This window comes from Paraburkholderia sp. RL17-383-BIF-A (genome assembly GCF_046028015.1).
GTDB lineage: Bacteria > Pseudomonadota > Gammaproteobacteria > Burkholderiales > Burkholderiaceae > Paraburkholderia.
Map to the genome: position 1 here is coordinate 57,672 of NZ_JARESR010000020.1, position 56,965 is coordinate 114,636.

Genomic DNA, 56,965 nt, shown 5'->3' on the forward strand with positions numbered 1-56,965 from the left:
CACGGTCGAGCGCTATCTGCCCGGCATCCACCTTTTCGATGACACCGCCGCATGCATCGGCGAACTGGACGCTGTGTTCGCGGTTGATTCGGCCGTGGCCAATCTCGCCGCGATGATGGGCAAACTGACTTGCGTGCCGGTCAACACGTCCGGCGACTGGCGTTGGGGCCATTCGGGAAGCACGTCCAACTGGATCGAAAGCGCGACGCTGTTGCGGCAAACGCGGGAGGGCGACTGGGATCCCGTCGTGCGGGATGCAGCGGCGTGGCTGGCCGCGCTATGACAATTGCGGCCTGCGTTCCGTCATCCGCTGAATGGACGGTGCGCTGATGTACTGAGTGCGCTCCGCTGATGGAAACGCCGCCGCCTCAAGCCGCCAGCACCGGCGCCACCGCCAGCGACGGCGCCTGCTTGCGTCGTTCTCGCGTCGGCGCCGTGCCGAACGCATCGCGGTAGCTTTTCGAAAAGTGGCAGGCCGACTGGAAGCCGCATGCCATCGTGATGTGCATGATCGACATGTCGGTTTGCAACAGCAACTCGCGCGCGCGCCGCAAACGCAGCGTCAGATAGTAATGCGTCGGCGTCATCCCCAGATGTTCGCGGAACAACCGCTGCAATTGCCGCTGCGACATACCGGCGAGCCGCGCGAGTTCTTCGCGTGAGAGCGGCTCTTCGATGTTGTTCTCCATCAGCGCGATCACTTCGAAAAGCGACTTGTTGGCCGAGCCGAGCCGCGCCACTAGCGGCATTTTCTGTTGCGCGCTGGTGTCGCGCACATGTTCGACAATGAACTGCTCGGCGATCTGCGTGACGCGCGCAGTGCCGACGCGCGGCGCGATCAGGTTCAGCATCATATCGAGCGGCGCGACGCCGCCAGTGCATGTGACGCGATCGCGATCGATCACGAACAGTTCTTTCAGAAAGCGCGTGTCGGGAAACTCTTCCTTGAGCGCCGACATGTTCTCCCAGTGAATCGCGCACGCATACCCGGCCAGCAGACCGGCGCGCGCCAACGCATACGTGCCGGTGCACAGGCTGCCGAGCACGCTGCCCATACGGGCAAAGCGGCGCAGCGCGGAAAGATGGGCGGGCGTGGTCGCATGCTGCACGTCGATGCCGCCGACCACGAACACGATATCGGGCTGACCGACGCATTCCACCGGTCCCGTATCGACCGACAAGCCGTTGCTCGCCATGACCGGACCGCCTTCCGGACTCACGATCGACCAGCGGTAAAGCGTTTGGCCGGTCAGATAGTTCGCCATGCGCAGGACTTCGATCGCGTTAGTGAACGCAATCATGGTGAAGTTGGGAACCGGCATGAATGCGAAATGCGACAACGATGCCGTGCGATCGGTGGACATGGGAGGAATGATTCCTTCGAATCTGTAATGTCGCGTCGCCGTGGGGAGCAGCGACTTCTGTAATTCTGAGGACTAGGGCAACTACCGTGCCATCAGGCTAAACCCCTGGTTACTCATCATTCCAGTCGGATAGCTAACCAAACGGCACCAGAACGGCGCTGGCAGGGTTCATTGGCGCACCCGAATTGCGCACGAAGGTCAGGTGCAGTGCAGCATGATCCGCCGCAAAGCACGCTCGTGCGGCAATCGGTAGAACGCGGGCAAGGGCAGACTTGTGAAAAAAGGACGCTTATGGCGGAAAAGGCAAAGAACGCGTCTGAATTCATAAATTGACGCGCGGGGCGAGCGTCAAGAATAGACGCAATGCACACCGGTAGCAGCAGGGGCGAAGCGAGTCCCAGGCGCGGCTTCCGGCCTTCCGTCAACGACTCCACGGACCTTCCATGTCGAACCCGAATCCTTTCTTCGAAGAATCGCTGGCCACGCGCGATCCGGCGGTGCGCGGCGCTATTTTGAAAGAGCTCGAGCGCCAGCAGTCGCAAGTCGAACTGATCGCGTCGGAAAACATCGTGTCGCGCGCGGTGCTCGAAGCACAGGGCTCGGTGCTGACCAACAAATATGCGGAAGGCTATCCGGGCAAGCGTTACTACGGGGGTTGCGAATACGCCGACGTGATCGAAACGCTCGCGCTCGATCGCATCAAGCAACTGTTCAACGCGAAGTTCGCCAACGTGCAGCCGCATTCCGGCGCGCAGGCCAACGGCGCGGTGATGCTCGCGCTGGTGAAGCCGGGCGACACGGTGCTTGGCATGTCGCTCGACGCGGGCGGCCACCTCACGCACGGCGCCAAGCCGGCCATGTCGGGCAAATGGTTCAACGCGGTGCAGTACGGTGTCAATCGCGACACGATGCTGATCGATTACGAGCAGATCGAGGAACTCGCGCAGCAGCACAAACCTGCGTTGCTGATCGCCGGCTTCTCGGCTTATCCGCGGGCGCTGGACTTTGCACGGCTGCGCGCGATCGCCGACGGCGTGGGCGCCAAATTGATGGTGGATATGGCGCATATCGCCGGCGTGATCGCGGCGGGGCGTCATCAGAATCCGGTCGAGCATGCGCATGTGGTCACCTCGACCACGCACAAGACACTGCGCGGCCCGCGCGGCGGCTTTGTGCTGACGAATGACGAAGACATTGCCAAGAAAATCAACTCGGCCGTGTTCCCGGGCTTGCAGGGCGGCCCGCTGATGCACGTGATCGCCGGCAAGGCGGTTGCATTTGGCGAAGCACTGCAACCCGGCTTCAAGACCTATATCGACAGCGTGCTCGCCAACGCGCAGACGCTCGGCGAGGTGCTGAAGGCCGGCGGCGTGGATCTGGTGACGGGCGGCACCGACAACCATCTGTTGCTGGTCGATCTGCGGCCGAAGGGCCTCAAGGGCAATCAGGTCGAGCAGGCGCTGGAGCGCGCGGGCATTACCTGCAACAAGAACGGCATTCCCTTCGATACCGAGAAGCCCACGATCACCTCCGGCATTCGCCTCGGCACGCCCGCGGGCACCACGCGCGGCTTCGGCGTGAGCGAATTCCGCGAAGTCGGGCGTCTGATCGTCGAGGTGCTCGATGCGCTGCGCGATCACCCGGAAGGCCATGCCGCAACTGAACAACGCGTACGCCGCGAGATTTTCGCGCTGTGCGAACGCTTTCCCATCTACTAAGCACGCCTGGAGCAAACGATGAGCACTTTGCACGAAAACAGCATCATCATCGACGGTTTGAACATTTCGAAGTTCGAGCGCTCCGTGTTCGAGGATATGCGCAAGGGCGGCGTGACCGCGGTGAACTGCACGGTCTCGGTCTGGGAAAGCTTCCAGAAGACCGTCGATAACATTGCCGAGATGAAGCAGCAGATCCGCGAATACGGCGAGATCCTGACGCTCGTGCGCACGACCGACGACATCTTGCGCGCGAAGAAAGAGAACAAGACGGGCATCATTTTCGGCTTCCAGAACGCGCATGCTTTCGAGGACAACCTCGGCTATATCGAGGCGTTCAAGGACCTCGGCGTGAACGTGGTGCAGCTGTGCTACAACACGCAGAACCTGGTGGGCACCGGTTGCTATGAGCGCGATGGCGGTCTGTCGGGCTATGGCCGCGAGGTGATCCAGGAGATGAACCGCGTCGGCATCATGGTCGATCTCTCGCACGTGGGCGGCAAGACTTCTTCCGAAGCGATCGCGGCTTCGAACAAGCCCGTGTGCTATTCGCATTGCTGCCCGTCGGGCCTGAAAGAACATCCGCGCAACAAGAGCGACGAGCAACTGAAAGAGATCGCGGACGCGGGCGGTTTCGTCGGCGTGACGATGTTCGCGCCGTTCCTCAAGCGCGGTCCGGACGCGACCGTTGAAGACTATATCGAAGCGATCGAGTACGTGGTGAACCTGATCGGCGAAGACCAGGTCGGCATCGGCACGGACTTCACGCAAGGCTACAGCACGGAATTCTTCGACTGGATCACGCACGACAAAGGCCGCTATCGCCAGTTGACGAACTTCGGCAAGGTCGTGAATCCGGAAGGCATTCGCACGATCGGCGAGTTTCCGAACCTGACGGCCGCGATGGAACGCGCCGGCTGGAGCGAAACGCGCATCAAGAAGATCATGGGCGAAAACTGGGTACGGGTGTTCGGCGAAGTCTGGAAGGTTTGACCGCTGCCTGAATCGACACCTATCCCACAGATAAAAACGGAGCCTCCACATGCAACCCCAACTGCCTATCGACGTCGATGCGAATACCGGCGTCTGGACCACCGACGCGCTGCCGATGCTGTACGTACCGCGTCACTTCTTCACGAACAACCACACCGCTGTGGAAGAGGCCCTCGGACTCGATACGTATGCCGAGATTCTCTACAAGGCCGGCTACAAGTCCGCGTATTTCTGGTGCGACAAGGAAGCGAAGCAGCACGGCATTGCGGGCATGGCGGTGTTCGAGCATTACCTGAAGCGTTTGTCGCAACGCGGCTGGGGCATCTTCACGATCACCGAAGCCGATCCGTCGAGCTCGCGTGCGCGCATCGAGTTGCATCACTCGTCGTTCGTGCTGGCGCAGCCGGGCAAGGTGGGCAAGCTTTGCTACATGTTCGCCGGCTGGTTCGCGGGGGCGATGGACTGGGTCAACGATACCGCGCCGGACGCCTCGCGCAAGGGCCCGCCATCGCATTCCAGAGAAGCGCAATGCGCCGCTGAAGGCCACGAACACTGTGTGTTCGAAGTGTCGCCGCTCGCATCGTAAGCGCAACCGTAAGCACACACATAAACGGCTTCCACCACGGCGCACGACACAGCGCAACAAGCATTTCATTCCGAGGTCGATCGCGATGCGTTACCCGAACCTTTTCAAGCCTCTCACGCTGAACAAGCTGACTTTGCGCAACCGTATCGTCAGCACCGCGCACGCGGAGGTCTATGCGGAACCGGGCGGCCTGCCTGGCGACCGTTATATCCGTTACTACGAGGAGAAGGCCAAGGGCGGCGTCGGCCTTGCTGTGTGCGGCGGTTCGAGCCCGGTGTCGATCGACAGCCCGCAAGGCTGGTGGAAGTCGGTGAATCTGTCGACCGACAAGGTCATCGACCCGCTTGCGCGGCTCGCCGAAGCGATGCACACGCATGGCGCGAAGATCATGATCCAGGCCACGCATATGGGACGCCGCTCGGCGTTTCATGGCGAGCATTGGCCGCATCTGATGTCGCCGTCCGGCGTGCGGGAGCCGGTGCACCGCGGCAATGCGAAGATCATCGAGGTCGAGGAAATTCGCCGCATCATCAGCGATTTCGCGGCCGCGGCGAAGCGCGTGAAAGATGCGGGCATGGACGGCGTCGAAATCTCGGCCGCGCACCAGCATCTGATCGACCAGTTCTGGAGCCCGCGCACCAACTTCCGTACCGACGAATGGGGCGGTTCGCTGGAAAACCGCCTGCGTTTCGGCACTGAAGTATTGAAGGCCGTGCGTGAAGCGGTAGGCGCGGACTTCTGCGTCGGCTTGCGCATGTGCGGCGACGAGTTCCATGAAGACGGGCTCGATCACGAGCAACTGAAAGAGATCGCTCAGGCCATGAGCGAAACCGGCCTGATCGACTACCTCGGCGTGATCGGTTCGGGTGCGGACACGCACAACACGCTTGCCAACTGCATGCCGCCCATGGCGCTGCCGCCCGAGCCGTTCGTGCATCTCGCGGCCGGTATCAAATCGGTGGTCAAGCTGCCCGTCATGCACGCGCAAAGCATTCGCGACGCGGGCCAGGCCGAGCGCCTGCTCGCCAGCGGCATGGTCGATCTGGTCGGCATGACGCGCGCGCAGATTGCCGATCCGCATATGGTCATCAAGATCCGCGATGGCCGCGAGGACGAAATCAAGCAGTGCGTCGGCGCGAATTATTGCATCGACCGTCAATACAACGGGCTCGATGTGCTGTGCGTGCAGAACGCCGCGACTTCGCGCGAAGAAACGATGCCGCACGTGATCGCCAAAACGCGTGGGCCGAAGCGCAAGGTGGTCGTGGTCGGCGCGGGTCCGGCGGGACTCGAAGCGGCGCGCGTGGCGAAGTCGCGCGGTCACGACGTGGTGCTGTTCGAGAAGAACGACTACGTGGGCGGCCAGATCATGCTGGCCGCGAAAGCGCCGCAGCGCGAACAGATGGCGGGCATCGTGCGCTGGTTCGACATGGAGACCAAGCGCCTCGGCGTGGACCGGCGTCTCGGTGTTGCCGCCAGTGAGCAAACCATCATGGCCGAGAAGCCGGACATCGTCGTGCTCGCCACGGGCGGTTCGTCGTTCACGTCGCAAGTCGCGGCGTGGGGCGTCGACGAAGGTCTCGCCGTCAGTTCGTGGGACGTGCTGTCGGGCAAGGTGGAGCCGGGCAAGAACGTGCTGGTGTACGACGGCGTCAGCACGCATGCCGGCGCGGGCGTGGCCGATTTCATGTCGAGCCGCGGCTCGAACGTCGAGATCGTGACGCCGGACGTGAAAGTGGCCGACGACGTGGGCGGCACCACGTTCCCGATTTTCTACCGGCGTCTGTACGCCCAAGGTGTGATCCATACGCCGAACTACTGGCTCGATAAGGTCTACGAGGAAGACGGCAAGAAGATCGCCGTGATCCGCAACGAGTACACCGAGGAGCAGGAAGAGCGCGCGGTCGATCAGGTGGTGATCGAAAACGGCAGCACGCCGAACGACGAGTTGTACTGGAAGCTCAAGCCGGAATCGGTCAATCGCGGCCAGGTCGACGTGCATAAGCTGTTCGCCTCCGAGCCGCAACCGTCTTTGAGCGAAGAACTCGGCAATGGCCGCTTCCTGCTGTTCCGCGTCGGCGACTGCATTTCCATGCACAACATTCACGGCGCGATCTACGACGCGCTGCGCCTTTGCAAGGATTTCTGACGATGAGCCCCGTGTTTGTCATCACCGTCCTGTTGTGGTTGTCGGTGGCTGGTCTGGCGTTCGCGCTCGTCAAGCGCGCCGCGTATTGGCGCGAAGGCCGCGCCACGGCGGCGGGCGCTTACGGCTGGACCAATCTGCTGGCGATTCCCAAGCGCTATTTCGTGGACCTGCATCATGTGGTGGCGCGCGATCCGTACATCGCCAAAACGCACGTGGCGACCGCGGGCGGCGCGATCCTCGCGATGGCGCTGGTGTTCGTCAACTACGGGCTGGCTATTTACTCGCCGTGGCTCGACAAGCTGATCTTTCTGGCCGCGCTCGTCATGCTGGTCGGCGCGGTATTCGTCTGGCGCCGCCGCCACGGCGCGAAAGCGGTGCCGGCGCGGCTCTCGCGCGGGCCATGGGATCATCTGCCGCTGCTGCTCGGCTCGTTCGCGCTCGGTCTCGTACTTTTCATCGCGCTGCCGGCTTCCGCGATGTCCGGTGCGCTCGCCGTCATCGTCGCGCTGCTGATCGCGGTGGGCGCGTTTGCGATGACGTTCGGCGCGGCGCGCGGCGGCCCGATGAAGCATGCGCTCGCCGGGTTGCTGCATCTCGCGTTTCATCCGCGTCAGGAGCGTTTTGCCGAGCGCAATGACACGGACATGGTGCCGCCTACCGCATTGAAAGCACCGCTGCTCGACGCGAAGGAATACGGCGTCGGCAAACCGGTTGAGTTTCGCTGGAACCAGTTGCTCAGTTTCGACGCGTGCGTGCAGTGCGGCAAGTGCGAAGCGGCCTGTCCCGCGTTCGCCGCGGGTCAGCCGCTCAATCCGAAGAAGCTGATTCAAGACCTCGTCACGGGCATGGTGGGCGGCACGGACGCCGAATACGCGGGCAGTCCCACGCCGGGCATTCCGGTCGGCAAGCACGCCGGTGCGCCGGGCAAGCCGCTGATTTCCAGCCTGATCGAAGCGGACACGCTGTGGTCCTGCACGACCTGCCGCGCTTGCGTGCAGGAGTGCCCGATGCTGATCGAGCATGTGGACGCGATCGTGGATATGCGCCGCAATCAGACGCTGGTTGAAGGCAGCGTGCCGGGCAAGGGGCCGATCACGCTCGCGAATCTGCGCGAGACGGGCAGTTCGAACGGCTACGACATCGGCGCGCGTTACGACTGGGCCGTCGATCTGCAAGTGCAGGTCGCGCAACCGGGCCGTCCGGTGGACGTGTTGCTGATCGCCGGCGAAGGCGCGTTCGACATGCGCTATCAGCGCACGCTGCGCGCTTTGGTCAAGGTGCTCAATCGCGCGGGCATCGACTATGCGGTGCTCGGCGGCGTGGAAACCGATACGGGCGACACTGCCCGCCGTCTCGGCGACGAAGCGACTTTCCAGCAGCTCGCGCACAAGCTGATCGGCACGCTCTCGCAGTACTCGTTCCGCAAGATCGTCACCGCGGACCCGCACGTGCTGCACAGCCTGCGCAACGAGTATCGCGCGCTGGGCGGTTTCTACGAGGTGCAGCATCACACGGCGCTGATCGAGCAACTGGTCGCGAGCGGGAAGCTTACGCCGCGTGCGGTGGCCGCGTTTGCGGATCGCAAGATCACGTATCACGACCCGTGCTATCTGGGCCGCTATAACGGTGAAACGGAGGCGCCGCGCCGCTTGCTGAAGACCATCGGAATCAAGGTCGTGGAGATGGAGCGCAATGGCATGCGCGGACGCTGCTGCGGCGGTGGCGGCGGGGCGCCCCTCACCGATATTCCGGGCAAGCGGCGCATTCCCGACATTCGTATCGACGACGCGAAAACCGTCGGCGCGGAGATCGTCGCGGTCGGCTGCCCGAATTGCACGGCGATGCTCGAAGGCGTTGTGGGGCCGCGTCCGGAAGTGCTGGACGTCGCCGAACTGGTTGCAGCGGCGCTGGAGTAACGCGATGAACTCTCTCAAACGAATCGACCCGCGCCGTCCGTTCACGATCACGGCAGACGGACTTAGGCGTATCACCCTCGGTGTGACGGGTGTGGCGGGCTCACTGGAATTCACGGCGCACGGCGCCTCGCATCGCGAACAGGCCAAACCGCGCCGCACCACGGCGGCGCCGCAGCGTGTGATGCTGGTGGCCGCCCACGCGGACCGTGGCGCGCTGGACGATCATGCGCGCCAGGTATTGGCCGGCGCCGCCCTGATTGCGGACGCAACGACCGAGGTGGTGTTGCTGGTCTTCGGCGAGTTCAGCGGCGACGCCGCAGCGCTCGGCGCCGACAAGCTGATCGAATTGCCGATGTTCGACCGCCGCACCTTCGCGCCGCTGGACGAATTGAATGCGCTGGCCGCGTGCGTCGCGGCTTACGCACCGGTGCATGTTTTTCTGCCCGATAACGCAACCGGCGACGGCGACCTTGGCCGCCGTTATGCAGCCGCGGCGAATGCGAGCGTGGCCACGCATGTCGTCGAAATCGACGCCGAGCATGTGGCGGCCTATGTTCAGGCGAATACAGCGTATGCCGCGCGCACGTTGCCCGAGGTAGTGCTGCTCGCGGCCAACGCGGTCGATCCGAAGCTGCCGTTCGTTGGTGCGGGCGAGCGGGTCATGTGGCGCTTCGACGGCGACGCCGCAGCAGCGCAAGGCGCGGTGCGCGATCTCGGCATCGAGGAAATCGACGCCGCCCAACTGGCGCTCGAAGAAGCGGATTTCATCGTTTCGGCGGGCAACGGCGTGCGCGACGTGCCGGCGTTCGAGCGTCTGGCGGCCACGCTGGGCGCGGCCATCGGCGCGAGCCGTGTGGCCGTGGACGACGGCAAGTTCACCCGCGACAAACAGATCGGCGCGACCGGCAAGACCGTCGAGGCGAGTGTGTATATCGCCTTCGGTATTTCCGGCGCGGTCCAGCATCTGCAAGGGATCAAGGACTGCCGGCATGTGATCGCGGTGAATCTCGACGCGAGTGCGCCGATCGCCAAGCGCGCGAACCTGACAGTGATCGCGGACGCGCAGGAAACCATCGCGGCGCTCAACGAAGCAGCGGCCGCGGCGCGCACTGCGCGCGGAACCGGTGCGGCGCTGCTGAATTCAACGGCTGTCACCGAAGGAGCGCTCGCATGAAGATTGCCGTCCTCGTTTCCGTGGGCCGTCATCCGGTGAGCGGCACGGCGCGCTACAGCCGCAACGATGCCGCCGCGCTGACCATGGCGCTCTCGCTCGCCAGAACACACAACGCGACGCTCGACGTGCTACATGCGGGCGATCCGTCGAACCCTGCGTTGAAGGAGTATCTGGCACTCGGCGCACGTTCGGTCGAAGTGCTTGAAATGCCCACGACGCCTGAAATCCAGGCGGACGCAGCCGCTCCGCTAGCCGCGCGGCTGCGTGGCTACGACCTCGTTCTGACCGGCACGCGCGCGGAAGGCGCGTTCGACAGCGGCATGCTGCCGTATCGCGTCGCCAATGCGCTGGAGATCGCGCTGGTCGGCGCGGCTGTCGACGTGACGTTGCGCGACGGTTGTGCGGAAGTGCGCCAGTTCATGCCGAAGGGGTTGCGCCGCCGCGTGGAGGTGCAGTTGCCCGCGCTGATCGCCGTGCACCCGCTGGCCAACGCCGCTCCCACGTACGCCTACGCACGGTTGCGCGAAGGCACGATCCGCCCGGTCGCCGCGCAAGCCGCCGGCAGCGCCGACGAGCTTGCCTGGACTATCCGCCCGGCAGCCGCCAAACCGGTGCGGCTTGCCGCCGCCGAAAAGCGTTCCGGCCACGCCCGCATGCTGTCTGCCACGACGACCGAGAGCCGAGGCGGCAGCGTCGTAATTGAAGGGAGTTCCGTCGAAAAAGCACAAGTCATTCTCGCGTATTTGCGCGAGCATCAACTCGTGGATTACTGATTTCCGGTTCGGGCCAGCATGCGACCAGGAGGGCCTGGCGCGGCGCCAGACGTGACATGCAACGGAGCACACAATGAAAGTTTCGGCAGACGTTCGCGCAATGATCGAACGCCGTAAGAAGAATCACACGTTGGAAGCGCCTTTCTATACGAGCGAGAATATTTTCGCGCTCGACATGGAGGCGATCTTCCGGCAACACTGGATTCAGGTCGCGGTGGAACCGGACGTGCCGGAGCCGGGCGACTACATCACCGTGGAGATCGGCAACGATTCGATCCTGATCGTGCGCGACGACGATATGCAGGTGAGGGCGTTTCACAACGTCTGCCGCCATCGCGGCGCGCGCCTGTGCAATACCGACAAAGGCTCGCTCGGCAATATCGTCTGCCCGTATCACAGCTGGACGTATAACCTGAACGGCGATCTGATGTTCGCCGAACACATGGGCGACCAGTTCGACCGCTGCAAACATAGCCTGAAGTCCGTGCATCTCGAGAATCTGGCCGGCCTGATTTTCATTTGCCTCGCGGACAACTCGCCAGCGGACTTCGCCGTGGTGCGCGCGGCGATGGAACCGTATCTGTTGCCGCACGATCTGGCCAACTGCAAGATCGCGGCCTCGATCGACATTGTCGAAGAGGGCAACTGGAAACTCACGATGGAAAACAATCGCGAGTGCTATCACTGCGTCGCGAACCATCCCGAGTTGACCATTTCGCTGTACGAATACGGTTTCGGTTATCAGCGCACGCCGGCCAATGAAGAGGGCATGGCCGCGTTCGAAGAGACCGTGGCTCGCCGCACCGCGCAATGGGAAGCGATGCAGTTGCCTTCCGCGGAAATCGAACGGCTTGCCGATCTGGTCACCGGTTTTCGCACGCAACGCCTGCCGCTCGATCGCGACGGCGAATCGCAGACGCTCGACGCGAAAGTGGCCTCGAAGAAACTGCTCGGCGGCTTCGAGCAAGCCGATCTCGGTGGCCTGTCGTTCTGGACGCAGCCCAATTCGTGGCATCACTTCATGAGCGATCACATTGTCAGTTTCTCGGTGATTCCGCTCTCGGCGGGCAAGACGCTGGTGCGCACCAAGTGGCTCGTTCACAAGGACGCGCGCGAAGGCATCGATTACGACGTGAACAACCTCACGGCCGTGTGGCGCGCCACGAACGATCAGGATCGCGCACTCGTCGAATACTCGCAACGCGGCGCGACGAGCAGCGCTTATGAGCCGGGTCCGTATTCGCCGTTCACGGAAGGCCTCGTCGAGAAGTTCTGCGAGTGGTACATCGGCCGCCTGGCGGATTACAGCAATGCGCCCCAAACCCATGAAGCAGGCGAAACCACGCCGGCTTCGCACGGCGAAAAAGTCGTGTCTTTCATGCGCTGAGCGCGGCACCGCAACCAGGAGTCGGAGAAAACAATGATGCGCGATCAGGCGACGTTTCAGCTCAACACCCAGCCGGCCGCGGACCACGCTGCCAGCCGGGTCACGCAGCCGCGTTTCTGGGAAGCGTTGCCGGCGCGCTGGAACAGCGACACCGACGACACGCTGGTGTGCTGCCAGGTCCGCCAGGAAACGCACGACGTAAAGAGCTTTTTCTTTCGCGCGCCGTCCGGACGGGCGTTCGTATTCGAGCCGGGGCAGTTCATTACGCTGGAACTGGAGATAGACGGCGAGTCGATCAATCGCTGCTATACGATCTCTTCGCCGCCCACGCGTCCGCATACGATCTCGATCACGGTCAAGCGCGTGCCGGGCGGCAAGGTGTCGAACTGGCTGCATGACAATCTGCATGCGGGCGCCGAGGTTCGCGTGCTCGGGCCGGCGGGCGAATTCACCTGCGCGCGGCACCCGGCGCGTAAATTCCTGTTTTTATCGGCGGGCTCGGGTATTACGCCGCTGATGTCGATGAGCCGCGCGCATCATGAACTCGGTGAAGATAGCGACATCGTGTTCGTGCATAGCGCCCGCACACCGGACGACATTATCTTCGCGCGCGAACTCGACCTGATCGCGTCGAATCAGGCGCATTTCCGCACCGCGTTTGTTTGCGAACGGCTCGGCGCGCGCACGAACTGGCCAGGTGTGACCGGTTTTCTGACATTGCCGCTGCTCAAGCTCATCGCGCCGGACTTTCTGGAGCGTGAGATCTTTACCTGCGGACCCGCGCCGTACATGCAAGCGGTGCGCAATCTGCTGGACGAGGGCGGTTTCGATCGCAGTCACTACCACGAGGAAAGTTTCTCGTTCGAGACCGTGGGCGAAGTGGCCGCGCAGTTGACCACCGCTCACGTGGCGGACGCGTTGCTGAACGCGAGCGCGCCGGTCACGGCCGAGAGCTTTATCGAGGCGCGCGAACAGGCGCCGGGCTTCACGCCCGCGCTCGCACCGGCGCCCGCCTCCGTCGAAACGGAAACCCGCTTCAAGGTGAGCTTCGCCAAGAGCAATCGCGAGATCGAATGCGGCAGTGGCCAGCACGTGCTCGACGCCGCGAAAAAAGCGGGCGTGCGGCTGCCCGCATCGTGTACTCAGGGTATGTGCGGCACCTGCAAGGTCAAGCTGGTGTCGGGGGAAGTCGCGATGAAACACGCGGGTGGCATTCGCCAGCGTGAGATCGATCAGGGCATGGTGCTGTTGTGCTGCAGCAAGCCGTTGACCGATCTGGTCGTGGATAAGTAAGACGAGAAGGACGGCCCCCAGTGGCCGAAGTCGCGTGCGGACAACTGGATGTCGGAAAACAACGCTACCTGGCAATTCTGGCTGGCGATTCTAAATGCTCATTGGGTTGTTGTGACGGCAAACGGGAGAACGGCGATGAGACTGATCAAAAAGATATTCGTGTTGAGCGCATTGAGCGCGGCGCTGACGGCAAGCAGCGTGAGTGTGTCGGCCGATACCAAGCCGACTATCAAGATCGGTTACGTGGAAGGTTGGGACGACAGCGTCGCGACCTCGAACGTGGCCGCGCGCGTGATCGAAAAGCGTCTGGGCTACCAGGTGCAACTCGTGCCGGTCGCAGCCGGCGTGATGTGGCAAGGCGTGGCGCGCGGTGACCTCGATGCGACGCTGTCCGCGTGGCTGCCGGTCACGCACGGCGCGTACTGGAACAACTTCAAGGACAAGGTGGTCGACCTCGGTCCGAACTTCAACGATGCGAAGATCGGCCTGATCGTGCCAGAAAACGCCGACGTGAAGAGCGTGGGCGATCTGGAGGCGAAGAAGACGGAGTTCGGCTCCCGCATCGTCGGGATCGACGCCGGCGCGGGCGTGATGCAGAAAACCAGCGAGGCGATCAAGGCCTATGGACTCGACTACACGCTGATGCCGAGCTCGGGCAGCGCGATGACCGCCGAACTGGCGCGCTCGGAAGCGGCGAGCAAGCCGATTATCGTGACGGGCTGGAAGCCGCACTGGATGTTCGCGAAGTACAAGCTCAAATTCCTCGAAGATCCCAAGAAGGTGTTCGGCGAAGCGGAGCACGTGGATAGCGTCGTGAATCCTGACCTCGAGAAGAAGGCGCCGACGGTTGTCGCGTTCCTCAAGAAGTTCCAATGGAAGCCGGGTGAGATCGACAGCGTGATGCTGGCCACGCAAAACGGCGAGAAGCCGACTGCTGCCGCGGATGCGTGGATCAGCGCGCACGGCGACCGCGTGGATAGCTGGGTGAAGTGATTACGCGCTTAGTGTGAACGTGCTGCCGCTTCGGTGAAGCGGCAGCTTCCAGAGAACGCCGCTCTTTTTAGCGGCGTTTTCGTTTATTGCAGTACAACGGTCCGATCGCCGTTGATAAACACCCGCCGTTCGATAAACGCCTTGACGGCCCGCGCCAGCGTGATGCATTCGACGTCGCGCCCGGTGGCAAGCAGGCGCTCCGGGCTATACGAATGATCGACGCGCTCCACCACCTGTTCGATGATCGGACCTTCGTCGAGATCGTCAGTGACGAAGTGCGCGGTGGCGCCGATCAGCTTGACGCCGCGCGCATGCGCCTGGTGATACGGTTTCGCACCCTTGAAGCCGGGCAGGAACGAATGGTGGATATTGATCGCGCGTGCCGCGAGCGCACGGCTCGTTTCCCCGGACAGAATCTGCATATAGCGCGCGAGAATCATCAACTCCGCGCCCGATGTCTCGAACAGATCGAGCAGCCGCGCTTCCTGTTGCGGCTTCGTATCGGCGGTGATCGGCAGATGGTGGAAGGGCAAGCCATGCTGCTGCGCCAAGGGTTCGAGATCGCGATGATTCGAGCCGATTCCGACAATGTCCATTTTCAGCTCGCCCATGCGCCAGCGGAACAGCAGATCGGCGAGACAGTGTTCGAGTTTCGACACCATGATCAGGACTTTCGGCCGTGTGCCGACGTCGTGCATGGCCCATGTCATGCGGAAGCGCTCGGCGATCGGCTCGAATTCGCGCTTGAGGCCCGCGGCATGCAGCGTCTCGCTGCTGTCCACGCCGTGGAACACGCAGCGCACGAAAAAGCGTTCACTCAGGTCGTCGTCGAAAACGGTCAGTTCGTCGATATAGCAATGATGCCGGTCGAGAAAGCCGACAACGGCGGCGACCTGGCCCGCCGCGCTCGGACACGCGACGGTGAGAACCAGTTGATCGGGGCGGGAATCGGCGGACATGCGCTCTCCACTTGGATGATAGGGCGATGCCACGGGGCGCGGCATGCATCATCGCAGTAGATCAAATCAGGCGCATGCGCGGATAGAAGCTAAACGCCGTCGCGCTGGAACGGGAGCGCCAGATTCGGGGGCGGTGCTCAGTCGGCGTCGAGTCCGCATTCGCCGAGCAGCCATTGGCGAAAGGCGCTAACAGCGGGCGTCGCCGCGCGCTGCGTGACGAGCAGATAGCCGCGCTCGGTGACGACCGGCGGCTCGAACAGTTCGACGAGTTGCCCCGTTGCAAGCAGTTCGTCGACGAGCGGCGCCCAGCCGAGCGCGACGCCCTGGCCCATGATCGCCGCATGGGCCACGAGCGTAAAACTGTTGAACGTGATGCCGCGATGCGCGGGCGGCGCATCCAGCGCGTGCGCGGCGAACCAGTCGGTCCAGGACAGCCAGCGCGCCGGCTGGGTCGGTTCGAGATGCAGCAACGGGAGGTGCAGCAGCTCGGACGGCGTACGCAGCGACGGGTGTGCCGCGGCAAAGGCGGGGCTGCACACCGGCGTGACGCGCTCGGGAAACAGTTTGACCACGCCGCGCGCGCTCCAGTCGGCGTGTTCGTCGCCGAATGCAATGGCAATGTCCGCCTGATCGTGCGAAGGATCGAACACGTTCTGAGAGGTGATGATCTTCACGTCGACGTCCGGCATCAGCGCCTTGAACTGCGATAAACGCGGCATCAGCCAATAGGTGGCGAAGCCGAAATCGGTGGAGAGCGTGAGGGTTTGCGGCATACGCCGCGCGCGGATTTCGCTGGTGGCGAGGCGAATCGTGTCGAGCGCGTGGCGCACCGCTTCGAACAACCGCTCACCGTCTTCCGTGAGCGTAACGCCGCGATGGCCGCGCTCGAAGAGCGGGGTGCCCAGCGCTTCTTCAAGCTGCACGACGCGCTGGCTGACAGCCGGCTGTGTCGAACCCATCTCGCGCGCGGCAGCCGTGAAGCTGGCCAGACGCGCCGCGGATTCGAACATGGCCAGCGCCTGCATTGGCGGCAAGCGATCCTGCCTCGGCATAACGACCCCTTATAGGCACATAACGATTTGCCGTCTTCACAGTCGTGAATTGGACGGCAATAGTGGTGCGCATGGCGGGCCCGGCATCGGGCCGCCCGTTTGCCGTTGCAACAACGGCGGCATTTGCACCGACACTTGTGATTCTATTCGAGGCACGCCCCCATGCTTGAGAGCAAAAAGAATATCCTCATTCTGATGGCTGACCAGATGACGCCGTTCGCGTTGGCCGCATACGGACACCGTCTGACCAGGACCCCCAATCTCGACCGGCTCGCCAAGCAAGGCGTGGTATTCGAATCCGCCTATTGCGCGAGTCCGCTATGTGCGCCATCGCGGTTTTCCTTCCTGTCGGGCAAGCTGCCGTCGGCAATCGGCGCCTATGACAATGCAGCGGAATTTCCGTCGCAAACGCTGACGTTCGCGCACTATCTTCGCGCCGAAGGATATCGCACCATTCTGTCCGGCAAGATGCATTTCTGCGGCGCCGATCAGTTGCATGGCTTCGAAGAGCGGCTCACCACCGACATCTATCCTGCCGACTTTGGCTGGACGCCCGACTGGGCGCATTTCGAAGCGCGCCCCACGTGGTATCACAACATGAGCTCCGTGATCGATGCGGGCCCGTGCGTGCGCACCAACCAACTCGATTTCGATGACGAAGTCACGTTCACCACGCGCCAGAAACTCTTCGACATCGCACGCGAACGTCATGCCGGAAAAGATGCAAGACCATTCTGCATGGTCGCCTCGCTAACCCATCCGCACGACCCGTATGCGATTCCAAAAAAGTACTGGGACCTGTATCGCGACGAAGACATCGACATGCCCGCGTTTCGCGATTCAATCGAAGACGCCGATCCGCATTCGAAGCGCCTGCGCCATGTATGCGAAACCGACCGCACGCCGCCCACGGGTCAGCAGATCCGCAATGCGCGCCGAGCCTACTACGGCGCAATCTCCTACGTCGACGACCAGTTCGGCGCGATCCTCGAAGCGCTCGAACAGTCGGGACTCGCGAAAGACACGATGATCGTCGTAACCTCCGACCACGGCGAGATGCTCGGAGAGCGGGGCCTCTGGTACAAGATGACCTTCTTCGAAGGTGGCTGCCGCGTTCCTCTGATCGTGCACGCGCCGCAGCAATTCGACGCGCATCGCGTGCGGGCATCCGTTTCGCATCTCGATCTGCTGCCCACGCTGGTCGAACTGGCGCGCGGCGAATCGCCGGCCATGTGGCCCGATTCGCTCGATGGACAGAGCCTCGTGCCGCATCTACAGGGCCGCCAAGATGGTCACGATGAAGCCATTGGCGAATATCTGGCGGAAGGTGCGATTGCGCCGATCGTGATGGTGCGGCGCGGCCGCTTCAAATTCATTCATACGCCAGCGGATCCCGATCAACTTTACGACGTCGCAGCGGACCCGCTGGAGCGGGAGAATCTTGCCGCGCGCAGCGAATACGCGGCACAGGTCGCGGCGTTGCGTGAGGAGATCGCGCAACGCTGGGATCTCGCCGCGCTGCACAACGAAGTGTTGCAAAGCCAGCGGCGGCGTCATTTTCATTTCGCTTCCACGACACAGGGCACGGTCGCGTCGTGGGACTGGCAGCCGCATGTCGATGCGAGCCAGCGCTATATGCGCAATCACATCGATCTGGATACGCTCGAAGCGATGGCGCGTTTTCCCGCCGTCGTGCGTTGATTCCCACTCTGCTAACGATCCACCCCACCTCACGAACAGGAAGCCGACATAATGAAAAAGCTCTTCAAACAGGCGGTAACCGGCGTGGCGCTGCTTTGCGCGTCGGCCACATTCGCGTTGGCCGCCGAGCCGCAGTCGTGCACGCAAGTCAACATGGCGGGGCCCGGATGGACCGACATCGACGCCACCAATGCGATCACCGGCGTACTGTTGAAGGCGCTGGGCTATAAGCAGAGCGTGGCGAACCTGTCGGTGCCGATCACGTATCAGGGCTTGAAGAAAGGGCAGATCGACGTGTTTCTCGGCAACTGGATGCCCGCGCAGGCGCCGGTCGTCAAACCGTTCGAGGAAGAAAAGTCGATCGAGGTCGTGCATCCGAATCTGAGCAACGCCAAGTTCACGCTGGCCGTACCCGATTATGTGGCGGCGGCCGGCATCCATTCTTTCGCGGATCTGGCAAAGAACGCCGACAAGTTCGATAGCAAGATCTATGGCATCGAACCTGGCGCACCGGCCAATCAGAACATCAAGAAGATGGTCGACGACAAGGCGTTCGGCCTCGGCAACTGGAAGCTCGTCGAGTCGAGCGAGACCGGCATGCTCACGCAGGTGGAGCGGGCGGTGCGCGAGAAGAAATGGATTGTCTTTCTCGCGTGGGAACCGCACTTGATGAACACCAGGTTCAAGCTCACTTACCTTGATGGCGGCGACAGGTACTTCGGGCCCAACTACGGCGGCGCCACGGTCAATACGGTGGCGCGCAGCGGCTATGCCGAGCAGTGTCCGAACGTCGGCAAGCTGTTCAGGCAGCTCACCTTCAATGTCGATCTGGAAAACGGCGTGATCACCGAAGTACTGGAAAAGAAGACCCCTGTGAACGCTGCCGCGACCGAAGCGCTCAAGCGTCACCCTGAATTGTTGAAGTCGTGGCTCGACGGCGTGAACACGGCGAGCGGCGCCAATGGTTTGCAAGCCGTGCAAACGGCGCTCGGTATGAAATAACAGCGCATTCCTAACCATGAAGTCGCCAGGCGACAGATTTATGTCGCTTCCGGTCGAATCCTCCTAAATCTGGACTCGTATTCTTGATCCGGCGATGTGAATGTGACTGGTCATTACATGCATCGCGGATAGCTTCAATCCGTTTTACTCGGTCTCAGCCGGTTTCGAACTGCCCGTCATGCGAGAAGCGCCGCGCGCTGGTCAACAGCGCGCAGCAGGGATCGCTTTATCCAACGAAATACGCAGGCAAAGAGCAGGGGAGAATTAGATGAAGAAGAGCAATGCCGTCAGCCTTTCGGGACTCGCTATCGCAGCAAGCGCTATCTGTGCGCCGATGGCCGCCCATGCGCAAAGCAGCGTCACACTGTACGGCATTCTGGATGCCGGCATCACCTACGTGAACAATGCCGGTGGCGCCAACCAGTTCAAATTCGACGACGGTATTTCGTACGGTAACCGGATCGGTTTCAAGGGCGTCGAAGATCTCGGCGGCGGCTTGCAGGCGGTGTTCGTACTGGAGTCGGGTTTTCACGTGGGCAACGGGCAACTCGGATTCGGCGGCGCGTTGTTCGGCCGCCAGGCATATGTCGGCCTGAAGAGCAACTGGGGTACGCTCTCGCTCGGTAATCAGCTCGACATGACCGAGGAGTTTGTCTACCTCTATAACATCTCGTCGTGGGCGAGCGGTTATGCGATCCATCAGGGCGACTTCGACCGGATGAACGGCGACCGGCTGCCGAATTCGGTCAAGTTTCTCTCCAACGACTACGCAGGCTTCTCGTTCGGCGGCATGTATTCGTTCGGCAATACCGCGGGCGACTTTCACAACAAGAGCGCATGGAGCGTGGGTGCGCGTTACGAGCACAGCGACTTCAACATGGGCGCGGCCTATACGCAGTTGAACAATCCGTACGGCATCTACGCATTCGACCCGTACGCGATGATCGGCACGCGCACGTTCCTCGGCAAGCCGACCGTGTCCGTCGATCCCGCGACCGGCGCGGTAACGGACCTGTACAGCTCGTCGGCGTTTCCGGTCGACAAGCAAGGGGCGTTTGCCGTGGGTGCGGCCTATACGATCGGCAAGGTCATGCTGAGCGGCGACTTCACTTACACGACGATCAAGGGGCTCGGCGAGACCTCGCATATGCAGGTCTATGAGGTCGGCGCTTCTTATACGTTCACCCCGGCGTTGATGCTGTACGGCGGTTATCAACACACACGGTTCGAAGGCAACCACTGGAACCAGGGCTCGCTCGGCCTGCATTACCTGTTGTCCAAGCGCACGGACGTCTATATTTCCGGCGACTATCTGCGCGCGTCGGATGGCGTGAACGCGGTGATCGGCTATAGCTTCACGCCGTCTTCGTCGAACACGCAGAGCGACGTGCGGATCGGCATGCGTCATTCGTTCTGACCGGTGGCAAAGGGCGGCTTTCCGTGTGTGTGACGGGAACCGCCCGCGCCATTACGATGGCCGTTCGAGCTGTTTCTTGAACGTTTCGATCAGCGCCCGCACTTTGGCCGGCGGATGGCTGGTGGGCGGAAACACCGCCTGAATGCTAGCAGGCTCGGTCGCCCATTCGGGCAACAGGCGGATCAACCGGCCCGCGGCGACATCGGCGTCGATCGAGAAATCGGTCAACAGGCCGAATCCGCCGCCGGCGAGCGTCGCCGAGCGGCACGCGTTGGCCGTGTTCACAAGAAACGCGTTTTCGCAGCGCACGCTTTCGGCGTCACCGTCGTCTGTGCTCTTGCCATTGCTGCGCCGCAGCTCGAGCGTCAATGGATGCGGCAAGACCGTCATTGCGCAGTAGGGCATCGCCGACAGCTCAGCGGGCGTTTGCGGCTCTCCCCATATTTCGACGAACTCCGGACTCGCGACGATCCACTTGACGAAGCTGCCGAGCTTCACCGCCCGGTAATTGGAGTCGGCCAGCCGGCCGAGGCGGATTGCCACGTCGATGCCGTCCGCGATGAGATCCACATATTGGTCGGTGCACAGCAATTCGACATTGAGCTGCGGATTCGCGCGGCGCAGTTCGACGAGCGCCGGCGCGACGGCAAGCGAGCCGTAGTCGATCGGTGAGCTCACGCGCAAGGTGCCGCGCACAGGCGCCGATTCTCCGCCGATCGCCGTCAGTGCTTCTTCCGTGGCGCGCAGGATCTTCACGCTGGCGTCGTAAAACGCTCGGCCCGCTTCCGTCAAGCCTAGCCGCCGCGTCGTGCGGACCAGCAGGCTCGCGCCCACCTCGGCCTCGAGCCGCTGCATGTGCGTGCTGACCATGGTTTTGGCGAGGCCCAGACGCGCTGCCGCGGCGGTCAGCGAGCCGGCCTCGACGACCGCGACGAAGATCGCCAGGCGGTTCAGGTTTACGTCGCGTACGTCGGCCATGGTGGATTGTCCATCTTCGATTGACTGTGTTTCCCGGATTATCGGGCTTCTGCAAAGGCGCTCGTGCGCATTATGCTCGTTCCATCCCTTCCTGCTCGATGGAGCCTGTTATGCCCGCTGCGCGACCCGCCCAACCGATCCGCCTGTATACAACGCTGCTTTCCGGCCACGGCCATCGGGTGAAGCTCTTTCTGACCCTGCTCGACCTGCCGTTCGAAGTGGTCGAACTGGACATGAAAGCCAGTGATAACCGCAAGCCCGCGTATCTGGCGCTCAACCCGTTCGGGCAGGTGCCAACGATCCAGGACGGCGATCTCACGCTGTTCGATTCGAACGCGATTCTCGTGTATCTGGCAAAGCGTTACGGCGACGCCTCCTGGCTGCCGGAAGACCCGCTCGGCGCGGCCACCGTACAGCGCTGGCTGTCGCTCGCCGCCGGCCAGATCGCTTACGGGCCATGTGCCGCGCGGCTCGTTACCGTGTTCGGCGCGCCGCTCGATCATGAGAGCGCGAAGAAAATTGCCGTGAAGCTGTTCAACGTGCTCGAAAGCGAACTAGCGGACAAGGCGTTCGCCGCGGGCAATCAGGTGACGATTGCCGACATTGCCGCGCACACTTATATCGCACATGCACCGGAAGGCGGCGTGTCGCTCGAACCGTACCCGAACATTCGTGCGTGGTTGCGCCGCGTCGAAGCGTTGCCGCGGTTTGTCGCCATGCCGTCGACGAAGGCCGGACTGCTCGCCGGATGAGCGGCTGATTTTTGACGTCAACGGAGTCCGATGATGTCCACGTTTATTCCTCTGAATAGTTGGGGCGCCGACGCCTCGCCGTTTCACACAGCCGAACTCGCCGCCCAGCAGCGTGCGGGGGTGACAAGCCAGGCGGATGCGTCGGGCCGCCGCGGCATTCGCCGCTCCATGCCGGACCAGCACCGCCAGTTCTTCGCCGAACAGCCGTTCATGGTGTTCGGCGGTGTCGACGCCCACGGCCAGCCATGGGCGACGGTGCGCGCGGGCGCGCCGGGTTTCGTAAGCTCGCCGGATGCGCGGACGCTGCGGATCGAAGGCGGCGTGCTGGCCGGTGATCCGCTGGCGGACCGCTGGCAGAAGGGGGCCATGATCGGCGGCCTTGGACTGCAGCCGAAGACCCGGCGCCGCAACCGGATCAACGGCGTGGTGACATCGGTGGACGGAGCCGCGCTGACCGTCGAGGTTCGTCAGAGCTTCGGCAACTGCGCGAAGTATATTCAGAGCCGTGTGCCGAGCTGGGTGGAGCAGGGCGTGTCCGGGCCTTCGGTGCCGCCGGAAATAGCAACGCAACTCAGCGACGCCGACCGTGAGCTGCTGGCGGGAGCCGACACGTTTTTCATCGCGAGCGCGAATCTCGAAGAGAACGCGGGTCTCGCTCGCGGCGTCGACGTGTCGCATCGCGGCGGGCCGCCGGGGTTCGTTCGTATCAAGGATGAGCACACGCTGACCACGCCCGACTACAGCGGCAACAACTTCTTCAATACGATCGGCAACCTGATCCACGATCCACGCGCCGGGTTGCTGTTCATCGACTTCGCGACCGGCGATCTTGTGTATGTCGCCGCAGTTGCGGAAATCGTCTGGGACGGCGCGGAGCTGGCGGCGTTCGAAGGCGCGCAACGGCTCGTACGTTTTCACGTGCGGGAAGTGCGGCGCAGCCGGGGCGCATTGCCGTTTCGCTGGTCCGATGTGGAGTTTGCGCCGCAGTTTGCGGCGGCAGTGCGTAAGCCGGTTGCTGCGTCGCCCTGGCACAAGCTGACGGTTGCGGCAGTGGCCGACGAGACACCGTCGATTCGTTCCTTCTACTTCGAATCGATCGACGGCGCACCGCTGCCGCCTTACAAACCGGGGCAGTTTCTGCCGATTCGCCTGCCTGTGCCGGGTCTCGACACACCGCTGATGCGAACCTACACGCTTTCCGATGCGCACAATCCGTTGCGGTATCGAATCAGCGTGAAACGCGAAGGGGTCGCCTCGAACTGGTTGCACGAGCATCTGGTTGCCGGCATGCAGATCGAAGCCATGAAGCCGCGCGGCACCTTCACCTATGCGCAAGAGAGCCCGCGCTCCGCCGTTTTTATCTCGGCGGGTATCGGCATCACACCGATGATGGCCATGCTTCGGCATGCGTCGGCCGCGTCGCGCGACGACGGCGCGAAAGCGAGGCGACTGTTCTTCTTTCACGGTGCGCGCAGTGATCGTGAACGACCTTTCAGTGCTGACCTGAAGGAGATCGCGGCGCGTAATCCGGCAGTTTCCCTGCATCTTTTCGATAGCGCCGCATCTGTGCCGACTGACGGCGTATCGCCCGGACGGATCGGCATCGACGCGCTGAAACGCGCGCTGCCCTTCGACGACTACGACTTCTATCTATGCGGGCCCGAGCAGTTCATGCAGGACCTGTATGAAGGGCTGCGTGGACTGAACGTCGCGGATGAACGGATTCGCTTCGAAGCTTTCGGCCCGGCGACCGTGAAGCGCATGCGCGCCAGCGAGGGGACGAAGGCACAGGAAGCGCCGTCGCAAGGCACTGACGGTGTGCAGGTGAGCTTTGCGCGTTCGGCGCGTACGATTCAATGGCTGCCGCGCGACGGCAGCTTGCTGGAGCTTGCCGAGGCGCACGGCATCAACGCGCCGTCGAGTTGCCGCTCGGGTATGTGCGGCACATGTTCGACGCGTGTGTTGGCGGGAAAGGTTGAGTACGACGGCGAAGTGGAGGCGCAGATCGAACGCGGTGCTGCGCTGATTTGCATGGCGCATCCGGTTGCCGGCGATCCCGGTGCGCAAGCTGGTGTAACGCTGGACTTGTGATCAGTGAACGATAGCGCCGGCCGATGTCACGCGGGCGGCGTCGTCAATGGGTCGACTCGTGAACGTCGGCGCCTGACAGGCAGCGCAGTGCCCGATCGCCATCGCTGCGCGCTGCTTCCTCAATCGGAAAGGTTTCCGTGCTGAACGCCACCACCTTGAATCCGGATCCGGCCGCACGCGGCGTGGTGATGCCCCAATGCCAGCCGCCGTCCTGCTCGAAGACATGCAGAACAGCCGTGTTTGGTACGTGTAAAGCCTCATAAGTCGTCATGGCACATTCCTCCGTCGCAACATGACCGTGAGTGCGAATTGCATACTTCTACGCTGAGTTTAGTGCATTTTGCTGCACCGCAATATCTAGTTTGTTGTAGAAATGCTGAATTAGTATGTGGACCCGCGGCCAGCGCGGGATGCGTGCACCAAAGCACACCAGCGCGAGTCGCACGCAGGATCGCGATGACGTAGCGATGGGCATGGTTCGGCGTCTGCCATACATGTGCGAGGAAAGTGGAAAACAGATCGGGCCGGCTCGCTGGAAAGCGAGTACCGGCCCGTGTTTACCGCGCTAATTGCCTGGTGCCAGGCGCAAGCGGTGAGTCGTCAGAAATCGAGTCCCGGTGCGCCCGCGCCAGGACCGCCTGGCTGACCTGCGGCCGGCGTATCCTTCGGTGCCTCGTGAACGGTGGCGTCGGTGGTCAGCAGCAGTCCGGCTACCGAAGCCGCGTTCTGCAGCGCGGTGCGTGTGACCTTGGTCGGATCCAGCACGCCCGATTCGACCAGATCGCCATATTCGCCGGTCTGTGCGTTGTAACCGAAATTGCCCGTGCCTTCAGCGACCTTCGCGACCACCACGCTCGCTTCCTCGCCCGCATTCGTGACAATCTGGCGCAACGGTTCTTCGAGCGCGCGCAACACGATCTTGATGCCTGCATCCTGATCGGCATTCACGCCCCTGAGCCCGCTGATCGCCTGCTTCACGCGAATCAGCGCGACGCCGCCGCCCGGCACGATACCTTCTTCAACGGCTGCGCGCGTTGCATGCAGTGCGTCGTCGACACGGTCTTTCTTTTCCTTGACCTCGATTTCGGTTGCGCCGCCCACCTTGATCACCGCCACGCCACCCGCCAGCTTCGCGACGCGTTCCTGAAGTTTTTCGCGGTCGTAGTCGGAAGTCGCTTCCTCGATCTGCACGCGAATCTGCTTCACGCGCGCTTCGATATTCTTGCTGTCGCCCGCGCCGTCGATGACCGTGGTGTTCTCCTTGCCGACTTCGATGCGCTTGGCCTGACCCAGTTCGGCGAGCGTCGCTTTATCGAGCGTCAGGCCAGTTTCTTCAGCGATCACTTGCCCGCCGGTGAGGATCGCAATGTCTTCGAGCAGCGCCTTGCGACGATCGCCGAAGCCGGGCGCCTTTACCGCGACGGTCTTCAGAATGCCGCGAATGTTGTTGACCACCAGCGTGGCGAGCGCCTCGCCTTCCACGTCTTCCGCAATGATCAGCAGCGGGCGGCCGGCTTTCGCGACCTGTTCCAGGATCGGCAACAGATCACGAATGTTCGACACCTTCTTGTCGTGCAGCAGCACAAACGGGTTGTCGAGTATCGCAACCTGTTTATCCTGATCGTTGATGAAATACGGCGAGAGGTAGCCACGGTCGAATTGCAGACCTTCCACCACGTCGAGTTCGTCGTCGAGCGACTTGCCGTCTTCCACGGTGATGACGCCTTCCTTGCCGACGCGGTCGATCGCTTCCGCGATACGCTGACCGATCGACTCTTCGCCGTTGGCCGAGATCGTCGCGACCTGCGCGATTTCCTTGCTGGTCGTGGTCGGCTTGCTGATCTTCTTCAGTTCATCGATTGCGGCGACCACGGCCTTGTCGATACCGCGCTTCAGATCCAGCGGGTTGAGGCCCGCCGCCACGTATTTCTGACCTTCGCGCACGATGGCTTGCGCGAGCACAGTCGCCGTCGTGGTGCCGTCGCCCGCCGCGTCACTGGTGCGCGAAGCGACTTCTTTGACAAGCTGCGCGCCGATATTCTGCACGCGGTCCGACAATTCGATTTCCTTCGCGACCGACACACCGTCCTTGGTGACGATGGGCGCGCCGAAGCTGCGTTCGAGCACCACATTGCGGCCTTTCGGACCCAGTGTGACCTTGACCGCATTGGCGAGAATATTGACGCCTTCGACCAGCCTCGAGCGGGCGACGTCGCTGAAAATGATTTCTTTTGCTGCCATGGTTAGACGCTCCCTTCGTTATTGAGTGACGACTGCGACGACATCTTCTTCGCGCAGCACGAGCAGTTCATTACCGTCGACCTTGACCGACTGCCCGGCATATTTGCCGAACAGCACGCGCTCGCCGACTTTCAGATCGGGTTCAATGCGTTTGCCGTCGCTATCGCGCTTGCCCGGTCCGATGGCGATCACTTCGCCCTGATCGGGTTTTTCCGCGGCGCTTTCCGGAATGACAATGCCTGAAGCGGTTTTGGTTTCCTGGTCGAGACGCTTGACGATCAGGCGGTCATGCAAGGGACGTAGGCTCATGGTTCCATTTCCACGGTTGAATTCTGGCACTCGTCGTTGGTGAGTGCTGACCGGGATCGAGTATAGAAATGCGGCGCCCGTTGCTCCAATAACGGATTCATCGATCCTTATCCGCAATTCGCATTTCACAATCGCGCATATCCATAGCTTGATTCGCTGGTTTTGTGCGGAGAGCCGCGTCCCTATACTGATTCGTCACAGCGGCATGTCTTATTGGCGCGCTGGTCCATCTTCCCAACTCAAACAGTCGGATCGAATGCGATCCGTGCGCTTTTACAAGGAATCAAGGCATGCAGGTCTCTCAGGACACCACGGCGCGTGCGAGGCTCCACGCGGCACTCGCCGGGTTGCCCGCGCTGGCTCAGGCGATTGGCGAAGACGCCGCGCAACGTGAGGTGCGGCGCGAGTTGCCATTCGACGGCTTCAGGCTGTTTCGCGAATCCGGCCTGGGCGTGCTCCGTTTTCCGGTCGAGTGGGGCGGTTTGGGCGGAACGTTGGAAGACCTCTTCGAGGTGATCGCCACGTTGGGCGCGCATGAATCGAATGTCGCGCACGCACTGCGGATTCACTTCGACCAGACCGAGCAACTGCTGCTGTCGCCGCGTTCCGCCTTCAACGACACGCAGATCGAGCGCATACGGCAAGGGGCGATCTTCGGCGGTGCGTCCACGGAACTGGGGACGGCGAGGCCGGGCGAAATCGTGACGAAGCTGGTGCGCGACGGCGAACACTTTCGTGTGACAGGCAGAAAGTACTACTCGACCGGCACCGCGTTCGCCGACTATGCGCGGATCAACGTGCAGAACGAGAACGACGAAAAAGTGTCGATCGTGATTCCCGTGTCGCGTGAAGGATTGCAGGTACTCGACGACTGGGACGGCATGGGGCAACGCATGACGGCGAGCGGCAGCCTCGTGCTCGACAACGTGCAGGTGTTCTCTCACGAGATCGCGACACGCGGCTATACGACGCTCGCCGGCCGGCATGGCAGCGCCGTGCGGCAGCTGCATCTGGTAACGGTTGCGGCGGGTATCGTGCGAAACATTCTCGCGGACGCACGGCGCTACGTGACGCAATACGGCCGGCCGGTGCTGCATAGTCCGGCGCCCTCGGCGCGCGAGGATGGTTTCGTGCAGCAGGTGGTGGGCGACCTCGCGGCGCACAGCCTCTCGATCGATGCACTGGTCGCGGCGAACGCACGCACGCTCGACCGCTCGGCGAATGCGATCCACAGCGGCGCGGCGAATGCGGAAGAGCTGGTGCTGGAAGGCGCACTGGCCACTGCCAAAACCCAGCTCGTGGTGAGCAAGCTGGCGCTTTATGCGGGCGAGCGTTTGTTCGAGATTGGCGGCGCATCGGCCACAGGACGCGCGCACAATTTCGACCGTCATTGGCGCAATCTGCGCACCATTTTCAGTCACAACCCTCTGCTGCACAAAGCGCGCGTGATCGGCGACTACGAGTTGAACGGCGTGACCACGCATCTGACCGAAGGACGCGTGTTCTAACGGATTGCCATCCATTCACCACCTTTCGAGCATTGCACACTATGAGCCGAGATTTGCTGTTACTACTGGAGCCGGGCTTTACGGATCCGGATCATCCGGGCGAGCGTTTTATCTGCCCGGACGGAGCGCCGATTGAAGGTTTGCTGGCGAGCGATCCCGCGCGTAACGCCCATCTCGACATTCGCCGCCTGCCGTTTGCGCGTCCGCGCGCCGAGGTGATCGAGGTGCTGGACGCTGAGCACCAGAGTCTGCCGGTACTGATTCTCGGTGACGAGCAGCCCGCGCCCGCCGATGCCCAGACGTTGGGCAGCAAGCGCTTCGTGACAGACACGCGCCGCATTCTCGATCTACTCGCGCAGCGTCACGGTTTCCCCAAAGTGCATTGACGGAGCTGAAGCGGGGTGTATGCCGGGGTAAATGCCGTTAGCGTGTTTCGATGTGACAACGGCATTCACCCCGAGCCGTTGCTCGACCGGGGCCTGTTGCTTCGCTCTAGAACAGATGCTTGACACCCGCCGAGACGGCCACCTGGTTGCTGGTGGTGGACGGTGTCAGATAGCCGATTGCCGCGACCGCCGGCCGTCCCAATGAATCGGTGCCGCTCGCGTGTTGATAAGCGCCGGTCACGTAAATGTCGGTTGCCTTGGAAAGCGAGTACGCCGCGCCAAGGTTCAACTGCTCGTACTTGGCGCTCTCTTTGCCGCTCACGCTGCCGCCTTCCGTATAGTCGAATGACGTGCCGAATCGAAGAAACGGCGTGGCCTGATAGCGCAAGCTCGCACTGACGGTGCTCAGCCTCGTCGAACCGCTATAGTGCAGCGTATTCAGCGAAGAGTTCGAGCCCAGTCCACGGAATTGGGTAGTCGAGTAGGCCGCACCGACAATCGCGCCGCCTGCCGTGTAGGTTGCCGCCACGGAAATCGTCTGCTGCGTGTTCGCCGATGCGAAGCCGGCGATCGCAGGATTGGACTCGGCGGTCGTTGCCGAACCCGCCGATCCAAGGTTATTGCCCGTGGTGCTTGCATTCGCATTGGTGCCGTAAAGCGACGTGTTCGGATTGCGCGCATTGACGATCGACGCGGCAATGGCGAACGCGCCTCCGGTATAGCTGGCGCCGGTGGACCACAGCTGATTCTGCGTGACGTTCCCGGCCACGCCACCCAAGCTGTATAGCGCGCCGAAGCGGAAGCCGTTGAACGAATCCGAGAGGTACTTCAGCGAATTGTTGATGCGGTGAGTGAAGTTCAGATTGTCGTAGTCCGCCGGATGAATCGCGAGGTTGCCCCAATACCAGCCGTGGATCAGTGGCGATACGAATTCCACCGAGGTGTCGCCCTGGCGTCCCAACGTGAACGTGCCGTAGCGGCCGCCATTCAGACCGACCCACGCCTGGCGTCCGAACTCCGTGCCGCCTTGACCAATTGCGCCGTTGTTCACGCTGAAGCCATTTTCAAGCTGGAACAGGGCCTTCAATCCACCGCCCAGATCTTCCACGCCTTTCAGGCCCCAGCGACTCGACGCAAGTCCCGATGATCCGCTATCGAACTGCGCCACCTGCGCGCCGCCTTTGGGTTTGCCGGAGGACGGCGTTGCAGCCGTCTGAGCGTTATTCGAGTAGGTCACATTGCCGGTCACGATCCCATACAGGGTGACGCTGCTTTGAGCACTGGCCGTACCGACCATGAGAGACGAAACGCTGAAAGCGAAAAGCAGTTTTTTCATAGTTGTTTGAATCGTTTTTGAGGGCGAGTCGGAGAAGTGATTGCCCGAGGAAAATCTCGAATCGGGCGAGCAACGATAAGCAAAACGAATCGACGAAACAAACAATCAAATTCGATATGGATATCGACTATTTCTCTCGAATAAGCGCTAAAACACCGATTCTTTAGTAATAACGCAAACTCTCGACAATAGATACGCAATCCTTATTTGTATGTTTTCGTAGCGATGCTCCCTCGACGTAACAAAAGGAAAGGCGGCGTCCCGCCGATGCGCCTTTCCTCCGCACCATGCTTTGCATATACATAACGATTGGTTCTTTTACCGACGCTGCGGCTTTATCGTGAGCGCTGCGGCAGCGGCATTGCCGACACGACAACACTCTATTCGGCCGGCAAGGCCGAAACATCGGCATAAGGATCTGGATTACATGGCACGGTTGAATCGACGCGAATTTCTTATTTCATCGGGCGCGGCGCTCGCGGCGGCCGGCATGCCGGCACTTGCGTTCGCCCAGGGCGAGGCCGGCGCGCCGAAACGGGGCGGCACGCTGAACATGTTGATCAATCCGGAGCCGCCGGTGCTCGTGTCGATCTTCCAGACGACCGGACCCGCGCTCGTCGCGAGTTCCAAAGTGCTGGAAGGCTTGCTGGCTTATGACTTCGACCTGCGCCCGAAGCCGCAACTGGCCACGGCGTGGTCCGTCAGCCCGGACGGCCTGAAGTACACCTTCACCCTGCGGCAGAACGTGAAATGGCACGACGGCCAGCCGTTCACGTCGGCCGACGTCGCTTTCTCGATCGATCTGCTCAAATCGGTGCATCCAAGGGGCCGCAGCACGTTCGCGAATGTGACAAGCGTCGCCACGCCCGATGCGCGCACGGCGGTGATCGAGTTGTCGAAGCCCGCGCCGTATCTGTTGAAAGCACTCTCGGCCGGCGAATCGCCAATCGTGCCCAAGCACCTGTACGCGCAGGGCGACCCGCTGTCCAATCCGCACAACAACGCGCCGATCGGCACCGGACCGTTCCGTTTCAAATCGTGGACGCGCGGCGCCAATATCGTCTATGAGCGCAATCCGGACTACTGGGACGCGGGCAAGCCGTACATCGACAGCCTTGTGTTCAAGGTCATTCCCGACGCCGCCGCGCGCTCGGCCGCGTTCGAAACCGGCGCGTTGGATCTGGGCGGCGAGAACCCGGTGCCGCTCACGGATCTGCCGCGCCTCACGCAACTGCCGCAACTGGCGGTCGAAACGCGCGGCTATCGATTTCTGGAACCGCTCGCCGAGATCGACTTCAATCTCGATCATCCTATCCTCAAAGACGTGCGCGTGCGCCAGGCCATCGCGCATGCGATCAATCCGCAGGTCGTGCAGCGCACGGTGGCCTACGGCTATGCCGATCTGTCGCCCACGCCGATCACGCCGGGCTCGCCTTATCACGACGCAAAACTCGCACCGTACGCGTTCGATATCGGCAACGCGGAGAAGCTGCTCGACGCCGCGGGCTATCCGCGCAAGGACGGCGGCGTGCGCTTCCGTCTGACGCACGACTTCCTGCCGTACGGCGACATGTACCGGCGCCAGGCCGACTACGTCAAATCCGCGCTGGCGCGTGTCGGTATCGACGTGACGGTTCGCTCGCAGGACTTGCCTGCATTCCTGAAGCGTGTGTATGCCGATCGCCAGTTCGATTTCACGAGCATCGGCGTCAACACGCTATTCGACCCGAGCGTGGGGGTTCAACGCCTCTACTGGTCGAAGAATATCCGCCCAGGTGTGCCGTTTTCGAATGCACCGCATTACAGCAATCCGGAAGTCGACCGCCTGCTCGAAAGCGCCGCGGTCGAAACCGACGAAAGCAAACGCGTCGTGTTGTACCAGCAGTTCCAGCAGATCGTGTACCGCGATCTGCCGATCCTCAACCTGGTCGCGCCGCGCATGGTCACGCTGGCGAACCGGCGCGTTCACAACCATACGGTGTCCGCACAAGGCCTGGAAGGCAATCTCGCGGATGTCTACCTCAGCGCATGACAGGAGCGGCACGATGAGTCGAGGTTTGCGTTTTGGTGCGATTCTCCGGCGTACCGCATGGCAGGCATTGCCGACGGTGATCGGCATCGTGATCCTGAACTTCTTCCTGCTGAAGCTGATGCCAGGCGACGCCGCCGACGTGCTTGCCGGCGAATCCGGTTCGGCGACCGCGGAAACCATGCAGGTGCTGCGCGCGAAGTTCGGTCTCGACCAACCGGTGCTGCATCAATTGTGGTCGTACCTGACGCATCTTTCCCACTTCAGCCTGGGCTATTCACCGCGCTACGACATGCCGGTCATGCAGTTGATCCTGTCGCGCCTGCCCAATACGCTGTTGTTGATGGGCGTGGCGTTGTCGTTCGCGATCGTGACGGGCGTGGTGCTTGGCGCGGTGATGGCACATTGGGCCGGCAAGTGGCCGGACCGTGTGCTCTCCGTGCTGGCCTTGCTGTTCTATTCGACGCCGGGTTTCTGGATTGGATTGCTCGCCATCGTGCTGTTCTCGGTACACCTGGGCTGGTTGCCGAGCGGCGGCAACCTCACGCTCGGCGTGCAATTGCACGGCTTCGCGTATTTCGCCGATGCAGCCCGGCACGTGCTGCTGCCGGCCGCGACGCTGGCCACCTTCTTTGTCGCGATCTATGCGCGGCTGACGCGGGCCGCGATGCTGGAAGTGCAGCGTCAGGACTTCGTGCGTACCGCGCAGGCCAAGGGCTTGCATCCGTGGCGTGTCACGGTGCGGCATGTGCTGCGCAATGCGCTGATGCCGCTCACGACCATCGTCGGGATTCATTTCGGTACGTTGCTGGGCGGCGCCGCGGTGACCGAGACAGTGTTCAGCTGGCCCGGCCTCGGGCGACTCGCGCTCGACGCCGTAATGGCGCGCGATTTCAGCGTGCTGCTCGGCGTGCTGCTGCTGTCTTCGCTGCTCGTGATCATCGCCAATGTGCTGGTCGATTTGCTGCAGGCATGGCTCGACCCGCGCGTCGCGTGATGGATCGCGTCGACGCCACTCGTTTTTTTCCAGAAGGATGACATGGCTTCCGATTCTTCCAATTTGATCTCCACTCCGCCCGAGCCCACGGCATCGCCGTGGCGGCGCCAGTTGGCCGGTACGCTGTTTGGTCTGCGGCGCGGCAATGCGGCCGTTGCACCGGAGCGCGCGGGAGCGGGGCGCGGCGTCTGGCGCGCGCTGCTGCGCAATCCGTCGGCGCTCGCCGGGCTGGTGCTGCTCGCGGCGTTCATCGCGCTCGCGCTGAGCGCCGGGCATCTGTTTCCCGGCGACCCGCTCGATATGGTGGCGGCCCCATTCGAATGGCCGGGGACGGACACGCAATACCGGCTCGGCACTGACTCACTCGGGCGCGACGTGGCCGCGGGCATTGCTCATGGCACACGCGTGTCGCTGCTGATCGGCGCGGTGTCGGCCGGCATCGGGCTCGTGATCGGCACGCTGGTCGGTGCAACGAGCGGTTTCTTCGGCGGAGTGATCGATGATGTGCTGGTCCGTATTACCGAACTCTTCCAGACGGTGCCGTCGTTCTTGCTGGTGATCGTGATCGTCGCGATCGGCCGGCCGAGTGTGACGGTCATCGCGCTCGCGATCGGGATCGCTTCGTGGCCGACCGTCGCGCGAATCGTACGAGCGGAATTCCGCTCGCTGCGCCAGTCCGACTTCGTGCTCGCCGCACGCAGCCAGGGGTTCAGCAACGCGCGCATCATCTTCGGCGAGATTTTGCCGAACGCTTTGCCGCCTGTGATCGTGACCGCCTCGGTGATGGTGGCGAGCGCGATCCTGATCGAGTCGTCGCTATCGTTTCTCGGCATGGGGGACCCCAACGTGGTCAGCTGGGGCGGCATGATCGGCGCCGGCCGCGATTCGCTGCGCACGGCATGGTATCTGACCGCGGTTCCCGGCGCGGCGATCGTGCTCGCGGTGCTCGCGCTGAACCTGCTTGGCGACGGCCTGAACGACGCACTCAATCCGCGCCTGCGCGAACGCGCCTGAGACTCAATCCGGCTGAATGGCGGGCGCATGACGCGGCCTGCCGCGCGGCTGACAACGTATTCGAGGATGCACAGTGGCAAACCTGCTTGAAGTACGCGACCTGCGCGTCAGTTTCGGCGCGCACCAAGCCGTGCGCGGCCTGAGTTTCGATATCGCGCAAGGCGAGACGCTGGCGCTGGTCGGCGAATCGGGCTGCGGCAAATCAGCAACGGCGCTTTCGTTGATGCGGCTCGTGCCCACTCCGGGGCGCGTAACGGGCAGCCTGCGTTTCGACGGCCGCGAGCTGCTCGATCTGCCCGCACGCGAGATCCGGGACATTCGCGGCCGGCAGATCTCGATGATCTTCCAGGAGCCGATGACCTCGCTCAATCCCGTGCTTTCGATCGGCGCGCAGATCGTCGAGACATTGCGCCAGCACGAGAGCCTGTCCAAATCCGCGGCATGGAAGCGCGCGGTCGAATTGCTCGAACTGGTGCAGATTCCCGATCCGCAGCGGCGCGTGTTCCATTATCCGCACGAGCTTTCCGGCGGCCAGCGCCAACGCGTGATGATCGCGATGGCGGTGGCCTGCCGGCCGCGCCTGTTGATTGCGGACGAGCCGACCACGGCGCTCGACGTCACCATTCAGGCGCATATTCTCGAACTGCTCGATGGTTTGCGGCGCGAGTTGTCGATGTCGCTGCTGCTGATCACGCACGATCTCGGCATCGTCGCGAAGCACGCGGACCGTGTTGCGGTCATGCTGGCGGGCGAGAAGGTCGAGGAGGCGCCGGTTGCGCGGCTCTTTACCCAACCGCAGCACGTCTACACACGCGGGCTGCTCGGCGCCTCGCTGAACCTGGCGGACGATCTGCATTATCGCGGCTGGAAGCTGCCGGAAATCCGTCACGGTATCGGCGACGATGGCAAGCCGAGTTTCGCCGTGGTGCCGCGTTCGGTGCGCACCGGCCAATACGTGGCGGACGCGGATGCCAGGGGGCGTGCCGCGTCGCCCGGCGATGCGCCGTTGCTCGAACTGCGGGACTTGCGGATCGACTACCCGCAACGCCATGGGAAGAGCACGCTGCGCGCCGTGGACGGCGTGTCGTTGCAGATCGCTCGCGGCGAGACGGTCGGTCTTGTCGGCGAATCGGGGTGCGGGAAATCGACGCTGTCCAAGGCGATCTTGCGGCTCGTGCCGGCCGCCGGCGGCGCCATCCGCTTGCGCGGCACCGATCTCGTGCCGTTGGGCGAGCGCGAGTTGCGGCCGTTGCGGCGGCATGTGCAGATGGTGTTTCAGGACCCGTACGCGTCGCTCAATCCGCGCCGTACGGTCGCGGACATTCTCGATACCGTGCTGGTGGTAAACGGTGTTGGCAACGCCCAGCAACGCCGCACACGCATCGCCACCATGCTCGATCGGGTTGGCTTGCCCAAGTCGGCGCTCGCGCGTTTTCCGCATGAATTTTCGGGTGGCCAACGGCAACGCATCGGAATAGCGCGGGCATTGGTGCTGGAACCGGATCTGCTGATCTGCGATGAGCCGGTGTCCGCGCTCGACGTATCGATTCAGGCGCAGATTCTCAATCTGCTGGTCGATCTGAAACGCGATCTCGGGCTGGCGTATCTGTTCATCTCGCACGATCTTTCTGTGGTGCGTTATATCGCCGATCGCGTGCATGTGATGCAGGCGGGGCGCATTGTCGAGAGCGGGCACCATCGGGACATCTGGCGCGCGCCGCAACACCCGTACACGCGCACGCTGCTCGACGCGATTCCGGGCCGGACATTCGACGCGCAGGCCGCATAGCGTGCGAGTCCTCGCGAGGGCGGCCTGGTGGCGCCCTCGCGATCCTTCAAACCGTCTCACTCGTTGCCGAAGTACGCCGGCAAGCGAAAGCCGTCATAGAAGCGATTGCTGCGAATCGCGTGCTGGAAGTCCGCTGACTGATACGCCTGCACGATATCCTGAGTCGCGCGTGCGTTACGGTTGGCTGCCTTCACGACGACCTGGTTGATATACGGCGGCGTCATCTCTTCGAGCGCGAGCGCATCGGTCAGTTTGTGGCCGCTGAAGATCGCGAAATTGCCCTGAATCGCGGCGTAATCGACATCTTCAAGGGCGCGTGGCGCCTGTGCCGATTCCAGCGGAACGATCTTGATGCCGGCCGGATTGGCGATCACGTCACGCTCGGTGACGTCGACGGGATTCGGGTTTGGTTTGATCCTGATCCAGCCGATCCGCTGGAGTATCTTCAGCGCACGTTCGAGGTTGACCGGATCGTTCGGCACCGCGACGCGAGTGCCGGGTTTGACTTCCGCGAGTGAACGGTGTTTGCTCGAATAGAGTCCCATCGGCGGCGTGGGAACCTGCACCACGCCGACCAGATCCGTTCCGTTGCGATCGTTATACGACTTCAGATAGACCTCGTGCTGCATGACGTCGGCGATGATCTCGCCGCGATAGACAGCCTGGTTCGCTTCGAGGCCGGTGCTGAACTCGACGTATTTGATCGCATAGCCTTTCTTGCGCAATTGCGGCTCGACACCTGCCTTGAATTCGTCGGCATAGGGGCCCGGCACGAAGCCGACGCGCAGTTCCTGTGCGGTGCCGCCGCTGTCCGCGGCATAAGCGGTGAGGGCGGAGAAGGCGGTGAAGCTCGCAAGCGTGGTGGCCAGAAGTAAAGCGCCAGTGACACGCCGTCTGACGGCTGATGGTGCTGCAATGGATCGGGACATGATGATAAAAGTGCGGGGAATGGGGGTGATTGGAGCAAGCGGGGCTATCGGGCGATTGTCAGACGCGGTAGCTTTGCGAAGACCGGCCAGGCGGTTGCCGTGCCGGCGGTAAAAAAAGCGTCGCCAACTGTCTGAGCTGGCAACCGTGGACAGTCAATGCGATCCCTGCTGAACGAGCACGGGTTCTTTTTCGGACGTGCCATGACGCGGGATTCGCCCGAAGAACGGATGGCCCGGATCGTTGAAACCGGGCGTTGACGGATGGCCACTCGTGACGAGCGAGTCGACGAACGTTTCATCTTCCGCCGTCAGGCGGTAGCGCAGCGCCGGCAAGTAGTCCAGCCACTGCGCTTCCGTGCGCGGGCCCGCAATGGTCGAACTGATGTAACGGCTATTGAGCACCCACGCGAGTGCGAATTGCCCGGCGGAAAGCCCCCGCGCTTGCGCATGCTCGCGCACGCGGCGCGCCAGTTCGAGTGATTCCGCACGCCATTCTGTCTGCTGCAGACGCCGGTCGCTGCGGCCCGCGCGCGTATCGGCGCCAGGCGTCGAGCCTGGTTCGTACTTGCCCGTCAACACGCCGCGCGCGAGTGGGCTATAGGAAATCACGCCGAGTCCGTAGCGGTGCGCGGCTGTCAATTGCTCAGCCTCGGCCTGGCGGTTGGCGATGTTGTAGAGCGGCTGGCTCGCTACCGGCGCATCGAGTCCGAGCGCCTGCGCAGTGTGGCTGAATTCGGCGATTTTCCACGCGCGATGATTCGACAAGCCGTAATAACGCAGCTTGCCGGCCTGGATCAGATCGTTGAGTGCCCGCACCGTTTCTTCAACCGGTGTTTCGTGGTCTTCGCGGTGGATATAGAGCAGGTCGATGTAGTCGGTGTTGAGGCGTTTCAGGCTGGCATCCACGGCCCGTATGATGTGCTTGCGCGATGCGCCACGCGCGTTGATATCGCCGTCCTGCAGCGGGTTCGCGAATTTGGTCGCCAGCACCCAGCGCTCGCGCTGCGCGGCGATGCTGCGGCCCACCACGCGCTCGGACTCGCCTTTGGCGTACACGTCCGCCGTATCGATCGAATTCACGCCGTGCTCCTGAGCCTGATCGATGATGCGCGCGGCGCTCGCTTCGTCGGTGGGGCCGCCGAACATCATCGTGCCGAGCGTCAGCGTCGAAACCTTGATGCCGCTGCGGCCGAGTTGTCTGTATTCCATGTGAGTCGAATTCCGTGAGAGAGTGAATCGGGAGAGGTCTAGCGTTGCAGCCACACATCGGCGAAACTGGACGACACGCCGTCCGGCGAGGTCGTATGGTTATGCACCGCGCGCGAGTAGACGGTCAGGTATTGCGGTGACACCAGATTGATGTCCGGCAGATCGCGTTCGAGAATGCGCTGAATCTGCGAGAAGAGTTGCTTGCGCTTTGCTTCGTCGGTTTCTTCGGCGACCTGCGAGAACAATTGATCGATCTCCGGATTGCTGTAATGGGAGCCGTTGGTGAAGGGCACGCCACGCCGGAAATTGCTGGTCGTGTAGAGACGCGCCACACCGACCACCGGATCGAACAGATTGCTCATGCCATTGATCGAGAAATCGAAATCGCGGTCGGTGTAGATTCGCTTCAGATAAGCAGGCAAATCCTGGCTGCGAACGGTGACGGCAATGCCGACACGGGCGAGGGCCGACTTGACGTAGGCGGCGGTGCGCGCTGGCAGATCGCCGATCGGCAAGGGGTCGACGGTAAGGGCGAAACGCGTGCCGTCGGCTTTGCGCGGATAGCCCGCTTCGTCTAGCAACGCGTTGGCACGCTCCACGTTGAATGGATAGGGCGTGGGCGCCGGGTCGTAGTAGGGGCTCGACGGAATGATCGGGCTGGCGAGCGGCGTCGCGTAGCCGTAGTAGATCACCTTGCGAATCACTTCACGATCCAGTGCCGAAGCAATTGCCTGACGCACTTTCGTATTCTTCAATACCGGGTTGTCGAGGTTGAACTCGATGCGCGCCACGCCCGCCTGGAACTCGTAGCCGCGAGTCTCGAGTCCGAGCTTCGGGTTGGCTTTGAGGCGCTCCAGATCGGACAGCGGCACGGGCGAGTCGCCGCTCAGGTCCACGGAACCGTCTTCGAAAGCGACGGTGCGGGCGGCCGGATCGTTGATCACCTTGACGACAATGCGATCGAGCCACGGCTTGCCTTTGTCCCAGTAGTCGTCGTTGCGCATGTATTCGACGTAGCTGCCGCGCACCCATTTGACGAAGCGAAACGGACCGGTGCCGATCGGCGCGTTATTCGCGGGGTTGGTCAGCACGTCGGTGCCTTCGTAGATATGCTTCGGCACGATCGGCGTTTCCGACGAAGAGAACGCCTTGATCAGATACGGTGCCGGCTTCGACAGCGTGATGACAACGGTATAAGGGTCCGGCGTCGCGACATCGGTAACGTTGGCGAAGGTGGTCTTGGCGCGCGGGTGCACCTGCCGGAGCGTCTGGATCGAATACGCTACGTCGGCGGACGTGAAGGGCTTGCCGTCGTGCCATTTCACGCCGCGGCGCAGATGGAAAACGTATTTGCGGCTGTCGTCGCTCACTTCCCACGAGGTGGCTAGCGAAGCTTTCGGTTGAAACTTGAAGTCGTATTCCAGCAAGCCTTCCACGACTTTCGGGCTAACCTTGAGCACGTTGGTCGCCGTGGTGGCGAGGTCCACGAGCGCGGTTGGCTCCGGCGTAACGATGAAATTGAGCGTGCCGCCGCGAGTCTGCGCTTGCGCGTGCGCAGCAAACAGTGTGACGATCAGGGTGACTGCCAGACCGAGCGCGCCCTTGAACAGGCGCGCGCCGCGGCGGCTTGGCGCCGCCTGCGTTGTGACATAGGTCATCGTATGGTTGTGTGAGAGAAAAATCGGGTGAAGAAGCGGATTCAGTTTGCGAATGCCGTCAGCGCGGGCCGGCGCGCGAGCGCGGCGTGAAGTGGCGCGGGGTCGATCCATGCGTCGAACTCGAAATCCGATGCAATGAAGCCCCACTTGAAAAGAAAGCGCTTGAAGTCGGCGAGCGCCGCGAGCGCCTGCGGGTCGAGTCCGATCGTCAATTGTCGATGCAGCCCGCCGGGATAGGCGCGCTCCACCCAATGCTCGGCACTGCGCGTTTCGCGGGCGACGTAGTGCGCCACATCGCCTGCGTGGGCCTTGGCCCAATCGCCGGTATCCAACGTGCGCGCGAGCACCCGCTCGACCAGGTCGGGGCGTTCACGTAGCAGACCCGCGTCTACCGTCAACGGCCGGGGCGTGCCATTGTTCGCGTGTAGCAGGCGATTCGGCTGCGCGCTGATGTCGACGAGGATCTTCGCATCGAGCAGGTTCGCGATATCGAGGCCCGTCGCCCCTTTGACGAACACGACATCGGCTTCTCCGCGCAACAGCGCTTCGGCCTCGCGGGCGTACTCGTGAGAGCGTTGCGCGTCGAGCCAATCGGCGAGCGGCGCATCGGCAGCGGGTTTGGCGTCTTCGAGACTGCGCGGCGTGTGCAGCAGGTCGACCAGATCGATATCTTCGAGTTGCACGCCCAGCACGCCCAGCAACGAAGAAAAGCCGCGCAGTGCGGTGGCGCGATGAAAGTCGACTACGCCCGCGCGCGTATTGAGCGGAAAGCCGAAACGACGCCCGGCCAATGCATCCGGACTCGCTTCGAGGTGACGGTCGAGCGTGATCAGGGCCTGGAATTCGTCCGCCCAGCTCAGGCCGATCAGACGCGTGTCGCTACCTTGTGCGCGCGCCCAGAGCGCGGGAATATTGCCGCCCTGACGGAACGACCAGGGCTGCGTATGCGTGAAATGCGAGCGACGGATCGTCACGTCGTCGGCGTCCTGTAGCGCTTTGACATCGATTCCGTCGGCCGCGAATTCTTCTTCGAGCCAGCCTTTCTGCACGGCAATGCCGAATGGCGTGGGGGCGGGGCAGCGCGTGTACCAGAGGCGGCTCATACAATGACCTTGTAATTGAAGACTATCGGGCAACCTGAAGGCGGTTCTCGCATCCGAAGGTGGGCGCGCAATCAGTACCGGAGGCCTGCTTCGCGCAACAACGGCACCACGCGCTCGCCGAAGAAATCGAGGTCCGGCTGAAAATCGAAAAAGCTCAACTGCACGCCGTCGATACCGGCCTGATGCAAACGCACGATGTAATCGGCGATCTGCTGCGGCGAGCCGACCATCGCGATGTTGCCGCCCACCGCGCGGGCGGCGGCCTGATTGCGCTGTTCAGCGTTGCCGCGCCATGCGTGCGCGTCGCTGTCGAAGCGATGAAAACTGCCTTCGTCACCGTGCGCCACGATCGAGTCGTGATAGGCGCGTGCTTCTGCCTCGGACTCGCGGCAGATCACCATTGGATTGATCAAGGTGCGGATCCTGCGGCCGTGCTTCGCGGCGGTTGCCTTCACGCGCGCCGTATGCGCCGGCAGCGCCGCTAACGCCGCTTCGATTTCGGAGCCGGCCGGACTGGTGATGAACACGACGTCCGAGTAACGGGCGGCGAAGTCGATACCCGCGTCGGAACCGGTCGCATTCACGAGAAGCGGACGGCCGTATTTCGGTTTCGGCGTGACGAACGCCTTGTCGAGCTTCCAGCTGGATAGCTCGGGTGCGAAGCTGAAATTTTCAGCCTGCGCCCAGAGTTGCTGCACGGCATCGAGAAACTCGGCGGCAAGTTCGTAGCGCCGGTCATGTTCGATACGATGCCAGCCGAACATTTCATGCTCGATGGCGCGATGGCCGGTGACGACATTGATACCCCACCGTCCCTTTGAGATGTGATCGAGCGTCGCGCTGAATTTGGCGAAGTGCAGCGGATGCCATGGCCCGTAGAGCACATGGCTGGTGGCGACCAGAATGATGCGCTCGGTGCGCGCCGTCATCGCGGCCAGCGACATGAACGAGTCGAGCGCTTCACCGTTGAATACGCCGCCGTAGCCGCCTTTTGGCAGCCATTGCGACAGCGCGAAGACGAGATCGAAGCCGAATGCCTCGGCTTTTTGCACCAGTGCCAGGTTGTAATCGAAGTTCCAGTCGGTGGAGCGAGGCAGTGTTGACGCGCTCCACCCGCCTGCCTGAATCGGCAGAAATAGTCCCAGCAGCAGCGGCTGTTCGAAGGCGCGTGAGACCGGGCTATCGGCGAATGCAGCCGGTGATCGAACTGGAACGAATGGCGTGGCAGCCCGCCTGTCTTCAGCAGCAGGCGACGAGGCCTCAGGTGGAGCGGCGAGAATGGAATCAGTCACAGTAATTGTCCGTGCCGTTTTGGCGTAAAGAGCGCGCATTCGATGGGCGGTCGACCATCGCGCGTGATTGGCGGCGGCAACGATTCTCGCCACCACGTCAACGCTCGCGTGAACGCAGTAGATCATGCAAGGTTGGGAATGCAAAACAATGAATTCTGCTTTTCAATTGAAGCGACGGATGCTGCAAAGCCGTGCTGTTATAACGGAGATATCGCGCATGGCAGGATGAACGAGAAGACCGTCTGGCGGCACAGTAGCGTTGAACGCGCGCACACACCGGCAGTTTGCGGCGGGAAAAGAGCAATCGGCGTTAGCAAAGCGCGTGGGTACGTTGCGGCATGTCAGTGAGCTACGGAAAGCGCCTTGAATCACGCTAAACATAGGATGCAAAGCTAATCACTTTTGCTTGCTTTTCGTTCCTTCCAAGCCGCCTTACTATCCGACATTCCTATAATAAAGAGGATACCTATGAGCTTGCAAAACGGTTTGCGCGGAACCCTTTCCGCCGCGGTGTTCGCCTTCGCGCTGATTGGCGCCAGTCCGGTGCCCGCTCTGGCGGCGCCCAATCATGGTGGAACCCTCACATGGCTCGTCACGCCTGAACCTGCGTCGATCGTTCCTTTGACCACCACCGCCGGCGGTAACGCGGAGATCGGCCCGAAAGTGGTGGAAGGCTTGCTGACCTATGACAAGGACCTCAATCCTCAACCCCTGCTGGCTACCGCATGGTCGGTCAGCAAAGACGGGCTTCAATATCGCTTCAATTTGCGCCGCGGCGTAAAGTGGCACGACGGCAAGCCGTTTACTTCCGCAGACGTTGCCTTTTCGATTCTGACGCTCAAGCAGGTGCATCCGCGCGGCCGGAGCACGTTCGCGAGTGTCACCGATGTCAAGACACCGGACCCTTACACCGCGATCATCGAACTATCGAAACCCGCGCCGTTTCTGCTGACCGCGCTGTCCGGTTCCGAGTCGCCGATCGTGCCGAAGCACTTGTACGAAGGGACGGACATCGGATCCAACCCATATAACAGCGCGCCGGTCGGCACGGGGCCGTTCATTTACAAATCGTTTGTTCACGGCAGCTATATTCTGCTCGAACGCAATCCGGACTACTGGGACAAACCCAAGCCCTACGTGGACAAGATCATCGTGCGCTTTCTTCCCGATGGCGCGGCCCGCGCGGCAGCGCTTGAATCGGGTGCGGCCAATCTCGGCGATCAGGCGATTCCGTTAGCGGACGTCAAGCGGTTCACGACACTGCCTGAATTCAATGTGGATACGACCAACTGGCCGTACGCGAGCAACCATCAGCAGTTGATCTTCAACCTGGATACGCCGGTTCTCAAAGACAAGGCCGTGCGCAAAGCGATTTCACAGGCAATCGACGTCAATGCATTGAACCGCGTGGTCTGGTATGGCTATGGTCAGGTGTCCGCTGCGCCGATCGGCACGGCCAATACGAAGTATCACGACGCCGACATTCATTACTTTCCGTATGACATTGCTCAGGCCAATGCCGCGCTGGATGCGGCCGGCTTGAAGCGCGGCGCGGACGGAAAGCGCTTCAAACTGCGATTGCTGTTCAATCCGTTCCAGGATCCGCGGGCGGCGGATTTTGTGCGTCAGTCGTTGGCGCGTATCGGGGTCGATGGAGAGATCGAGAGTTATGATTTCGCCACCTACGTAAAGAAGGCTTATACCGATCGCGCTTTCGACATCACGCTCGAAGCGCTCTCCAATGTATTCGACCCGACAGTGGGCGTGCAACGCGTTTTCTGGTCGAAGAACTTCAAGATCGGACTGCCGTTCTCCAATGCGGCGCACTATTCGAACCCGGAGGTCGACCGTTTGCTCGAAGCCGCCTCCGTTGAGACCGACGAAGCAAAGCGCCGTCAGCTATTCATCCAGTTCCAGCAGATCGTTCACGACGACATTCCGTCGATCGAGTTCGGCGCGAATCCGAGCATTACGGTCGTTTCGAAGAAGGTGAGGGACTATGCGCCGACCGGGGAAGGGTTGCGCGGGAATTTTGCTGATTTGTATATTCAGCCGTAGAGCGTGTGGAGAGAAAGGGGAAGGAGTGTCCGCTTCCCCTCGACTTCCAGCCCGGCGTGATCAGCACCACTTCCGGGGTACGCTTTGCATCCAGACCGTCCGGCAACCTCGGCAAGGCTCACGCCTCCGAGTGCCGCCGGATATCCCGCACTCACTTCGCCGCCACCGCAGCCTTGCTGCCAAGAAGCGCCCACTCGCCATTTTCGACTACGAGGTTGACGCTTTTCACTCCGATCACGCGACGCGTCGCCGGATCGAAAGTCGCCTTGCCGAACACGACGCTGGGCACGTCATGCAACTTTGGCAACGCATCACGCACGGCTCGGCGATCGAGGCCGCCGGCGCGCAGCGCATAGGCGGCGATGATCGTGGCGTCGTAAGCAAACGCGTTGAAGGCGTCCGGTTGATGGTGATATTTCGTCTCGAAGCCCCGAACGGAATGCTGAACTTCGGGGCTCGGATCGCCCGGGAAAAAGCTGGTATTGGTGGTTACACCGTTGACGGACTCACCACCCAGCTCCATGAACTTCGGCGAGTACACGGAGCTGGCGGCCACGATCGGCAGGCTGATGCCACTCGTACGCGCCTGGCGCACGATCTGCGCGCCGTCCGAGTAGTAGGAAATCAGCACCAGTGCATCGGGCTTCGTATCACGCACGCGCAGCAGCGTGGCGCGAAAATCCTTGTCGGTGGGCTGATAACCTTCGGCGGCCACGACCTGTGCGCCACGCGCGGCCGCCGCCTTCACGAATACGTCCTTACTGGCGCGGCCCCAATCCGTGTTCTGGAACAGCACGGCGATGCGCCTGAAACCCTGCTTGACGGCCAGGTCCGCGAGCAGCGGTTGCGCGTCTGCCTGGCTGACGGACGGGCTCCAGATGAAGTCTCCGCCTTTGGTGAAGTCAGGATGCGAGTTAGTGAAACCCAACTGCACGAGGCCGGCGCGCTGATAGATCGGCGAGGCCGCCATCGAGGCCGGACTCGAAAAATCGCCGAGTTCGATCAGGATGCGCTTGTCGTCGACAAACTTCTGCGCAATGCCGACCGCCTGGCGCGGGTCGCTCTGACTGTCTTCGAACACGTACTGCAAGGGTCGGCCGTTGATGCCGCCCTGGCTGTTGATCTCGTCGAGCGCGAGGTCGAAGCCGGCTTTCCATTGCGCGCCATATTGCGCATTCGGGCCGGTCAGTGGTCCGCTTACGCCGAAGAATACCGGCTCGCCGGTGGCCGGCGCCGCGGAAGATACACCGTAAACGGAGAAGGCAAGCACGGCGCCGACGAGCGTGAACAGTCGCCGGAACCGCAAGAAAGGACGCGAGGCAGACATGAGTATTTTCCCGAAATGAGTTGGACTGCGAGTCTCTAACGCATCTCTTCGTGCGACAACGAAGCGATTCGCATATCCATATTCGCCAGCCGGCGCGATGCGAGGTCAATGCAATGCGAAGCCCGACCTACGCCGGAAATACGGCCTCACCGAGCGTCAGCATCAGCCGGTTCGCCCACGCGAAGATCGCAATCGCCTGGCTTAAGTCGAGAATCTGCGTATCGTCGAGCCCTGCGCGGCGCAGCGCGTCGAGCGAGGCCGGGCTGAGCGCTTCAGGATGCAGCGTGAGATCGATCGCGTACTTCACGATGGCGCGTTCGCGCTCCGTCGTGCCCGCGGTCTGCGGGGCCGAGAAGATCTGCTGGATTACGTCGTCGCGTTTCGCGAGTTGCTGGAAGCGCTGCGCATGCACCGAGGCGCAGTACACGCAGCCATTGACCCGCGAGACAACCGTGCTCGCAAGCTCGCGCTCCGTGCGCGACAGGCCGCCTGGCGCGTACATGATGCTGTTGAACGCACCGGAGCGCTGCCGGAGGATTTCCGCTTCGTGCACGAGCAGCAGGTAATAGTCCGAAGTCTTCGCCTGGGGATGGCTCGCTTCGAGCACCGCCGTCTGCGCGGGCGATGCCTGCGCGAGCGGGACGGTATCGAGCCATGCGCGCCAGCCGAGGGTCTGCGAGGTGAAGCCGTGATCCGTGCTCATGCTCGTGCCTCCAGCGCGCGCAACGCGGCGACGACCCGCACCTGATACGTGACGAATGCGACGAGTTGCGCGAGTGCGACGATCGCACGCGTCGTCAGACCGGCTGACTGTAGCGCCGAGAGGGCCGGCTTGCCGGTCGCGGCAGGCTGCAATACGAGTGCTTCGGTATGCACGAGGATCGCCGCAAGCCGCGGGTCGGCCGTCACATCGCGCGGCGTGCGACGTTGCGCGATGGCATCGAGCAATGCGCTCGTTGCGTGCGCATCTGTTTCCGCGTCTGGTCCCGCGGCCGGTTCGAGTGCCAGCAGGCGTTTGCGATACGCTTGCGCGGTCTGCTCCGAGCGCGAGAGCAGCGCCGCATACCACGCCGCGTACAGCCGTTCGCGCAGCGTCAGATCGACGACGTCGCTGGAGAACAGCGCGTCGTGACTGCCTTGCGTATAGCGGGTTGCGTCACCGCGGAAGGCGCGCAACGCAGCGACAGGGCTGTCGGGCGCGAGCCCCGCCAACGCTGCAACGAAGTCGTCGGTTGCGGCAGTGGATGTGTGATCGGTCAATGAAGAAGACATGAGTGATAAGTCTCGTCAGGGGAGAGTCAGGCGGTGGTGTCGATTACGGGCGCGTCGGCGTCGGCCCATTCGTCTCCGGCAAGCTCGGCGGTGTCGAATGCCTGCAGCGCGGCGTAGTGCGTGTCCCGGTCGGCGTCGAACAGCATGGCGGCGATGGCGCGCGCGAGACGTTGCGCGCCGTCGCTGATCGCGGGAATGTCGCCGGCGATCTTGCCGTGCGACAGACTCGCGCCGTGATTGAATGAGTGAATGCGCGAGAGCGCCGGACATGTGCCCGCGATCCGTTCCTGCAAGGCAAAGTTGCGATCCAGATCCGGCGAGCTGCCGAGGTCGTCGCTCGGCAGTTCGCACGCGGGTTCGAAGCGGTCACGCCAGCGGCGCACATGCGGCGCGATCAGCGCAAACTCGTCGCGGGTGTCGATCTCGGCGTGAAAACCGGTCGCGAAGATCAGGTAATCGAGCGCGTAGCGGCCCCTCGGCGTAGCGACGACGACCGTGTCGCCCTCGTGGCTTACGCGCGTGAGCGGGCTGGCAAGATGCAGCTTCGCCTGAGCATACTTCGCGACGCGCAGCACGCTATCGCGCGGCGGCGGCGCCTGAGTCTGGGCGGAGTAGTGCAGAAAGCGCCATTTCCATTCGTCAGGCAGGCTGGCGAAACCGTGTACGAGGCCGGGGCTGCCAATGCCGGTCAACTTGTTGATGCGAGGCAGCGCGTCGCGTCGCACGAACAGATCGACTTGCGCCGCGCCGGCTTCGAGCGCGCTCGCGGCATTGTCGAACGCCGACGCGCTTGCACCCACCACGCCGACACGCTTGCCGCGCAACGCGGCGAAGTCGATCGCATCCGACGAGTGCGCGCGCAGGCGGGCGGGAAGTTCGCGTGCAACCTCGGGAATGAAGGGGCCGCCCAGGCCCTCGCGTCCGGTTGCCAGCACGACATGCCTGGCCAGCACGATTTCGCGCCGGGCGCGACTGGTGTCGTTCGCCGCTCCGCCGAGGAGATCGAGTTCGATCAGGCCATCGCTGCGTGGGCGCAATCTTTCGACGCGAGTGTCGTTGCGCACCGGCAGTTCAAGCACGCGGCGATACCAGCGCAGATAGTCCATCCACTGCGTACGCGGAATCTTGTAGAGCGCGTCCCATTGTTCGCGACCGAACTGGGCTTCGTACCATGCGCGAAAGGTCAGGGCGGGCAGACGGAGCGCGGGCCCGGTCAGCTGTTTCGGCGAGCGCAGGGTCTGCATCCGCGCGTAGGTGACCCACGGACCTTCGCGGCCCGCCGGCGCCTGATCGAAGAGCCGCTGGTTGTCGATGCCCAACAGGCGCAACTCGGCGCTTGCCGCGAGTCCGGCCATGCCGGCGCCGATGATCGCGACATCAAGCACGCGTTGCGCCCCGACGTTTCGCGCGGGCACCCAGGAAGGCGCAGGCAGTTCGAGCCAGTCGAGGTCTTCGCGAAGCCGGGCTTCGAGCGCGGCCAGGCCGTCGGCGGCGGGTGGTGGATTCAATACGGTCATGCCGGAACTCCGGTGTCGCGATGAGAGGAGGAATCGGAATCGCCAGCGTTGTCCGCGCTATCCATGCGATCGTGAGCGACCAGTGCGCCATGCTGCGACGCCGCGTGGCGCACCGCGCCGGGCAGCAGAGCGTGTGAGACTTCAGCGAGGGCGTCGATCATCGCGTCCATTGCGGGAGTGCGCGGTCGGCCCGACAGCGTGACAACGCCATACAGAAACGGGATCGGCACGTCGAGCGGCCGCACTTCGACATCGGCGAGGCGCAGCCCGAACGCCGTCACCGGATCGACAATGGCGACGCCGAGCTTCTCCTGCGCCGCCATCATCGCGTTGAGCGACGCGTTGGTTTCCAGCGCGGTGAGGAGCGCAATGCCGGCCTGATCGAACGCGCGATCGATCCTGTTGCGCAGCCGGTAGCGGTTCGCCAGCGTCGCGACCGGCTGTCCGGCGAGATGCGCGAGCGGCAACACGGCGTCCTGCGCCAGCGGGTCGTCGCGATGCAGCACGGCCACGCACGGTGCTTCGATGATGTAGTGCACATCGAGGGCCGCATGATCGAGTGGAAGCGTGGCGATGCCAACATCGGCGGCACGCGAGAGCAACGTCTGCACGACCTGCTCGGCGGACGCGCTGCGCAGTTGCGTGTTGCCGCGTGTGCCTGCTTGCGCGGCCGCCTGGTTCAGCTTCGCGAGGGCGCGCGGCGCCAGCGCCGCGGCGAGCGCGGGCGTTGCCACGACGCGCAGCGGCATGGGTTCGTCGCGGCCGATGGCGCGCGCACTGGCTCGGATCGCATCGAGGCCGATCAGCGAACGCTCCACTTCGTCATAAAGCAGAAATGCGCGGCTCGTCGGCGTGACGCGTGGCCCTTTCCGGTCGAACAGTGCATAGCCGATCTCCTGTTCGAGATCCTGGATCGTTCTCGTCACGCCCGGCTGCGAGCGGCGCAGCAGTCGAGCCGCGCCGGTCATGCTGCCCGCCGACATGACTGCTGAGAACGCTTCGAGTTGATGCAACTCCATGCGATGCCTCATCCATGTGATGGGTGCATTCTAGAGGCCGTTTCATGCTCGATTCTTATAATAAATTCGGCTATGCAATTGACGAAAGTTGCGGTCCTCCCGCACGCGCGCAACTGACGTGAGCCAATCATCTTTCCGCTTGAAGTGCAAAAAGTGCCGTGAAATAAGGGCTTTTTTGCATTGGCCGCAGCAGCGCACAAGCTCGGCGCACTGCGTAATCGCTCACACTCATAAGCTTGGCGGATTCACGGGAATAAGCTTTGACCGTTATCTTCGTTGGCCGGCTTCCAGGCGACATGGTTACATCGTCTCACTCAATTACATGGCGTGAGAAAAGCATGTCGATTCTGTGGAACAACAAGCGCGGTGCAGCCCGCACGCTGCTTCAACTGGCTGGCGCACTGACTATTGCTTTGGGCGGCGCAATGCCTGCTGCACACGCGGCGGATCCCTACTGGGTCGGTGTGACCGGACCGCTGAGCGGACAGGACGCGCAATACGGCGAGCAGTGGAAGCGCGGCTTCGATCTCGCGCTCGAGCAGATCAACGGCAATGGCGGCATTAATGGTCATCCGCTCAGTTACGACTTCGAGGACAGCCGCAGCGATCCGCGCCAGGCTGTCGCGATCGCGCAGAAATTCGTCGACGACAAACGCATCCTCCTCGAACTGGGTGATCTGTCGAGCGGAGCGTCGATGGCCGCGTCGCCGGTTTACCAGCGCGCGGGCCTCGTGCAGTTCGGCTTCACCAACTCGCACCCGGACTTCACCAAGGGCGGCGACTATATGTGGAGCACGGCGATCAGCCAGGCGGAGGAACAGCCGATGCTTGCACGCTACGTCACCAAAGGGCTCGGCTTCAAAAAGATCGCCGTGCTGTATCTGAACACCGACTGGGGCCGCACCAGCAAGGACATCTTCGCGAAGGCCGTCACGTCGAACGGCGCGGAGGTCGTCGCGGCCGAGGCCTATCAGCCGAACGAGAAAGACTTTCGCGCGACGCTCACGCGCGTGCGCAGCGCGGAGCCGGATTCGATCGTCCTGATTTCGTACTATTCAGACGGTGCGCAGATCGTTCGCCAGGCGCGAGCAGCAGGCGTGCATACACCGATCGCGGCTGTCGGCTCGGTGTATTCGCCCAAATTTCTCGACCTGGGCGGACCCGCGGTGAACGGCGTCTACACCGAATCGAACTTTTTCCCCGGCGACCCGCGCCCGGAAGTGCAGAGCTTCGTACAGCGTTACCGCGCCAGATATAACGCCGAGCCGGACACGTTCGCCGCGCGCGCCTACGACGCGATGATTCTGGCGAGCGAGGTAATCCGCCGCTATGGCGCCGACCGCACGGCCGTGCACGACGGATTCGCGAAGATCAACGACGTGCCGAGCGTGATTTTCGGCAAGTTCAAATTCGATCCGCAAACGCGCCGCGTGGCCGGTGCAAAGAACCTGGATCTGGTCGTCAACGACGGTAAATTCGCGTTGTGGGACGGCGTGAGCGCCGTGCGCGCGCAATGATCGAAAGCACCATCAATGCGGGCTACGGGACTGACACGCTATGACGGCCTGGTTCGACTACACGATCAACGGATTGATCGTCGGCAATATCTATGCGCTGCTGGCGGTCGGCCTCGCGCTGATCTTCGGCGTCTCGCATCTGATCAATTTCGCGCATGGTTCCGTGTACATGGTCGGCGGCTTCATCGGCTGGCTGTGCCTGACGCGGCTCGGCTTGCCGCTGCCGGTCGCGCTCGTCGCGACCATCGCGGGCTGCGCGCTGCTCGGCATCCTTATTGAACGGATCGGCTTGCGGCCGTTGCAGGGCGCCGCGCGTATCGCGCCGCTGCTGGCCACGATCGGCATCAGTTTCGTGCTCGACCAGCTCGCGCAAATCGTCTTCGGCCCGGATCCGCGTCCGGTGCCGAGCCCGTTGCCGGATTGGACGCTCTCGCTCGGCGGGGCGACGCTCGGTTCGCTCGATCTGCTGATCGCGGCGATCGGCATCGGCGCCGCGGCCGTGCTTTACGTGTTCCTGCGCTTTACGCGGCTCGGCTGGGCCGTGCGCGCCACCGCGCAGGATCGCGACGCCGCGCAGCAGATGGGCGTGAACGTGAATGCCGTGAATCAGGCGGTGTTCGCGATTGCCTGCGGGCTCGGCGGCCTGAGCGGCTTATTGGTCGGCATGTACTACAACAGCATCGATCCGGCGATGGGCTTTCAGGCTACGCTGAAAGGCGTCGTCGCACTGCTGATCGGCGGGCTGGGCAACGTGCCGGGCGCAATCGCCGGCAGCCTGCTGCTGGGGCTCGTGGAGAGCTATGGCGTCGCGTTGTTTGGCACGAGCTATCGCGACCTGTTCGCGTTCGTGCTGCTGCTGGCGTTTCTAGTATGGCGGCCCAACGGGCTCTTCAGTTCGAGCCGCCGGCTGCCGCCCGAGCCGCTCACAGGCACGTTCCTGTCGAACCGCAAGGCGGTCAGGATTCCGCGCCGCGTGATCGTCGCGGTGGTGGCGCTCGCCTTCGTGCTGCCGTTCGCGACCCCATCGGCCTATGTGCTTCAGACGCTGACCAACGGCTGGATCTACGGCCTGCTCGCGCTCAGCCTGACACTCGTCGCGGGGACCGTCGGGCAGATTTCGCTCGGCCACGCGGCACTGCTGCTGATCGGCGCTTATGCGTCGGCGCTGCTCTCGGTGAATCTGGGCTGGTCGCCCGCGCTGACGATTCCGCTCGCCGGCCTCATCACCGCGGCTATCGGCACGCTGCTGGTGTATCCGTCGTTCCGGCTGCGCGGACATTACGTGTCGATTGCCACGCTCGGTATCGGCGAGATCATCGGACTGGTGGTGCTGAACTGGGATAGCCTGACGCGCGGGCCGGTCGGCATCACCGGCATTCCGCCGTTGTCGCTGTTCGGCTGGCAGTTGACGGGCGTGCGTGCGGTTTACTGGTTCACGCTTGCGGTACTCGTGTTGCTTGCGCTGCTGCAAGTACGGCTGCTGCGCTCGCATCTGGGCCGCACCTGGCGCGCGATCCGCGAGGACGACGTCGCGGCGCGCGCGTATGGCGTGCGGCCTAACCGCTACAAGGCCATCGCATTCGCGTGCGGTGGACTGGCGGCCGGCATCGGCGGCGGCATTGCGGCGCATCTGTACAGCTACATCAACTATCAGACCTTCGACTCGCAAGTGTCGATCCTTGCGCTCACCATGGTGATCCTCGGCGGCCTGGGCAGCGTGGTTGGCGCGGTGGCGGGGGCGATCGCACTCATCAGCCTGCCCGAACTCTTCCGCTTCGCCGCCGATTACCGGATGCTGATCTACGGCGTGATTCTGCTTCTGCTGGTGCGCTTCAGGCCACAGGGCCTGTTCGGCGCGGTATGACGGGGACGACCATGACAACTTCTTCCAGTGGTGGTGCGGACATTCTGTTCGACGTGCGGCGCGTGACGCGGCGCTTCGGCGGCCTCGTCGCCGTCGACGAGGTCAACCTGTCGGTTGCGCGCGGCGAATGCGTGAGCGTGATCGGACCGAACGGCGCGGGTAAATCCACGCTGTTCAATCTGCTGACCGGAATCGATACGCCCGACTCCGGCTCGGTGCGCTTCGGCAGCGAAGACGTGACCGGCATGGCGCCGGAACAGCTCGCCGCGCGCGGCGTCGCCCGGACGTTCCAGCATGGGCGGGTGTTCGGCAACCTGAGCGTGCTGGACAATGTGCTGATCGGCGCGCACGCGCGTCTTGCGATGACGCGGCGCGGCTGGCCCGTTGTTGGAGCGTTCGCCGAAGTGCTGCGTGCGCTGGTCGGGCCCGCGGCGCTGCGCCGCGAGGAAGCCGAATTGCGCGACGAAGTGAAGGCGCTGCTTGCGCGCTTCGGCACACGCCTCGCGCCTCGCATCGACGAGCCGGCGCACAGCCTGTCCTACGCGAACCGCCGGCGTGTCGAGATTGCGCGCGCGCTGGCGCTGCGTCCGCGCATTCTCTTGCTCGACGAGCCGACTGCCGGCATGAACGAGTCCGAGACCGCGGAAATGCTCGAACTGATTCTCGAACTGAAACGCGACGGACTCACGATCCTGCTGATCGAACACAAGCTCGACCTGGTGATGCGTCTCTCCGACCGCGTGCTCGTACTCGACGACGGCCGCAAGATCGCGTCCGGTCTGCCGGACGAGGTGCGCAACGATCCCGCGGTGATCGAAGCCTACCTTGGGCATTGTCAAGTTGGCGTGCAGGCCGGCCGCAACGAAACGGCCGCCGCATGACGAGCTCCAGCCTGCATCTCGTGTCATCGAATGATTTACCCACAACTGAACAAGCCATGACAGAGCCGTTGCTGACACTCGACCAGATCGACACGTTCTATGGGCAGATTCAGGTGCACTTCGGCCTGAATCTCAGCATTGGGCGCGGCGAGATCGTGAGCCTGCTGGGGGGCAACGCAAGCGGCAAATCGACGGCGATGAAAGTGATCCTCGGCCTGCACAAACCGCGAAACGGTACGATCAACTTCTACGGCAAGCCGTTGAACGGCCTGCCGACCTCGCAGATCGTGCGGCGCGGGATCGCTTCCGTGCCGGAAGCGCGCCGCCTGTTCGGCGACATGACAGTGCGCGAGAACCTGCTGATGGGAGCCTTCACGCGCAACGACCGCGCCGGTATCGCCGCGGACTATGAACGCATGCTCGACCTGTTCCCCCGCGTGAAAGAGCGCCTGACGCAACGCGCCGGCACGCTCTCGGGCGGTGAGCAGCAGATGCTGGCCATGGCGCGCGCGCTGATGAGCCGCCCGGCGCTCGTCTGCATGGACGAGCCGACCATGGGGCTGTCGCCGCTCTATGTCGACAAGGTGCTAGAGCTGATCCAGACCATCAACCGGCAGGGCATTACGTTCTTCATGGTCGAACAGAATGCGAGCCTTGCCTTGCAGATCGCGCATCGCGGCTATGTGTTGCAGACCGGCCGAGTGGTGTTGTCCGGCACCGCAAGCGAACTGCTCGGCGATCAGCGGATTCGCGATGCTTATCTTGGCGGGTCGCTTGCGGCGGAAACGGCATCGTGAGCGGGAGGCTATAGCGTTCGCGGCACGGCGCGGGCCGTTGCCGTAGCGTCCGTTGTCCTTTGCGGCGCGACGGTGGCCGGTGGGCGCGATGAACATAGCGGGCGGCCGGAGCGGAAGGCCGTCGGCGATCAGTCGGCGGTCAGTTGACGGCCGACTCTCCGACATTCGGGGATCAGGAACCCGCCACGAGTTCGAGGGTGGCACCGTGTGTGAGTTCGCGCGCGAATTCACGCGGCGAGCCACCTGCATGCGTTTCCAATGCAACGGCGAAGACGCCTTCGCCGCGTGTGGCCAGATAATCCCGAATGTCGGATGCCAGACCTTCAACGGGTTCGTGACGCGGGCGTGACGGGCTGACGAGCGTCAACGTCGTCGTGCCGAGCGGCAGGATCGCGAACCGGATACCGTACCCTGGCAAAGGCGCGCGCTGCACGCTGAATTCACCGAGCAGCGCACGATACCGCGCGAGGCTTGCATCCAGATCGTGCACGGCAAGCGTGATGTTCGCCACGCCGCGCGCGCCGTTGGCGTGATGGCGCACGTCACCTTCGGCGACGCGTAAGCGGCGCGGTGTCAAATCCCCGCAGAGAAAGGGCAGGTCAGCGCTGCGCGGCTTGCCGATCTGCCATTCGAGCCGCTCGCCGTCAGGGCGCACGCGTCCGCCGGCAATCGGGCCGTCGTAGAGCAGGCCGCGCCCGTGAGCGGCATCGATCGTTGCCGCGACCGACTGCGGCAGGAGCGCGAAATCGACGAAGCCGTCGCCGACCCGATTGCCGGCGTCCCACCAGCGATGTTCCGGTGCGTCCCGCAGAAAGGCGATCAGTTCGAAATAGCTGCCGTCCGCGAAACCGATCAGCGCGTTGTGAGTGGCGCCGTCGGCGTGCGTGCCGCCGCGCTGCACCGTAAAGCCGAGTGCGCTGAAATGAGCGATGGTCTGTTCGAGATCCTGCACGCGGATCACGACGTGGTCGAGTGAAAGGGACATGCCGGCTTGACTCCTCAGGAGGGTGGCCGATGAGTATGCGAAGCCGTTGGCAAAAACACTAGCAACGGATTGTCGATTGCATAGTGCGGTGCGTGGATAGTCGCGCGAGGCATTGCCGAGCCACTTTATCCGCGCGCACCGGGCGACTGAACCGATTTATTCTCGCAACCTTATTCCGTCATCCGCACGCCCGGCGTCATTTGCGTTTGATACGTTCCACGAAAACCAATCCACAAAACCTTGTTTGCGCTTCGTTTTTCTGGCCGTTAGATTTGTTCGTATGGCAACGAATCGACGGAGGCCGTATGGCCACGCTTTCAGCGACATTTTTTCAGGTCGGACTTCGACATCCCATTCGCGCCCTGAAAAAGCAGTTCGCAAGGCGCGCGCCGATTGCGATTGATCAATCGGCCGGCGAAAGGCCTGTTCCCAATGACGGTGCCCAATCGCAGGAGCGGCTCGAACGCATCGCCACCTACGCACGCTCCGGGTACTTCCATATGGAATACACCGCCGGCATGTTCGTCGTGCCGCTGGAAATACCGCCGGATTGAGGGCTCCGCATTCAGCAGACGGGCGCGGGCGTAGCAGGCCGGCGCGGAGCATCGGCAATCCCGAGCGGGAGCGACCAAACCGATGCTTCTTTAGAAATCACAATTAATTGGTTCGGCTTCGGCCTTCGATCTTTCATAGTGTCTCCTGATGGCTATAGACGGTTGCTTTCACCGTTGGCCCTGAACCGGCGCGTAAGGATGCGCGCGATATCGAAGGAGACGTCATGACGCTTGATCTCGTAGAACGACCCACCCACGCGCTGCTCGAAGCCGCTCGATCCCGCGCCGCCGAAGCCGGCCTGTCCTACGCCGGTGGCGTGTCGCCGCAGGATGCATGGGCACTCGTGCAGGCCGGCAACGCTGTCTTGGTGGACGTGCGCACCACCGAAGAACGCAAATTTGTCGGACTCGTGCCCGACAGTTTGCATGTCGCGTGGGCGACCGGTACGAGTCTGACGCGCAATCCGCGTTTTGTGCGTGAGCTGGAAGCGAAGACGGGCAAAGATGCCGTCGTGCTGCTGCTGTGCCGCAGCGGCAACCGTTCCGCGCTGGCCGCGGAAGCCGCCGCGAAGGCCGGCTTCACGCAGGTTTTCAATGTACTGGAAGGTTTTGAGGGAGGGCTGGACGACGCGCAACGGCGCGGCGCCAGCAATGGATGGCGTTTTCACGGGCTGCCGTGGATTCAGGACTGAAAAGCCTGATCGCTCACGCTGCACTTTAGGGGAGTCACCACTGTGGCTGTGTTTGATGTCGATGAGATTGTCGAGGCGCTTCAGACAGTCCGCCAGCAATGGCGCGAAGTGCAGAAACGCTCGCTCGAACCGGGCGGGCGCGAATTGCCGGGGCGCGAAGCGCTCGCGGAGATCATCGATACGCTCAAGGGCGTGCTGTTTCCGATGCGCCTGGGTCCGCTCGATCTGCGTCAGGAAAGCGAAAACTTCTATGTCGGGCACGCGCTCGACGCCGCGCTGCATGCGCTGTTGAGCCAGGCGCGGCTGGAGTTGCATTACCGCAGCCGGCATCATCCGCCGCCTGCCGCGACGATCGAGGCTCAGGCGGGCATTGCGGTGCGCGCGTTT

At 62.8% G+C, this 56,965-nt stretch carries 49 protein-coding genes (2 of these 49 only partly in view); 30 read left to right on the top strand and 19 right to left on the bottom strand.

Annotated elements, in window-relative coordinates:
* Positions 1–283, top strand: partial view of a hypothetical protein gene (locus tag P0D71_RS22195; RefSeq protein WP_408482117.1) — the 3' portion only. Its footprint begins 1,133 nt before the window's first position; 283 of the gene's 1,416 nt are visible here — the last part of the coding sequence; its start codon lies beyond the left edge, outside the window; the stop codon is at positions 281–283.
* Between the two features lie 85 nt (positions 284–368).
* On the opposite strand, the gene P0D71_RS22200 is transcribed toward P0D71_RS22195, so the two are convergent.
* Positions 369–1,364 carry a GlxA family transcriptional regulator gene (locus P0D71_RS22200; RefSeq protein ID WP_091801487.1) on the bottom strand — a complete coding sequence of 332 codons (996 nt, stop codon included), beginning with the start codon at positions 1,362–1,364 and terminating at the stop codon, positions 369–371.
* Positions 1,365–1,807: 443 nt separating this feature from the next.
* On the opposite strand from P0D71_RS22200, the gene P0D71_RS22205 reads away from it, so the two are divergent.
* The 10 genes from P0D71_RS22205 to P0D71_RS22250 all read left to right on the top strand — a co-directional run bounded on the left by P0D71_RS22205 (position 1,808) and on the right by P0D71_RS22250 (position 14,343).
* Positions 1,808–3,082, top strand: coding sequence for a serine hydroxymethyltransferase (locus tag P0D71_RS22205; RefSeq protein ID WP_408184969.1), 1,275 nt, complete (start codon positions 1,808–1,810; stop codon positions 3,080–3,082).
* Between the two features lie 18 nt (positions 3,083–3,100).
* Positions 3,101–4,072, top strand: a complete 972-nt coding sequence (locus tag P0D71_RS22210) for a dipeptidase (RefSeq protein ID WP_091801481.1) — start codon at positions 3,101–3,103, stop codon at positions 4,070–4,072.
* A gap of 49 nt (positions 4,073–4,121) precedes the next feature.
* On the top strand, positions 4,122–4,658 hold the full coding sequence (locus P0D71_RS22215) for a DUF5943 domain-containing protein (RefSeq protein ID WP_408345504.1): 537 nt from the start codon (positions 4,122–4,124) through the stop codon (positions 4,656–4,658).
* Between the two features lie 85 nt (positions 4,659–4,743).
* Entirely contained in the window at positions 4,744–6,807 is a 2,064-nt protein-coding gene (locus P0D71_RS22220; RefSeq protein ID WP_408482119.1) for an oxidoreductase, read from the top strand.
* 2 nt (positions 6,808–6,809) lie between these two features.
* Positions 6,810–8,723 (top strand): (Fe-S)-binding protein, encoded by a 1,914-nt coding sequence (locus P0D71_RS22225; protein ID WP_408482121.1) that lies wholly within the window; start codon positions 6,810–6,812, stop codon positions 8,721–8,723.
* A gap of 4 nt (positions 8,724–8,727) precedes the next feature.
* Positions 8,728–9,897 carry an electron transfer flavoprotein subunit alpha/FixB family protein gene (locus P0D71_RS22230; protein ID WP_408482122.1) on the top strand — a complete coding sequence of 390 codons (1,170 nt, stop codon included), beginning with the start codon at positions 8,728–8,730 and terminating at the stop codon, positions 9,895–9,897.
* The gene (locus P0D71_RS22235; RefSeq protein WP_408482124.1) at positions 9,894–10,670 is read left to right on the top strand and encodes an electron transfer flavoprotein subunit beta/FixA family protein; all 777 of its coding nucleotides are present in this window, start codon (positions 9,894–9,896) and stop codon (positions 10,668–10,670) included. The genes P0D71_RS22230 and P0D71_RS22235 overlap by 4 nt, the downstream gene beginning before the upstream one ends.
* Positions 10,671–10,743: 73 nt before the next feature.
* Entirely contained in the window at positions 10,744–12,057 is a 1,314-nt protein-coding gene (locus P0D71_RS22240) for an aromatic ring-hydroxylating oxygenase subunit alpha (RefSeq protein WP_408482126.1), read from the top strand.
* Between the two features lie 33 nt (positions 12,058–12,090).
* The gene (locus tag P0D71_RS22245; protein WP_408482127.1) at positions 12,091–13,350 is read left to right on the top strand and encodes an FAD-binding oxidoreductase; all 1,260 of its coding nucleotides are present in this window, start codon (positions 12,091–12,093) and stop codon (positions 13,348–13,350) included.
* Positions 13,351–13,485: 135 nt separating this feature from the next.
* A complete protein-coding gene (locus P0D71_RS22250) occupies positions 13,486–14,343 on the top strand; it encodes a glycine betaine ABC transporter substrate-binding protein (RefSeq protein WP_091801454.1) in 858 nt (285 codons plus the stop codon).
* Positions 14,344–14,426: 83 nt separating this feature from the next.
* Here the strand turns inward: P0D71_RS22250 and purU are convergent, their stop codons facing one another.
* Both purU and P0D71_RS22260 read right to left on the bottom strand, forming a co-directional pair.
* Positions 14,427–15,302 carry a formyltetrahydrofolate deformylase gene (gene purU / locus P0D71_RS22255; RefSeq protein ID WP_091801451.1) on the bottom strand — a complete coding sequence of 292 codons (876 nt, stop codon included), beginning with the start codon at positions 15,300–15,302 and terminating at the stop codon, positions 14,427–14,429.
* A 137-nt stretch (positions 15,303–15,439) separates the two neighbouring features.
* Complete coding sequence (locus tag P0D71_RS22260) at positions 15,440–16,354, bottom strand: choline sulfate utilization transcriptional regulator (RefSeq protein ID WP_091801448.1); 915 nt, start codon at positions 16,352–16,354, stop codon at positions 15,440–15,442.
* Positions 16,355–16,516: 162 nt separating this feature from the next.
* Here P0D71_RS22260 and betC point away from each other — a divergent pair, with 162 nt between their 5' ends.
* The 3 genes from betC to P0D71_RS22275 all read left to right on the top strand — a co-directional run bounded on the left by betC (position 16,517) and on the right by P0D71_RS22275 (position 20,474).
* On the top strand, positions 16,517–18,055 hold the full coding sequence (gene betC, locus P0D71_RS22265; RefSeq protein WP_408482128.1) for a choline-sulfatase: 1,539 nt from the start codon (positions 16,517–16,519) through the stop codon (positions 18,053–18,055).
* 51 nt (positions 18,056–18,106) lie between these two features.
* A complete protein-coding gene (locus P0D71_RS22270) occupies positions 18,107–19,057 on the top strand; it encodes a choline ABC transporter substrate-binding protein (protein ID WP_408184976.1) in 951 nt (316 codons plus the stop codon).
* Between the two features lie 268 nt (positions 19,058–19,325).
* The gene (locus P0D71_RS22275; protein WP_091801437.1) at positions 19,326–20,474 is read left to right on the top strand and encodes a porin; all 1,149 of its coding nucleotides are present in this window, start codon (positions 19,326–19,328) and stop codon (positions 20,472–20,474) included.
* A 51-nt stretch (positions 20,475–20,525) separates the two neighbouring features.
* On the opposite strand, the gene P0D71_RS22280 is transcribed toward P0D71_RS22275, so the two are convergent.
* Positions 20,526–21,452 (bottom strand): LysR family transcriptional regulator, encoded by a 927-nt coding sequence (locus P0D71_RS22280; RefSeq protein ID WP_408482130.1) that lies wholly within the window; start codon positions 21,450–21,452, stop codon positions 20,526–20,528.
* A gap of 110 nt (positions 21,453–21,562) precedes the next feature.
* Between P0D71_RS22280 and P0D71_RS22285 the strand changes: the two genes are divergently transcribed.
* Both P0D71_RS22285 and P0D71_RS22290 read left to right on the top strand, forming a co-directional pair.
* A complete protein-coding gene (locus tag P0D71_RS22285; protein WP_408482132.1) occupies positions 21,563–22,204 on the top strand; it encodes a glutathione S-transferase family protein in 642 nt (213 codons plus the stop codon).
* A gap of 33 nt (positions 22,205–22,237) precedes the next feature.
* Entirely contained in the window at positions 22,238–24,295 is a 2,058-nt protein-coding gene (locus P0D71_RS22290) for a pyridoxamine 5'-phosphate oxidase family protein (RefSeq protein WP_408482202.1), read from the top strand.
* Positions 24,296–24,338: 43 nt separating this feature from the next.
* Here the strand turns inward: P0D71_RS22290 and P0D71_RS22295 are convergent, their stop codons facing one another.
* The 3 genes from P0D71_RS22295 to P0D71_RS22305 form a co-directional block, all read right to left on the bottom strand.
* Positions 24,339–24,566, bottom strand: a complete 228-nt coding sequence (locus P0D71_RS22295) for a hypothetical protein (protein WP_091801428.1) — start codon at positions 24,564–24,566, stop codon at positions 24,339–24,341.
* A 329-nt stretch (positions 24,567–24,895) separates the two neighbouring features.
* The gene (gene groL, locus P0D71_RS22300) at positions 24,896–26,536 is read right to left on the bottom strand and encodes a chaperonin GroEL (protein WP_091801425.1); all 1,641 of its coding nucleotides are present in this window, start codon (positions 26,534–26,536) and stop codon (positions 24,896–24,898) included.
* 18 nt (positions 26,537–26,554) lie between these two features.
* Positions 26,555–26,845 (bottom strand): co-chaperone GroES, encoded by a 291-nt coding sequence (locus P0D71_RS22305; RefSeq protein ID WP_007177123.1) that lies wholly within the window; start codon positions 26,843–26,845, stop codon positions 26,555–26,557.
* 290 nt (positions 26,846–27,135) lie between these two features.
* Between P0D71_RS22305 and P0D71_RS22310 the strand changes: the two genes are divergently transcribed.
* Positions 27,136–28,353 carry an acyl-CoA dehydrogenase family protein gene (locus P0D71_RS22310; RefSeq protein ID WP_408482134.1) on the top strand — a complete coding sequence of 406 codons (1,218 nt, stop codon included), beginning with the start codon at positions 27,136–27,138 and terminating at the stop codon, positions 28,351–28,353.
* A gap of 41 nt (positions 28,354–28,394) precedes the next feature.
* The gene (locus P0D71_RS22315) at positions 28,395–28,739 is read left to right on the top strand and encodes a DUF3088 domain-containing protein (protein WP_091801419.1); all 345 of its coding nucleotides are present in this window, start codon (positions 28,395–28,397) and stop codon (positions 28,737–28,739) included.
* A gap of 106 nt (positions 28,740–28,845) precedes the next feature.
* Here the strand turns inward: P0D71_RS22315 and P0D71_RS22320 are convergent, their stop codons facing one another.
* Entirely contained in the window at positions 28,846–30,075 is a 1,230-nt protein-coding gene (locus P0D71_RS22320; protein WP_408345554.1) for a porin, read from the bottom strand.
* A gap of 427 nt (positions 30,076–30,502) precedes the next feature.
* Between P0D71_RS22320 and P0D71_RS22325 the strand changes: the two genes are divergently transcribed.
* From P0D71_RS22325 to P0D71_RS22340, 4 genes are all read left to right on the top strand, one after another.
* Positions 30,503–32,107 (top strand): ABC transporter substrate-binding protein, encoded by a 1,605-nt coding sequence (locus tag P0D71_RS22325; RefSeq protein ID WP_408184984.1) that lies wholly within the window; start codon positions 30,503–30,505, stop codon positions 32,105–32,107.
* Positions 32,108–32,120: 13 nt separating this feature from the next.
* Positions 32,121–33,101, top strand: coding sequence for an ABC transporter permease (locus P0D71_RS22330; RefSeq protein WP_408184985.1), 981 nt, complete (start codon positions 32,121–32,123; stop codon positions 33,099–33,101).
* Between the two features lie 42 nt (positions 33,102–33,143).
* Positions 33,144–34,115, top strand: a complete 972-nt coding sequence (locus tag P0D71_RS22335; protein WP_408482137.1) for an ABC transporter permease — start codon at positions 33,144–33,146, stop codon at positions 34,113–34,115.
* A gap of 73 nt (positions 34,116–34,188) precedes the next feature.
* On the top strand, positions 34,189–35,904 hold the full coding sequence (locus tag P0D71_RS22340; RefSeq protein ID WP_408482139.1) for an ABC transporter ATP-binding protein: 1,716 nt from the start codon (positions 34,189–34,191) through the stop codon (positions 35,902–35,904).
* A 56-nt stretch (positions 35,905–35,960) separates the two neighbouring features.
* Here the strand turns inward: P0D71_RS22340 and P0D71_RS22345 are convergent, their stop codons facing one another.
* From P0D71_RS22345 to P0D71_RS22365, 5 genes are all read right to left on the bottom strand, one after another.
* On the bottom strand, positions 35,961–36,833 hold the full coding sequence (locus tag P0D71_RS22345; protein WP_091801406.1) for a MetQ/NlpA family ABC transporter substrate-binding protein: 873 nt from the start codon (positions 36,831–36,833) through the stop codon (positions 35,961–35,963).
* A gap of 153 nt (positions 36,834–36,986) precedes the next feature.
* A complete protein-coding gene (locus P0D71_RS22350; protein ID WP_408184989.1) occupies positions 36,987–38,042 on the bottom strand; it encodes an aldo/keto reductase in 1,056 nt (351 codons plus the stop codon).
* A gap of 38 nt (positions 38,043–38,080) precedes the next feature.
* On the bottom strand, positions 38,081–39,700 hold the full coding sequence (locus tag P0D71_RS22355) for an ABC transporter substrate-binding protein (RefSeq protein WP_408482141.1): 1,620 nt from the start codon (positions 39,698–39,700) through the stop codon (positions 38,081–38,083).
* A gap of 41 nt (positions 39,701–39,741) precedes the next feature.
* Complete coding sequence (locus tag P0D71_RS22360) at positions 39,742–40,803, bottom strand: ABC transporter substrate-binding protein (RefSeq protein WP_408482143.1); 1,062 nt, start codon at positions 40,801–40,803, stop codon at positions 39,742–39,744.
* Positions 40,804–40,874: 71 nt separating this feature from the next.
* Positions 40,875–42,095 carry an LLM class flavin-dependent oxidoreductase gene (locus tag P0D71_RS22365; protein ID WP_408482144.1) on the bottom strand — a complete coding sequence of 407 codons (1,221 nt, stop codon included), beginning with the start codon at positions 42,093–42,095 and terminating at the stop codon, positions 40,875–40,877.
* A 468-nt stretch (positions 42,096–42,563) separates the two neighbouring features.
* On the opposite strand from P0D71_RS22365, the gene P0D71_RS22370 reads away from it, so the two are divergent.
* Positions 42,564–44,153, top strand: coding sequence for an ABC transporter substrate-binding protein (locus P0D71_RS22370; RefSeq protein ID WP_408482145.1), 1,590 nt, complete (start codon positions 42,564–42,566; stop codon positions 44,151–44,153).
* Between the two features lie 151 nt (positions 44,154–44,304).
* On the opposite strand, the gene P0D71_RS22375 is transcribed toward P0D71_RS22370, so the two are convergent.
* The 5 genes from P0D71_RS22375 to P0D71_RS22395 form a co-directional block, all read right to left on the bottom strand.
* On the bottom strand, positions 44,305–45,480 hold the full coding sequence (locus P0D71_RS22375; protein ID WP_408482146.1) for an ABC transporter substrate-binding protein: 1,176 nt from the start codon (positions 45,478–45,480) through the stop codon (positions 44,305–44,307).
* 127 nt (positions 45,481–45,607) lie between these two features.
* Positions 45,608–46,183: a peroxidase-related enzyme gene (locus P0D71_RS22380; RefSeq protein ID WP_408482148.1), complete on the bottom strand. Its 576-nt coding sequence runs from the start codon at positions 46,181–46,183 to the stop codon at positions 45,608–45,610.
* On the bottom strand, positions 46,180–46,752 hold the full coding sequence (locus P0D71_RS22385; RefSeq protein ID WP_408482150.1) for a CMD domain protein: 573 nt from the start codon (positions 46,750–46,752) through the stop codon (positions 46,180–46,182). Before P0D71_RS22385 ends, P0D71_RS22380 begins: the two co-directional genes overlap by 4 nt.
* 26 nt (positions 46,753–46,778) lie before the next feature.
* A complete protein-coding gene (locus tag P0D71_RS22390; protein WP_408482152.1) occupies positions 46,779–48,269 on the bottom strand; it encodes an NAD(P)-binding domain-containing protein in 1,491 nt (496 codons plus the stop codon).
* Positions 48,266–49,288: a LysR family transcriptional regulator gene (locus P0D71_RS22395; RefSeq protein WP_408482154.1), complete on the bottom strand. Its 1,023-nt coding sequence runs from the start codon at positions 49,286–49,288 to the stop codon at positions 48,266–48,268. Before P0D71_RS22395 ends, P0D71_RS22390 begins: the two co-directional genes overlap by 4 nt.
* Before the next feature lie 338 nt (positions 49,289–49,626).
* Between P0D71_RS22395 and P0D71_RS22400 the strand changes: the two genes are divergently transcribed.
* From P0D71_RS22400 to P0D71_RS22415, 4 genes are read left to right on the top strand one after another with little or no spacing between them, the layout of a single operon-like run.
* Entirely contained in the window at positions 49,627–50,805 is a 1,179-nt protein-coding gene (locus tag P0D71_RS22400; protein ID WP_408482156.1) for an ABC transporter substrate-binding protein, read from the top strand.
* A 40-nt stretch (positions 50,806–50,845) separates the two neighbouring features.
* Positions 50,846–52,669, top strand: a complete 1,824-nt coding sequence (locus P0D71_RS22405) for an ABC transporter permease (RefSeq protein WP_408184998.1) — start codon at positions 50,846–50,848, stop codon at positions 52,667–52,669.
* 11 nt (positions 52,670–52,680) lie between these two features.
* Positions 52,681–53,550, top strand: coding sequence for an ABC transporter ATP-binding protein (locus tag P0D71_RS22410; RefSeq protein WP_408482158.1), 870 nt, complete (start codon positions 52,681–52,683; stop codon positions 53,548–53,550).
* A gap of 56 nt (positions 53,551–53,606) precedes the next feature.
* Complete coding sequence (locus tag P0D71_RS22415; RefSeq protein WP_408482160.1) at positions 53,607–54,347, top strand: ABC transporter ATP-binding protein; 741 nt, start codon at positions 53,607–53,609, stop codon at positions 54,345–54,347.
* 172 nt (positions 54,348–54,519) lie between these two features.
* Here the strand turns inward: P0D71_RS22415 and P0D71_RS22420 are convergent, their stop codons facing one another.
* The gene (locus P0D71_RS22420) at positions 54,520–55,332 is read right to left on the bottom strand and encodes a VOC family protein (protein ID WP_408482162.1); all 813 of its coding nucleotides are present in this window, start codon (positions 55,330–55,332) and stop codon (positions 54,520–54,522) included.
* A gap of 305 nt (positions 55,333–55,637) precedes the next feature.
* Here P0D71_RS22420 and P0D71_RS22425 point away from each other — a divergent pair, with 305 nt between their 5' ends.
* From P0D71_RS22425 to epsC, 3 genes are all read left to right on the top strand, one after another.
* Complete coding sequence (locus tag P0D71_RS22425) at positions 55,638–55,886, top strand: hypothetical protein (protein WP_408482164.1); 249 nt, start codon at positions 55,638–55,640, stop codon at positions 55,884–55,886.
* 224 nt (positions 55,887–56,110) lie between these two features.
* On the top strand, positions 56,111–56,578 hold the full coding sequence (locus tag P0D71_RS22430) for a rhodanese-like domain-containing protein (RefSeq protein ID WP_408482166.1): 468 nt from the start codon (positions 56,111–56,113) through the stop codon (positions 56,576–56,578).
* Positions 56,579–56,620: 42 nt separating this feature from the next.
* Positions 56,621–56,965, top strand: partial view of a serine O-acetyltransferase EpsC gene (epsC, locus tag P0D71_RS22435; protein WP_408482168.1) — the 5' end (the start) only. Its footprint extends 633 nt past the window's final position; only the first 345 of its 978 coding nucleotides appear in the window; the start codon lies at positions 56,621–56,623; its stop codon lies beyond the right edge, outside the window.

What these genes read in the sequence shown, in the direction of transcription:
- P0D71_RS22430 (WP_408482166.1), top strand. Translation starts at nt 56,111, where the DNA reads ATGACGCTTGATCTCGTAGAACGACCCACCCACGCGCTGCTCGAAGCC.
- P0D71_RS22425 (WP_408482164.1), top strand. Translation starts at nt 55,638, where the DNA reads ATGGCCACGCTTTCAGCGACATTTTTTCAGGTCGGACTTCGACATCCC.
- P0D71_RS22335 (WP_408482137.1), top strand. Translation starts at nt 33,144, where the DNA reads ATGGCTTCCGATTCTTCCAATTTGATCTCCACTCCGCCCGAGCCCACG.
- P0D71_RS22360 (WP_408482143.1), bottom strand. Translation starts at nt 40,803, where the DNA reads ATGAGCCGCCTCTGGTACACGCGCTGCCCCGCCCCCACGCCATTCGGC.
- P0D71_RS22415 (WP_408482160.1), top strand. Translation starts at nt 53,607, where the DNA reads ATGACAGAGCCGTTGCTGACACTCGACCAGATCGACACGTTCTATGGG.
- P0D71_RS22290 (WP_408482202.1), top strand. Translation starts at nt 22,238, where the DNA reads ATGTCCACGTTTATTCCTCTGAATAGTTGGGGCGCCGACGCCTCGCCG.
- P0D71_RS22205 (WP_408184969.1), top strand. Translation starts at nt 1,808, where the DNA reads ATGTCGAACCCGAATCCTTTCTTCGAAGAATCGCTGGCCACGCGCGAT.
- P0D71_RS22355 (WP_408482141.1), bottom strand. Translation starts at nt 39,700, where the DNA reads ATGACCTATGTCACAACGCAGGCGGCGCCAAGCCGCCGCGGCGCGCGC.
- P0D71_RS22230 (WP_408482122.1), top strand. Translation starts at nt 8,728, where the DNA reads ATGAACTCTCTCAAACGAATCGACCCGCGCCGTCCGTTCACGATCACG.
- P0D71_RS22375 (WP_408482146.1), bottom strand. Translation starts at nt 45,480, where the DNA reads ATGTCTGCCTCGCGTCCTTTCTTGCGGTTCCGGCGACTGTTCACGCTC.
- P0D71_RS22250 (WP_091801454.1), top strand. Translation starts at nt 13,486, where the DNA reads ATGAGACTGATCAAAAAGATATTCGTGTTGAGCGCATTGAGCGCGGCG.
- P0D71_RS22385 (WP_408482150.1), bottom strand. Translation starts at nt 46,752, where the DNA reads ATGTCTTCTTCATTGACCGATCACACATCCACTGCCGCAACCGACGAC.
- purU (WP_091801451.1), bottom strand. Translation starts at nt 15,302, where the DNA reads ATGTCCGCCGATTCCCGCCCCGATCAACTGGTTCTCACCGTCGCGTGT.
- P0D71_RS22345 (WP_091801406.1), bottom strand. Translation starts at nt 36,833, where the DNA reads ATGTCCCGATCCATTGCAGCACCATCAGCCGTCAGACGGCGTGTCACT.
- P0D71_RS22240 (WP_408482126.1), top strand. Translation starts at nt 10,744, where the DNA reads ATGAAAGTTTCGGCAGACGTTCGCGCAATGATCGAACGCCGTAAGAAG.
- P0D71_RS22235 (WP_408482124.1), top strand. Translation starts at nt 9,894, where the DNA reads ATGAAGATTGCCGTCCTCGTTTCCGTGGGCCGTCATCCGGTGAGCGGC.
- P0D71_RS22215 (WP_408345504.1), top strand. Translation starts at nt 4,122, where the DNA reads ATGCAACCCCAACTGCCTATCGACGTCGATGCGAATACCGGCGTCTGG.
- P0D71_RS22220 (WP_408482119.1), top strand. Translation starts at nt 4,744, where the DNA reads ATGCGTTACCCGAACCTTTTCAAGCCTCTCACGCTGAACAAGCTGACT.
- P0D71_RS22310 (WP_408482134.1), top strand. Translation starts at nt 27,136, where the DNA reads ATGCAGGTCTCTCAGGACACCACGGCGCGTGCGAGGCTCCACGCGGCA.
- P0D71_RS22325 (WP_408184984.1), top strand. Translation starts at nt 30,503, where the DNA reads ATGGCACGGTTGAATCGACGCGAATTTCTTATTTCATCGGGCGCGGCG.
- P0D71_RS22400 (WP_408482156.1), top strand. Translation starts at nt 49,627, where the DNA reads ATGTCGATTCTGTGGAACAACAAGCGCGGTGCAGCCCGCACGCTGCTT.
- P0D71_RS22410 (WP_408482158.1), top strand. Translation starts at nt 52,681, where the DNA reads ATGACAACTTCTTCCAGTGGTGGTGCGGACATTCTGTTCGACGTGCGG.
- betC (WP_408482128.1), top strand. Translation starts at nt 16,517, where the DNA reads ATGCTTGAGAGCAAAAAGAATATCCTCATTCTGATGGCTGACCAGATG.
- P0D71_RS22270 (WP_408184976.1), top strand. Translation starts at nt 18,107, where the DNA reads ATGAAAAAGCTCTTCAAACAGGCGGTAACCGGCGTGGCGCTGCTTTGC.
- P0D71_RS22305 (WP_007177123.1), bottom strand. Translation starts at nt 26,845, where the DNA reads ATGAGCCTACGTCCCTTGCATGACCGCCTGATCGTCAAGCGTCTCGAC.
- P0D71_RS22380 (WP_408482148.1), bottom strand. Translation starts at nt 46,183, where the DNA reads ATGAGCACGGATCACGGCTTCACCTCGCAGACCCTCGGCTGGCGCGCA.
- P0D71_RS22330 (WP_408184985.1), top strand. Translation starts at nt 32,121, where the DNA reads ATGAGTCGAGGTTTGCGTTTTGGTGCGATTCTCCGGCGTACCGCATGG.
- P0D71_RS22260 (WP_091801448.1), bottom strand. Translation starts at nt 16,354, where the DNA reads ATGCCGAGGCAGGATCGCTTGCCGCCAATGCAGGCGCTGGCCATGTTC.
- P0D71_RS22285 (WP_408482132.1), top strand. Translation starts at nt 21,563, where the DNA reads ATGCCCGCTGCGCGACCCGCCCAACCGATCCGCCTGTATACAACGCTG.
- P0D71_RS22315 (WP_091801419.1), top strand. Translation starts at nt 28,395, where the DNA reads ATGAGCCGAGATTTGCTGTTACTACTGGAGCCGGGCTTTACGGATCCG.
- P0D71_RS22275 (WP_091801437.1), top strand. Translation starts at nt 19,326, where the DNA reads ATGAAGAAGAGCAATGCCGTCAGCCTTTCGGGACTCGCTATCGCAGCA.
- P0D71_RS22370 (WP_408482145.1), top strand. Translation starts at nt 42,564, where the DNA reads ATGAGCTTGCAAAACGGTTTGCGCGGAACCCTTTCCGCCGCGGTGTTC.
- P0D71_RS22225 (WP_408482121.1), top strand. Translation starts at nt 6,810, where the DNA reads ATGAGCCCCGTGTTTGTCATCACCGTCCTGTTGTGGTTGTCGGTGGCT.
- groL (WP_091801425.1), bottom strand. Translation starts at nt 26,536, where the DNA reads ATGGCAGCAAAAGAAATCATTTTCAGCGACGTCGCCCGCTCGAGGCTG.
- P0D71_RS22280 (WP_408482130.1), bottom strand. Translation starts at nt 21,452, where the DNA reads ATGGCCGACGTACGCGACGTAAACCTGAACCGCCTGGCGATCTTCGTC.
- P0D71_RS22420 (WP_408482162.1), bottom strand. Translation starts at nt 55,332, where the DNA reads ATGTCCCTTTCACTCGACCACGTCGTGATCCGCGTGCAGGATCTCGAA.
- P0D71_RS22320 (WP_408345554.1), bottom strand. Translation starts at nt 30,075, where the DNA reads ATGAAAAAACTGCTTTTCGCTTTCAGCGTTTCGTCTCTCATGGTCGGT.
- P0D71_RS22210 (WP_091801481.1), top strand. Translation starts at nt 3,101, where the DNA reads ATGAGCACTTTGCACGAAAACAGCATCATCATCGACGGTTTGAACATT.
- P0D71_RS22395 (WP_408482154.1), bottom strand. Translation starts at nt 49,288, where the DNA reads ATGGAGTTGCATCAACTCGAAGCGTTCTCAGCAGTCATGTCGGCGGGC.
- P0D71_RS22200 (WP_091801487.1), bottom strand. Translation starts at nt 1,364, where the DNA reads ATGTCCACCGATCGCACGGCATCGTTGTCGCATTTCGCATTCATGCCG.
- P0D71_RS22405 (WP_408184998.1), top strand. Translation starts at nt 50,846, where the DNA reads ATGACGGCCTGGTTCGACTACACGATCAACGGATTGATCGTCGGCAAT.
- P0D71_RS22350 (WP_408184989.1), bottom strand. Translation starts at nt 38,042, where the DNA reads ATGGAATACAGACAACTCGGCCGCAGCGGCATCAAGGTTTCGACGCTG.
- P0D71_RS22245 (WP_408482127.1), top strand. Translation starts at nt 12,091, where the DNA reads ATGATGCGCGATCAGGCGACGTTTCAGCTCAACACCCAGCCGGCCGCG.
- P0D71_RS22295 (WP_091801428.1), bottom strand. Translation starts at nt 24,566, where the DNA reads ATGACGACTTATGAGGCTTTACACGTACCAAACACGGCTGTTCTGCAT.
- P0D71_RS22390 (WP_408482152.1), bottom strand. Translation starts at nt 48,269, where the DNA reads ATGACCGTATTGAATCCACCACCCGCCGCCGACGGCCTGGCCGCGCTC.